Here is a 46,892-nt window from a genome sequence, read left to right as displayed (position 1 = left end):
TCGCGAAACTTCTCGCCCAGCAAGACAGCGCGCCGGCACGGCTCCACCGGCACCTCTAAGGTGCGCGCTCGGTCCGCGCGGACCGACCGCGGCCGCACGGCCCGACGCGTGCGCCGGGCGACGACGACGGTAGGAACGTCCCGTGACGTCGAACCGCGTGCCCGACCACCACGCACCCGAGCCCCGCGTGCTCGCGTCGACGCGTGCCGCGCCGGCTGGGTGGGCGTCGTGCTCGACGACCGGCCCGACGACGCCCGGCCCCGTGGCCCGCAGGCGCACGAGCCGCACCCGGGTCGAGGCCCACGTGGCCGCGACGATCGACGCGCTCGTCGCGCTCGCGTCCGCGGGCGGCGACCTCGACGCGGTCGCGATCGACATCCCCGTCGGGCTTCCCGCGCCGGGCGCCGACGTGCGGACGTCCTCGCGCGGGCGGAGATCGGCGCGCTGCGGTCCTCGGTGTTCATGACCCCTGTGCGCGCCGCCCTGAGCGCACCCGACCACGCGACCGCCGTCCGGGTCAACCGCGAGCACGCGGGCGAGGGGATCTCGATCCAGGCCTTCGCCCTGCGCGTCAAGCTCCTGCAGGTCGACGCGTGGGTGCGCACCACTCGCGTCCGGGTCGTCGAGGCGCACCCCGAGGTGAGCTTCGCGCGCATGCACGGTGCGGCGCTGACCTCGCGCAAGTCGACGTGGGCAGGTGGTGAGGCGCGACGGCGCCTCCTCGCCGAGCAGGGCGTCGTGCTCGCCGGCGAGCTCGGCCTGGAGGGCGAGGACACCGGCGCCGACGACGTGCTCGACGCCGCCGCCGCGGCCTGGACCGCCCGGCGCGTCGCGCGCGGCGAGGCGGTGCCGCTGCCCGACCCTCCCGAGGTGTTCGACGACGGGTGGCCCGCCGCGATCTGGGTGTGACGCGCGCGGGTAGCCTTGGCGTGGCGTCGGAGGACCCGACGCCACGGGCCTCTAGCTCAACTGGCAGAGCTGCGGACTTTTAATCCGTAGGTTCCGGGTTCGAACCCCGGGGGGCCCACCACAACAGGCCCACCACAACAGGCCCACCACGACAGGCCCATCACGACAAGCCGACGTGGCCGGGCTCGAACCGGCCGATCTCGAGCTCGACGACGACGTAGCGCAGTTGCTCGACGTGGAAGAGCAGCAGGTCGATGACGAGTTCGTCGCCGTCGACGTTGAAGCGGACCTGGCGGCCGACGAACGCCATGCCGTGCCCGAACTCGAGCAGGGTATCTTAGAGCGTGTCCATCAGGGCTTCCTCCATGTCGCGTTCGTGGACGCGTCCGGTCAGGCCGAGGTGGTCGAACACCCCAGGGGTCGCGCACGAGCTGCTGGGCGAGCTCGGAGTCCGCCGGGGTCAGGTGCGTGGCCGAGCGTGTCACCGGGTCGCACGCCCGCCTTCCTTGCCCAGCGCTCGCGCACCTCCTCGTGGTCGGGGAGCAGGCCGCGCAGGTACGCCTCGACAGGACGGGCGCGGTACGTCGTGCTGCTGACGGGCATCGACAGGGACAGCGGGGTCGGCTCGCGCAGGCTGAGGTGCTCGGGCGAGTAGCGCAGGGTGGTGGCGCCGCCGTCTCGCTCGATGATGCCCGCGACGCGTCCGTACAGGGCGAAGGCGAGTCTCACAGGTCCCCCAGCAGCTCGGTCAGGACGTCCTCGGCGTCGCGGTGCTCGTCGTCGACGAGCGTGATGGCCGCGTCGAGCGCGCGCATGACGGACAGCACGCGGTTGAGCTCGGCGCGCGGGCGCCGGCCGCGTTCGAGGTCGATGACGAAGGCGCGCGAGACGCCGGCGCGTTCGGCCAGGCGCCCCTGGGTCAGGCCGGCACGCTCGCGACGTTCTCGCAGGGCGGCACCCAGCTGGATCTCGTTGGCGATGGGCCTCATGACGTCACAGTACTGTGACACACGGGAAGTCATAGTTCCATGACAGGTGCCTGTGTCACGGTACTGTGACAATGAGCCATTGTCTCGGGACCGTGACCGCTACCGCCATGATCGGCGCACCACCGCGGTCATGACGAAAGGCCCGGGCGTCAGCCCGTGCCCTCCACCAGCCGTCGCGCGAGCTCGCTCGGCCCCAGCCGTCGGGGCCGCCCGCGGCGTGCAGCATCATCTGGACCTCGAAGTCGAGCGCCTGGCGCCGGCCACGACTGGCCACGACGCCGCGACCGCGGACGTGGCTCCCTTCCGGGTGGCGATGCGCGAGCACGGGCGGTGCGGTGGCGTGCCGCGCGGGCCGTCGCGCGGGCAGTCGCACGGGCCCGGCACGACCCGACCCAGGCTCGGCGCGTCGGCCGACCTGGGGCGGGGCGCGTCGGACGCGGTGTGCGGCACCGTCGCTGGATGCCGGTGCCGCACCTGCAGGGGGTTCGGTGCGGCACCGGCTGCCTGCCACGCTAGGTGCCACCTGGACATCCGTCCAGTAGTGGGCAGGGGTGAAAGTTGAACGCGCACCTACTCACCACAGCGCTTTCCCGACAGACTGGCGCGCATGGCGCTGAGCTGGGGGCAGGCGGAGGACGGCGTGTACGAGGCGCGGGCACCCGAGGGGGTGTACCGGATCGTCGCGCGCGGGGACGAGTGGTGCCTGGAGAAGCCGCACCCGGCACCGGGCCGCATCGGCGGGTTCCGGTCGCCCGCGGAGGCCATCGCGTGGGGTCAGGACCTGCACCACGCGCCCGCGAGCCGCACGTGCGCACCCCCTCGCCCGCGTGGCCCACCGTCGACGAGCTCGCGGACGCCGTCGACGTCCGGCCCGCAGCGCTGAGGTCGTGGCTGAGCACCCACGCCGGCGGGTCCATGAGCCCTCGCCGCCGGATCGACCCGGCCACCCAGCAGCGGATCCGCACCTTCTACGCGAGCCCCGGCGGACGCTAGCCGCCTCCTGCCGAGGCGCCCGCCCGGCCGCGACCCTCAGGACCCGACGGCGACGAGGCTCTCCCGGCCGCAGCCGCGGGGGTCGCGGGTGCGCAGCGCGTCAGGCCCGTGGTCGCCCACCGCGGTCCCGGTGGGCTCGTACACGTCCGCGTCCCCCACCGGGAAGCACGTGTGGTCGGCCACCCACAGATGCCAGAGCCCGCGCTCCGGGTGGTGGTACTCGAAGGCCACGCGGCGTCCCGCCACGTGCGTCACGACGCCGCGCAGCGTCACGGGTCGGCCCGTCCGGTCGTGCGTCCGGTGCTCGGACGGCACCGGGTGCCGGAGGGCGATGGGTTCGAGTCGTCGTTCGTCCTGCTCGTGGTGCACGAGGAGAGGGACGCCTCAGATCCCGTCCCGGTGACGCGACGGACCGGGTGAAAACAGACATCGGCCGCGCGCCGTGCTTGCACGCCGCCGCGCGCCGTGCCACGACGGCGCTGTCATGCCGGAGATGCCGGCGGCGTCACCCAACGACCCAGGACGAGACGAGCGCCTCGACGCCCACGACGGTCACGACGCCCTCCGCGGCACGGACGAGGTCCGGGTCCTCCGTGACGAGCACGTCGGCCTGGAGCCTCGCGACCGCGAGGTACTCGGCCCGGCCGACGTCCTGCCAGCCCAGCCCCTCCGCGAGCTGCCACGCCGTCGCCCGGGAGACGCGGTCGCCGAGCAGGCGCACGCGCGTCGTCGTCACCCGGTCGAGGAGACCCTTGCCCTCCCGGTCCTCCAGCTCGCCGGCGCGCACGGCGCGGTAGAGCAGGGACAGCACCTCGGACCGCAGGACGTTCGGCGCCACGAGCTGGTGCTCGGCCGGGACGGTGATGCCGTCGCGCGCGAGCCGGATGGCCGTGGGCGCGTCGATCGCGTAGCGCGTCATGGGCCCATCGTGACAGCGCGGACGTGCGGCGTCGACGGCGTCGTGGACGGCGCCCGTGGCGGACGACGTCGACCGTCAGCCCTCGTCCGGCACGACCACCGGCTCGGGGTCGCCCGACGCCCGCAGGGTGTCCATCACCGCGTTCTCCACGAGGAGCGGGACGAAGTCGCGCACGTGCGCGTCGTCGAAGGCGTCGAGCTCGGCCAGCACCTGCTCGCGCACCTGCGCGACGGGTAGGTCCGGGAAGCGGTCCGCGATGCGCTGCACCACGACGTCGATCTCGCGCGACTCGTCGGTCATGGGCCGAGGGTGGCAGACGGCGGTGGCCGCCGCCGGAACCCCGGGTGAACACTCGTCGCGACGTCGGGCCGACCGATGAGTTCGCGCCCCGGCCCGCGTCGGCACCGACGACCGGGCACGGCGCCCGGCGCGAGAGGAGCAGCACGTGTCCTTCCAGGCGTACCTCGACGCGGTCGAGGACAAGACCGGCCTCACCCCGCGCCAGCTCGTCGACCTCGCGCACGAGCGCGGCTTCGACGGGACGACGAAGGCCGGCCCGATCCTCGAGTGGCTCAAGGAGGACTACGGGCTCGGACGGGGCCACGGCATGGCGATGGTCCACGTCATCACCAAGGGCCCGCGGATCGGCACCGAGCACGTCGGCACGGACGGCACCCATCGCGACGAGTCCGACACGCTGTGGCTCGACGGGAAGGCGACGAAGCCCGTCTGACGCCCGGCCACGCCCGGCCGCCGGCGTCCGGGCCGGGCGGGCCGCCCGTAGACTCGAACGAGTGCAGTGCCACCACTTCGACGCCGCGCGCTGCCGGTCGTGCACCCTCCTCGAGCAGCCGTACCCCACGCAGCTCGCCGACAAGCAGCGGCACTGCGCCGAGCTGCTCGCGCCGCTCGCCCCCGGCCTGCGCTGGCTGCCGCCCGTCGAGTCGGCGGAGGCCGGCTTCCGCAACAAGGCCAAGATGGTCGTCACCGGCACCGTCGAGGAGCCGGTGCTCGGCATCCTCGCCGAGAACGGCGGCGTCGACCTCACCGACTGCCCGCTGTACCCGCCGGCGCTGCAGGAGGCGTTCGGCCCGCTGGCCGAGCTCGTGACGCGCGCCCGTCTCGTCCCCTACGCGTCCGGGCACGTCGCGGCGAGCTCAAGTACGTGCTCGTGACCCTCTCGCCGGACGGCGACCTCATGGCGCGCTTCGTGCTGCGCTCGACGGAGTCGGTGCCGCGGATCCGCAAGCACCTGCCCGCGCTGCTCGCGGCGCTCCCCGCGCTGCGCGTCGTCTCGGCGAACATCCACCCGGAGCACAAGGCGGTCGTCGAGGGCGAGACCGAGCTGCTCCTCACGGAGACCGAGACGCTGCGCATGACGGTCAACGACGTCGACCTGCACCTGCGCCCGCAGAGCTTCTTCCAGACCAACACGGACGTCGCCGCCGCGCTCTACCGCCAGGGCCGCGCGTGGGTGGACGAGGCCGCCCCCGGCTCGGTCTGGGACCTGTACTGCGGGGTGGGCGGGTTCGCGCTGCACGTCGCGGGGCCGGGCCGCGACGTCGTCGGCGTCGAGACGGCGGCCGAGGCCGTCGCGAGCGCCCGGCTCACCGCGCGCGACGCGGGCCTCGACCGCACCGCGTTCCTCGCGCAGGACGCGACCGCCTTCGCCCTCGCCCAGCCCCCGGAGGCACGACCGGAGCTCGTCGTCGTGAACCCGCCGCGCCGGGGCATCGGCGAGACGCTGAGCACGTGGCTGGAGGAGTCGGGCGTGCGGCACGTCGTCTACTCGAGCTGCAACGCGACGTCGCTCGCGCGCGACCTCGCGCTCATGCCGACGCTGCGCCCGCGCGAGGCGCGCGTGCTCGACATGTTCCCCCACACGGGGCACTACGAGGTCGCGGTGCTCCTCGGGCGCGCCTGATCCACGGCACCACCCGCTACAGCTGCGCGACGTCGCCCACCCGGCGCGCGGCCTCGACCGCCGCCTCGTCGAGCCGTGCCCGGTACGCCGCCCACTCCTCGCGCGACTGCTCGGGCAGGTTGCCGTCGTCGTTGCCGGCGCGCTCGTCGACGAGCTCCCGCACGATGTCGGCGTGGCCGGCGTGGCGCGCGACCTCGGCGAGCAGGTGGACGAGGACGCGGTGCAGCGTCACCTCGCGCAGGTGCGGCGGCCACCACGGGACCTCGCCGGTCGCGTCGAGGTCGAGCGCGGCGACCGTGGCGTCGGCGTGCGCGCACGAGCGCCGCCACAGGTCGAGGATCTCCTCGCGGGTCTCGTCGGCCGTCGCCCACATGTCCGCGTTCACCTCGGCGTCGTCGGCGAACCACGGCATGGGGACGTCGAAGGGGCGCCCGAACACCGCGCCCAGGTAGTCGGCCTGCACGCTCGCGACGTGCTTGACGAGGCCGAGCAGGTTGGTCCCCGTGGGCGTGAGGGGCCGGCGCGCCTCGCGCTCCCCCAGCCCGTCGAGCTTGGCGACGAACGACGCGCGCTCCTTCTCGAGGTAGCGCTGGAGCACGGTCTTGGGGTGCAGCGTCCAGTCCGGTCGCCCGGGCGCGGGTGTGGTCTCGGTCATATGGCGGACGCTACCTCCGGCCACCCGCAGCGGTGCCACACTCCCGCCATGGCGACCGTGCACCCGGAGATCACCGACCGCATCGCGTCCTTCGTCCTCGCCCAGCCGCTGTTCTTCGTCGGCACGGCGCCGCTCGCCGCGGACGGGCACGTCAACGTCGCCCCGAAGGGAATGGCGGGCACGTTCGCCGTCCTCGGCCCGCACCGGGTCGCGTACCTCGACTACACCGGCTCGGGCGCGGAGACCCCGGCCCACCTGCGCGAGAACGGGCGCGTCGTCGTCATGTTCTGCGCGTTCGACGGACCGCCGAACATCGTGCGGTTCCACGGCACCGGGCGGTACGTCGACGTGGGGACGGAGGAGTTCGACGCGCTGCGCCCCGTGTTCGCCAAGGCCGAGACGGCGGGCCAGCGGGGCGTCGTCGTCGTGGACGTCACGCGCGTCTCCGACTCCTGCGGCTTCTCCGTCCCGCGCATGGCGCTCGTCGAGGACCGCGACCTCCTCGACCGGTGGGCCGCCCGGAGGACGCCCGAGGAGCTCGCCGACTACCGGCACCGGAAGAACGAGCGCAGCATCGACGGCCTCCCGGCGATCGACGTGCGGCCGGGCCCGGTCGACGACGCACCGGCCTCCTGACCTGCCGAGCGCCGGCGGCGTCGGGCCCGTCGCGCCGGCGTCAGCCGCTCGCCGTGGCCGCGAGGTACGCGGCCCCGCGCGGCGACAGGCGGTAGCCGACGTCGAGGCTCTCGGTGAGCCCGAGCTCCTTGAGCCGGCGCACGCGCACCTTGAACGGGTCGCGCTCCATCCCGACCCCGGCGGCCAGCTCGCGCGCCACCACACCGGGACGCGCGGCCACGAGCTCGAGGTAGGCGCGCGTCCACGGCTCCGCCGCCGCGCGGTCCATGCGCGCCAGGCGGGTACGGATCGCGGCCACGTCGTCGGCGTCGAGGTGGTCGTCGGCCCGGAGCGCGACGCGCGGGTCCTCCCCCGCGAACCGCAGCCCCACCCGGTACAGGTCGCCCTCGCGACCGGCGCCCCGGGCGAGCACGTGCCCGGGCGACGCCATCCCGGCGCGTCGGGCCTCGTCGTCGGACACGAGCGGGGTGCCGTCGCCGCCGAGCGGCACCTGCTCGACGGAGGTCACCTCGACCACGCCCACGCGCGTGCGCTGCCGGGTCCCGACGCGCACGCGCGGCACGGTCCAGCGGCGGAACGCGAGCGTCACCGTCCCGTCCTGGATGCCCCGCAGCGTCCGCGCGTCGAGCAGCACGACCTCGAGCATACGAGCGGCGGTCCGCGGATGTCCGCCACGACCGTGCGTCGCGGTGCGACGCGCCCCGGACGTGTGGGACCGTTCTGGCAATGTTCTGGATCGTCGCGGGAGCGGTTCTCGTCCTGTCCGGCCTCGCGATCGCCGCGGGGGCGGTGCGGGGTGCGCGCCGGCAGGGCTCGACCGGCGCGCACGGTCTCGCGATCGCGCTCGGCGCGGGGCTCGCCCTGTGGGGCGGGATCGTCCTCGCCGTCGCCCTCGTCGTGCGCGGCTGAGCGCCGCCACCGGTTCCCGCGGACCGGTCCGCCCGTCGCGCCGGGGCGCGCGATCCGTGCCACCGTGGGCACACGGCGCACCGCCGCGCGAACGGCGCGACGGCCGGCGCCGAGGAGGACCGCATGGACGTGATCGCCGCGCACGGGGACGCCATCGGCGCGTTCGACGCCCGCGTCCGCCCGCTCGCCGACGACCAGTGGTCGCTGCGCACGCCGGACGGCGACTGGAGCGTGCGCGAGCTCGTCAACCACGTGACCGCGGAGCAGCTGTGGGCGCCGGAGCTCCTTGTGGGCAAGACCGTCGAGGACGTCGGCGACGCCTTCACCGGGGACGTGCTGGGCGACGCCCCGGCCGACGCCTGGGTCGACGCGTCCGTGCAGGCGCGCGAGGCGTTCCTCGCACCGGACGTGCTGGACCGCGTCGTGCACCTGTCGTCCGGCGACGTCTCCGCGGCCGAGTACTGCGCGCAGCTGACGTCCGACCTCGTCGTGCACACGTGGGACCTCGCGCGCGCGACCGGCGCCGACGAGGGGATCGACCCGGCGCTCGTGTCCTGGGCGCTGCACTACGCCGAGTCGCGCTCGAGCCTCCTCGGCGCGGGCGCGCTCCTCGCCGGCCCGCTCGACGTCGACGACACCGTCGACGACCTCACCCGGCTCCTCGCCCTCACCGGACGGCGGCGCTGACCCGGGAGGACGGCGTCACGCCCCCGTGTCGCCGCCCGCGTCGGCGCAGGTCTCGCGGTACGCGGTGAGCCCCTCGTGCGCCGAGGCGACGTCGAGCTCGACGGTGGGCTCGGTCCCGGCGTCGAGGTTCTCCTGGAGCTGCAGGAACGGCACGCGCACCGCCGCGACGGCGTCGGTCAGCTCGTCCGGCACGTCGGCAGACAGGAGCCGAGCTCGATGCCGACCGCCGTCATCGCGCTCACGGACTCCGTGTCCGCGCCCTCGCTGACGTCGACCAGCGCCGCGACGACACGGCGCTCCAGCGGCTCGTCGCCGTCCACGTACATCGCGGTGCACGCCTCCTGGAGGGTGAGCACGGCGTCCGGCGAGGCCGTGTTCCCGTCGCTCCCGTCGCCCCCGTCACCGGCGTCCTGCGTCGCGGTGCTCGTCGGGGTGCCCGACGGCGTGGGGTCGGCCGCGTCGTCGCCGCCGCCCGAGCAGGCGGCGAGCAGCAGGACGCCGAGGACGGCCGCGGCGGGACGGGCGGGACGGAGCAGGGCGGTCATGGGCAGCATGAAACCATCCCCGCCTGGGACTCCGGGAACGCGCGCCGCGGGGCCGGCAGGACGTCCCGCCGCTTCGACGGGTGAGCCGCGCCGGGCGGCTCTAGCCTCGTCGGATGACCGACGCCCCCGCGCCCCCGGCGCCCGACGAGCACGCACCGACGGTCTCCGTGCTCGCCCTCACGCCGCTGCTGACGATCGAGATCGAGCCGAGCGGCCCGCGCGACGGGTCCCCGGAGGTGCACGTCCACCCGGGCGGGCAGGGTCTGTGGCTGGGGCGCATGGCCTACTCGCTCGGTGCGCGCGTCGTGGTGTGCGGCCCGTTCGGCGGGGAGACCGGGATGGTCGCCGCGCACCTCGCGCGCGCGGAGAACCTCGACCTCCGGACCACGACGACGGGCGGCAACGGCGCGTTCGTGCACGACCGCCGCAGCGGTGACCGCGCCGAGGTCGTGACGATGGACCCCTACCCGCTCAACCGCCACGAGGTCGACGACCTGTACGGCACGGCCCTCGTCAGCGGGTTCGACGCGGCCGTGACCATCCTCACGGGGTCGGAGACGGACGTCGGGGTCGCGCCGTCGTTCTTCGAGCGGCTCACGAACGACCTGCACGCGTCCGACCGGACGGTCGTCGCCGACCTGTCCGGCGAGCAGGCGCGGGCCGTCGCGTCCGGTGCGGGCGCCGTGCTCAAGATCAGCCACGAGGAGATGGTCGAGGGCGGGTTCAGCGACGACGACTCCGAGAAGGCGCTGCTCGCGGGCGCGCGGGAGCTCGTCGCGGACGGCCCGCGGGCACTCGTCGTCTCGCGCGCCGAGGACCCGACGCTCCTCGTGACGCCCGACCGCACGTACTCCGCGCAGGCGCCGGACGTGACGACCGTCGACCACCGCGGCGCCGGCGACTCGATGACGGCGGGCATCGCCGTCGGCCTCGCGCGCGGACTGGACCTGCCGGGTGCCGTACGGCTGGGCGTCGCGGCCGGCGCGCTCAACGTCACCCGCCGCGGGCTCGGGACGGGCCGCCGTGACCAGATCGAGCGCCTCGCGGAGCGCGTCACCGTGGAGGAGATCTCGTGACCACCACCACCGCACCACCAGGACCTCGAGCACGACCCCGACCACGCAAGGAGGACCCACCGTGCACGCCCTCGTGACGAACGACGACGGCATCGACTCCCCCGGCCTGGCGGTCCTCGCCGGCGCCGCGCTCGACGCCGGCTACGACGTGACCGTCGCCGCCCCCGCGCGCGAGTCCTCCGGCGCGAGCGCGTCCCTGCTCGGCGCGGAGCACGACGGCCGCCTCGTCGTCGAGCCCCGTCGCGCCCCCGGCCTCCCGGAGGACGTGACGTCCCTCGCCGTGCGCGCCGCACCGGCGCTCATCGCGTTCGTCGCCGCCCACCGCGGCTTCGGGCCGAAGCCCGACCTCGTCCTGTCCGGCGTCAACAAGGGCGCCAACACCGGGAACGCGATCCTGCACTCGGGCACCGTGGGCGCGGCGCTCTCGGCGACGACGCACGGCATCACGTCCGTGGCCGTCTCGGTCGACGCGGCGGAGCCACGGCACTGGGAGACGGCGCGCACGGTGACCGACCACGTGCTCGGCTGGGTGCGCGAGAACCCGCTCGGCGGCCGCACGCTCAACGTCAACGTGCCGGACTGCCCGCGCGAGCGGCTCCGCGGTCTGCGCAACGCTCCGCTCGCGAGCTTCGGCCTCGTCCAGGCCCGCATCCACGAGAACGAGGACCGTGACCTCATGCTCCAGTACGCGGGCACGGAGCGGCACTCGGAGCCGGAGTCCGACACCGGCCTGCTCACGCGCGGCTGGGCGACCGCGACGCTGCTGCGGGCACCGTTCGCCGAGCACGACGTCCAGGTGCCCGACCTGGTCTGACGTCCCGCGCCCCGTCGTCAGGCGCGGCGGTCGGCGCCCTCGTCGTCCGGGCCGCCGCGCCGGTCGTGGCGCTCGACGTCCGGCTCGCGGTGGCTCTCGCCGTCGGGCCCGTCGTCGGGCCCGTCGTCGAGCCGGTCCCGCTCCTCCTCCACGCGCAGGTGCTCGGCGGTGCGCTCACGCTCCTCGATGACGTCCTGGCCGGGACCGGCGAACGCGCGCGAGCGCTGCTCGCCCTCCGCGCTGCCGCTGAAGAACGCGGACTCGGCGGCCGTCGAGGCGGAGTCCTCGCCGTGCTCGTCGGCGCCCACCACGCGCGTGCGCACCGGACCGCCGGTCTCGGCGGCGAACAGCTGCGTGACGTCCTCGCTCGGCGTCGACCCGGCCCGTCCCGCCCGGCGGATCGTCCCCAGGACCACGGGCGCGTCGGGCCGCCGCGCGCCGCGCTCGGCGGGGAGCCGGGGCGGACGCGCGGGCGGCACGGGCAGGTCGTCGGCACCACCGCTCGTCGGCTCCTGCGCGAGGTCCGCGCCGGTGTCGTCGCCGAGCACCTCCGCGCCACCGGCGGCCGAGCCGGCGTCGTCGCGCGGCGCGGACCCGGCACCCTCGAACCGTGTGCGCGGCAGGCCCCACGGTGCGGCGCGCTGGACCCAGTCCACCAGCCCCTCGCGGACGTAGCACCGCAGGTCGAACAGGGTGGGCGCGTCGTGCGCGCTGACGAGCGCGCGCACGCGCACGAGGCCGCCGACGGCTTCGGTCACCTGGAGGATCCCGACCCGCTCGTCCCAGAGCTCGGTGAGACCGAGCAGCCGCTTGAGCTCGGTGCGCATCTCCCCGACGGGCACCTCGAAGTCGAGGTCGAGCTCGACCGTGCCGAGGAGGTCGGCCGCGCGGCGCGTCCAGTTCTGGAAGGGGCTCGTCGTGAAGTACGTCGACGGCAGGATGAGGCGGCGGTCGTCCCACAGGTGCACCACGACGTAGGTCATGGTGATCTCCTCGATGCGCCCCCACTCGCCCTCGAGCACGACGACGTCGTCGACGCGGATCGCGTCGGTGAACGCGATCTGCATGCCGGCGAAGATGTTCGCGAGCGACGTCTGCGCGGCCAGACCCGCGACGATCGAGATGAGCCCGGCCGAGGCGAAGATGCTCGCCCCTGCGGCGCGCGCGCCGGGGAACGTGAGCAGCACCGCGGCGACGGCGCACACGGCGATGACCGCCACGGTGAGCCGGCGCAGCACCGTGATCTGCGTCCGCACGCGCCGCGCGTGCCGGTTGTCGGCGGTGTCGATCCGGTAGCGCTGAAGCGCCGAGTCCTCGAGGACGAACGCGAGCGCGCCCACCCACCACGCGCCCACCCCGATGAGGGCGATGAGCAGCAGGTGCTCGACCACGGGGACCCACGGGTCCGACGGCTCCGTCGTCAGGCTCACCGCGACCCACACGGCGATGACCATGAGGACCGCGCGGTCCGGCTTGCGCAGCGCCGGGACAGGTCGCGCAGGAGCGCGCTGCGGTGCCCCATGCGTCGCACCACGGCGGACAGGATGCTGCCCAGCAGGAACGCGACGACCAGACCGGCCGCCACGGCACCGAGGGTCACCAGGACGTCGGTGGCGTTCTCGATCTCGGGTTCCACCCCGCCAGGTTAGGCAGCGTCCCGCCGGCCCGCGCGAGCCGGGGAAGCATGAGCCGCGTCACGCCCGGCGCGACGCGCGGACGGTCGTGTCCCGGCCTACGGTGAGGCGCATGATCTCGTGGGACCTCGCGCTCGCCCTGCGCGACGCCGGTCTGCGCTGGTCCCCCCGTTCGGGAGACCGCTTCCGTCTCCTCGCGACCGGCCCGGCCGGCGACGTCTACACCGTCAGCGACATGACGATCGAGCCGCACGAGTTCGACACCGGGGTGATCCTCGGGTTCAACGGGACGACGGAGTGGGCGCTGGACTCGGTCGCGCTCGAGGACACGCTGTGGCACCCGCTCGAGGACCAGCTGCGCGACCTGCTGCGGGGAACGTTCCGCTCGCTCGAGCACGCCGGCGACGAGTTCGTCGTGCGGACGGCGGTCCTCGGGGACGAGCGCCGGTTCGTCGCCACCGAGCCGGCGGACGCGTACGCCCGCGCGCTGCTCGACCTCGTCACCGCGAGCGCCGACGACGGCGCCTGAGGCCTCCGCCCGGCGCGACCGCCGGGGGCCTCGAGACGCGAGGGACGCCCGGTCTTCACACGGCGGCCACCGCCCCCGCACGCGACTCTCGACGCATCCTCGCGGAAATCGGCCGGTCTGGACGTCCGTCTAGTTGAGGATTGAACAGCCGCCGGGGAACCGTGGTCCGACCTGAGTGCTGACCGGTGGCGCCGTGGTGCCGAGGGCTCGACGCCCCCGCCACGCCCGCACGTCATCGTGGTCGCCGCCCGCCGTCCCGGCGGGCGGTTCGTGCGCGCACCGCGCGGCCCGTGAGCCGCCCGCGTCCGGCCACCGACCTCACGATCGGAATCCTTCGCTTGACTGGACAGCTTTGCCACGCCTGCGCGACCCGCCGGCCGACCACCGACGAGGAGCGCTGAACATGGGCCGTCACACCGCACCCCGACCTGCCGTCCGCGCGGCGCTCGACGCCACCGCCCGGCTGGGCGCCGGGCTCGCGCACCGGGCCTCCGGGTCGCTGACCCGTCGTTCGCTCGCCGGGGCGAGCGCCGCCGTCGCGGCCGTCGCCCTGACCGCGACCACCGCCACCGCGACGCTGCTCGACGGCGCGCCGACCACCCCGGCACGCGCCGCGTCCCTCGCGTCGTCAGCGCCTGCGGGCGCCGCGTTCGGCATCCCCGTCGTCACGGCCGACCCGGCCGTCGTCGAGGCCGCCGGCGACGAGCTCGTCCGCGCCGAGTTCCTCACCCGCGAGTCGTCGGGCTCCCTCCCGGGCGACCAGGTCGCCCAGATCGAGAAGGCGCGCGTCGCCCTCGAGGACGCGCTGGCTGACGCCAGGACGCCGTCCACGACGCCCGTCCTGACGTCCGGGGCGTCCGGCGCGGGCGGGGCCTCCGCGGGCACCACGCCGACGGAGGACGCCCCCGCGACGGCGGAACCGCAGGACGCGGAGCCCGCCGGCGCGGACGGCGCCGCCGACGAGACCGCGCAGGCCCTGGCCTCGCGCGAGGACGGGCGCGCGAGCCGTTCCTCCGCTCGGACGCCGCTCGACGAGCTCGCCGCACCGCTCGAGGGCGCGCCGACCCTGTCGCCGCCGCTCGTGCGCCTGCCCGCCGAGGACGCGGAGCCCGCCGGCACGCCGGCGGCGCCCGCGGACGAGGACGTCGCCGAGACCGAGGCCCAGGGCGACGCGACCGCGTCGCAGCCGTCGGCGGGGGCGGCCGCGTCCGTGGCCGACGAGGCCACGGCCGCGCCGGCCAGCGACCAGAAGATCACCGACCTCACCGGCGAGCTGCGCACGCTGCTCGACGCCTCGGCCGCCGAGGTCGCCGTCGAGCCCGCGCCGGAGCCGCCGCCGCGCCCGCCCCGCCGTCCCCCGAGGAGATCGCCGCGCAGCTCGACGCGTGGGCGACCTCGACCGAGGGGTTCGGCAACGGGCAGATCCCGGCCGACGCCCTGTGCGAGCTGTCGTGGGCGCCGGGCGAGCAGCTGCGCTGCGACGCCGACCACCAGTTCGAGGCCCTCAACGCCAAGTACCGCGAGGCGTTCGGCACGGACATCGCGATCACGGACTCGTACCGCTCGTACGACTCCCAGGTCGCGACGAAGGCCGCGCGCGGCTACTTCGCCGCCGTGCCCGGCACGTCCAACCACGGGTGGGGTCTCGCGCTCGACCTCGGGGGCGGGATCCAGGACTACGGCACCGCGCAGTACGAGTGGATGCGCGCCAACGCCCCCGCGTTCGGCTTCGACAACCCGGAGTGGGCCCGCGCCGGCGGCTCGAAGAACGAGCCGTGGCACTGGGAGTACGGCGACCTGTCCTGACCGACCCCGCTCGCAGCACGACCGCGCCCCGCGTCCGCCACGGACGCGGGGCGCCGTCGTGCCGGACCCGGTGCGAGCGTGCGGCGTCGCCCGCATGCTGAGGAGGACCCTGGACCCGAGACCGGAGGACCTCATGCCGGACCAGACCAGCCCGCAGGATCCCACCACGCAGGAGCCCCGGCCGGGGCAGCCCGCCGACGACCTCCAGCCCCCGGGCACGACCGGGGAGATGTCGCAGGAGCCCGACCACGGCGAGTCGACGTACACGGGCTCGGGCCGCCTCGAGGGCAGGCGCGCGCTCATCACGGGCGGTGACTCGGGCATCGGTCGCGCCGTCGCCATCGCGTTCGCCCGCGAGGGGGCCGACGTCGCCATCGGCTACCTGCCCGAGGAGGAGGCGGACGCGCGCACGACGGCCGACTGGGTCGAGAAGGCCGGGCGTCGCGCGGTGCTGCTCCCCGGCGACGTGCGCGACGAGAGCTTCTGCCGGCGGCTCGTCACGGACGCCGTGGACCAGCTCGGCGGCCTCGACGTGCTCGTCAACAACGCCGCGTACCAGATGGCCCAGGACGAGGGCCTGCGCGGCATCTCGACGGAGCAGCTCGACCGCGTGTTCCGGACGAACCTGTACGCCCTGTTCTGGATCACGAAGGCCGCGCTCGACCACCTCCCGCGCGGCGGGTCGATCATCAACACCACGTCGATCCAGGCGTCCGAGCCGAGCCCCCAGCTCCTCGACTACGCGTCGACGAAGGCCGCGATCCTCAACTTCACGCGCGGCCTCGCGCAGCAGCTCGCCGAGGAGGGCATCCGTGTCAACGCCGTCGCCCCGGGACCGATCTGGACGCCGCTGATCCCCGCCACCATGCCGGAGGGCAAGGTCGAGCAGTTCGGCGGCGACACGCCCCTCGGGCGGGCCGGCCAGCCCGCCGAGCTCGCCCCGGCCTACGTGTTCTTCGCGTCGCAGGAGTCGAGCTACATCACCGGCGACCACCTCGCGGTCACGGGCGGACGGCTGTTCTGAGCGGGCGGCCACGCGGCTCGCGAGCCGGTGCTACGCGGCGAGGGCGTCCGCCAGGAGGAGCATCGTCACGAGGAACCCCGTGACGAGGTTGAGCCACAGGAAGGTCCGCCAGCCCGCGTTCGCCCGCTCGCAGTCGGCGTCCGTCACGGTGCGGAAGCGCAGCACGTTGACCGCGTACGGGAGCGGGAGCAGCGCGGCGAGGACCCCCGGCCAGGGCAGCACCGCGAGCACCGCGGCGGCGGCGACGTACGTCGCCGCCGCGGCGACCACCGTCGCGCGCGCCCCGATCACGGTCGCCACGGAGCCGATCCCCGCCGCGCGGTCCGCGCGCACGTCCTGCACCGCGCCGAACGCGTGCGAGGCCATCCCCCACAGCACGAAGCCGACGAGCACGGGCCACACGGTCCGCGCCGCGAGGTCGGCGCCGACGAGGACGAGCGCGTAGAGCAGCGGGCCGGCGAAGTGCATCGCCGACGTGAAGGAGTCGAGGAAGGGCCGTTCCTTGAACCGCAGCACGGGCGCGGAGTAGGCCACGACGAGGAGGACGACGACGAGCAGCGTCACGGCCGCCCAGGCGTCGCCGAGCGCGAGCAGCCACACGAGGAAGGGCACGTTGGTGACGGCGCAGGCCCACAGGATGCGCCGGTGCGTCGTACGGGCCGTCGCCGGGTCCGCGAGCGCCCCCTCGATCCCGCCCTTGCGGGGGTTCCGCAGGTCGCTCTCGTAGTCGAAGACGTCGTTGACCCCGTACATCAGCAGGTTGTACGGCACGAGGAAGTACAGCGTGCCGACGACGAGCGCGATGTCGACGCGCCCGCCCGTCGCGACGAGGTAGCCGGCGGCGAACGGGTAGGCGGTGTTGATCCAGGAGAACGGCCGGGAGGCGGCGAGGACCGCCCTCACGTCGTGCCCCCGTCGGCCCCGGCGGCCCCGGCGGCCCCGGCGGCCCCGGCGGCCCCAGCGCGACGGCGCCCGAGGACCTCCCACAGCGCCGGGGCGCCGAGCGCGGCGACGACCGGGTACGCGAAGTCCTCGAGCGGGGCGCCCCAGACGTACACGCCGAGGATGCGGTCGGGGTGGTAGACGTACAGCCCGACGGCGATCATCAGCGTGTCGAAGACGAGCGTGAGGACGAGCAGCAGCACGGTCGTCCACACCAGCCCGCTGGGCCGCAGACGGCGCAGGACGCGCCACGAGACGGCCACGACGAGCGCGATGACGATCGCGTTGAGCACGATGTTGGTCACGGCCGCGCCCCCTCGCGTGCGTCGGCGCGCCGCCGGGCGACCCGGTCGAACGCGCGCCACGCGACGAGCGCGTTGTAGCACAGCAGCGTGAGGAAGACGGCCTCCTCGACCGGCAGCTCCGGCGCGAGGAGGAGGCCCGTCATGTACGGCGCCTCGCCCCGCGAGAAGATCCCGAGGGCGATGCCCACCACGTCCCAGACGAGGAAGCCGACGACGGCGGTGCCGACCGTGAGGAGCGTGCGCCGCCGGTCTGCCCAGAACGCGAGGCGGAACCGGCGGTCGAGCAGCGCGATGCCGGTGATGGCGCCGAGCAGCGCGGCGAGGTAGAGCAGTCCGGTCATCGTGCGCTCACCGGCGCACCGCGACGGCGGCGCCCAGCCGCTCGGGCCGGCGGCTCGCGTCCAGGTAGCCGTGCCGCAGCGGGGCGGGCAGCGGTCGGGCGGACGTCTCGCCGAGCAGCCGCTTGGCGACGAGCTCGGCGCTGATCAGGCACATCGGCAGTCCCACGCCCGGGATCGTGCCAGACCCCGCGTGGTACAGCCCGTCGACGCGCGGCGAGACCACGCCGGGCCGGAACATCGCCGACTGGCGCAGCGTGTGCTCCATGCCCAGCGCCCCGCCGCGCCACGCCGAGAGCTCCGTCGCGAAGTGGGCCGGTCCGAGGACCTGACGCGTCACGACCCGGCCCGGCAGGTCCTCGATGCCCGCCCATGCGCCGACCTGGGCGAGGTAGCCGTCGGCGAGTCCCTCCAGGGTGCGCTGCGACGGCTCGTCGGCGCCCAGCGACGGGTCGGCGGGAAACGGCACGAGGACGAAGAGGTTCTCGTGCCCGGGGGGCGCCGCGGGGGCCGCGGACGCGGGGCCGTCCGTCGCGGAGGTCCGCGACACGTAGAGGGACGCGGGCTCCGGCGCGTGCAGCTCGTGCACGGCGCTGCCCGGCCCCGACCCGAGGATGGCGTCGAAGTTGCGCGGCCAGTCCCGCGTGAAGAACAGGGAGTGGTGCGCGAGCTCGGGCAGCTCGCCGCGCACGCCCGCGAGCACGAGCAGCGCCGAGACGCCGGGGCCGTGCGCGTCCCACCACGCCTGCGGACGGGTCGACCACCGAGGGTCGAGCAGCCGCGTCTCGGTGTGGTGGAGGTCGGCCGCCGAGACGACGACGTCCGCGCCCACCACCTCCCCCGAGGCGAGCCGCACGCCGGTGGCGCGCCCCCGGCGTCGGGCCCCGGGCTGCACCTCGACGGCCTCGACCTCGACGCCGGTGCGGATCTCCACGCCCTCGGCACGGGCGAGCCGCTCGACCGCCTCGATGACGGTGTACATACCGCCCCGGGGGTAGAGGACGCCGTCGACGAGGTCCAGGTGGCTCATGAGGGAGTACAGCGCGGGGGCACGGTAGGGCGACGAGCCGAGGAACACCGCGTGGTAGCCGAGCACCTGGCGCAGCCGCTCGTCGTCGACCGTGCCGGCCGTGTGCTCCGCGAGGGAGCGCGTGAGCAGGCGCGCGAGCCGCGGCAGCCTGCGCAGCACGTCGGGCGCGAGCGCGCGGTCGGGGCGCTCGAACGTCGTGTAGAGGAAGTGGTCGAGCGCGAGGCGGTAGGCCTCGCTCGACGCGTCGGCGTAGGCGCCCGTGCGCGCGCCCGCGCCGGGCTCGAGCGCGTCGAACGCGGCGAGGGTCGCCTCGCGGTCCGCCCTCACCTCGAGCGGGGCGGCGGGACGGTGGCCCGCGCCCCGGCCGGCGGACCCGTCGCCGTCCGGCTCGAAGAACACCCGGTACGCCGGGTCCAGCCGCACGAGGTCCACGTGGTCCTCGACGCGCTCGCCGAGCAGCGCGAAGAAGTGCTCGAAGACCTCCGGCATGAAGTACCAGGACGGCCCCGTGTCGAACCGGAAGCCGTCGACCTCGAGCGTGCCGGCCCGTCCCCCCACGGTGTCGTGCCGTTCGAGGAGCGTCACCCGGGCGCCGCCGCGCGCGAGCAGCGCGGCGGTCGCGAGGCCGGAGATGCCGCCGCCGACGACCGCGACGCGCGGCGCCCTCATGCGAGCGCTCGCGCGGCAGGACGGCGCGCGGCCGACACCTGGCCGAGCAGCTCGGCACTCGCCGCCCGCGCCGCGAGGGCCACCTTCACGGTGTCGGGCACGCGCACGCGCGCCCGCAGGATCTCGGCCGGCGGCGTCGCGTGGAGCCGCGCGAGCAGTCGCTCGTAGACGGCGACCGTCGCGGCGACGGCGATGCGCGGGCGCACCGGCAACCCCGGCAGGGCGGCGCGGGCGGCCGCGAGGTCGGCCTCGACCTCCGCGCAGAAGGCCTCGACGTCGCGCCGGCGCAGGCGGTCCGGGACGACGCCCGGCAGGTAGCGGCGGCCGAGCTCGGCGTAGTCGGTGCGCAGGTCCCGCAGGAAGTTGATCTTCTGGAACGCGGCGCCGAGCGCGCGGGCTCCGCGCTCGAGCGTCTCGTCGGGCACGACCAGCGGCTCGCCGGGACGGCGGTGCGCGTTGAGGAACACGGCGAGGCACATCAGGCCGACGACCTCCGCGGAGCCGTACACGTAGCGCTCGTAGCTCTCCCGGTCGTGCACCCGGACGGTGAGGTCGGTGCGCATGGACGCGAAGAACGGGTCGACCTCGCGGTGCCCGATGCCGCAGCGCCGTGCCGCACGCGCGAAGGAGTGCACCACCAGGTTCGTCGACCAGCCGCGCTCGAGGGCCCGCGCGGTCTCCGCCTCGAGCTCGTCCAGCAGCTCGCCCGCGCCGTCCCCGCGGCGGGTGTCCACGACCTCGTCGGCGATCCGCACGAGCCCGTACACGGCGTCGATCCCGTCGCGGGTCGCGCCGTCGAGCAACCGCGCCCCCAGTCCGAACGACGTCGAGTACGACGCGAGCACGACGCGGCTCGTGCGCGCCGCCGTCCGGTCGTACAGGTCCTGCTCGGCGCCCACGCCACCACCCCGTCCGTCGTCGGGAACACGCCGCACACGCGTTCCTCAGCATGCTGAGGAACGAATGGTCTCACGGGGCGACCGACATCACACGTCGGCGGGGACCTCGATGCGCCGCGGTCCCGCCTGCCACGCCTGCCAGGCGGAGGAGATGATCTCCGGGAGACCGTTCGTCGCGCGCCAGCCGAGCACCTCGTTGATGCGCCGCGGGTCGCCCACGAGCTGCGGCGGGTCGCCGGCCCGCCGCGGGAAGACCTCCGGCGTGACGTCGAGACCGCTCACGCGACCGATCTCGTCGATGACCTCGCGCACCGAGGAGCCTTCGCCCGTCCCGACGTTGAACACGTCGAAGGGCCGCTCGTCGGCGCCGAGGTAGTCGAGCGAGGCCAGGTGCGCCTGCGCGAGGTCGAGGACGTGGATGTAGTCGCGGATGCACGTGCCGTCGGGCGTCGGGTAGTCGTCGCCGAAGATCTTGGGGCGCTCGCCGCGCGCCAGGCGGTCGAGGACCATCGGCACGAGGTTGAGGACCGCCGGGTCGCCCAGCTCCGGCCAGCCGGCGCCCGCGACGTTGAAGTACCGCAGCGCGACGAACCGCAGCCCCCACGCGGGCCGGCCGCGCGGCCGAGCCACTCCCCGACGAGCTTGGTCTCGCCGTACGGGTTGATGGGCTCGGCGTGCAGCTTCTCCTCGACCATCGACACCGACGGCATCCCGTAGGTCGCCGCCGACGACGAGAACACGAGCCGGTCGACGCCGGCCGCCTGCATCGCCGTGACGAGGTTGGTGAAGCCGCCCACGTTCTGCTGGTAGTACCAGGCCGGCTTCTCGACCGACTCCCCCACCTGCTTGCGCGCCGCGAAGTGGACGACGGCGCGCACGTCGTGCTCAGTCATCGCCCGCGTGAGGACGTCCACGGCCTCCGGGGCCGCGACGTCGACCTGAACCAGCCGCGCGTCGCCGACGCGGTCCGCGCGCCCGGTGCTGAGGTCGTCGACCACGACGACCTCCTCGCCGCGCTCCTGCAGCAGCCGCACCACGTGCGCGCCGATGTACCCCGCTCCGCCGGTCACCAGGATCGTCATGGGCGCCAGCCTAACGGGCGGCGACGGCGCGGGACCGGGCCGCGGCACGGTCAGCGGTGCGCCGAGGTCTCGGTGCTGCGCATGTCCGGCGGCTCGATCTGGAAGGTGCAGTGGTCGACGTCGAAGTGGCCGCTGAGGCACGTGCGCAGCCGGCGCAGGACGTCCGTGCCGTCGCCGCGCTCCAGCAGCCGCGGCTCGACCTCGACGTGCGCCGAGAGCACCGGCACCCCGGACGTGATCGTCCAGGCGTGCAGGTCGTGGACGCCGACCACGCCCGGCACGCCCTCGATGTGCGCCCGGACGTCGACGAGGTCGACGCCGGGCGGAGCCGCCTCGAGCAGGACGTGCACGACGTCGCGCAGCAGCAGCGCCGCCCGCGGCAGGATCATCAGGCCGACCGCCACGGAGGCGATCCCGTCCGCGCGCGGGAACCCGGCGGCCACGACGACGCCCGCCGCGACGACCGCGACCGAGCCGAGGAGGTCGCCGAGCACCTCGAGGTAGGCGCCGCGCACGTTGAGGCTCTCGCCCTGGCCCGGGGCGAGCAGCCGCAGCCCCACCACGTTGGCGACGAGCCCGACGACCGCGACGACGATCATGATCCCGGCGTCGACGTCGGGGTCCGGGGACACCGTCCTGCCGACGCCCTCGACGATCACGGTGACCGCCACGAACGCGAGGATCAACCCGTTCGCCATGGCCGCGAGGATCTCGGCGCGCTGCCAGCCGAACGTGCGGCGCGTCGTCGGCGGGCGCGCGGCGAGCCACCCGGCGAGGAGGGCCAGCGCGATGCCGGACGCGTCGGTGAGCATGTGCCCCGCGTCGGCGAGGAGCGCGAGCGACCCCGAGAGGAGAGCGCCGACGACCTCGCCCACCATGACGACGAGGGTGATGGCGAGCACCACGGCGAGCCGGCGACGGTGAGCGGTCGTCGCCGTGCCGTGCCCGCCGCCGTGGTGGTGCCCCGTCACGAGGCCTCCTCGCGCGGCACGGGGGCGAGCGCGACGTCCTCGGCGTCCGCGAGCAGGTGCGCCACCTCGGGCCGCAGGAGGCGGTACCACGACGAGCGCCCCTCGCGCCGGACCGCGACGACGCCCGCGTCGCGGAGCATCGTCAGGTGCGCGGAGACCGTGGACTGAGCGAGCCCGAGATCGCGGGTGAGGTCGACGACGCGCCGCTCGGTGCCGGTGAGCAGGTGGACGAGGGCGAGCCGGCTCGGCTCGGCGAGCGCGTGCAGCAGGCGAGCCACCGCCTCGTGGTCGTGCGTCGCGCCCGCGGACAGGTGCCGCACCTCCGGGTCATTCATCGTCATACGGCGATGTTATCGCCGTTCAGCGATGCCGGCTACCGTCGGGCCCGACCCGGCCGGTCACGCCCAGCCGAGCTCGTGGAGCCGGTCGTCGTCGATGCCGAAGTGGTGGGCGATCTCGTGCACCACCGTGATCGCCACCTCCTCGACGACGTCCTCGCGCGTCTCGCAGATCGCGAGCGTGGGGTTGCGGAAGATCGCGATCCGGTCGGGCAGCGACCCGGCCGCCCACATGAGGTCGCGCTCCGTGAGCGGCACGCCCTCGTAGACCCCCAGCAGCTCGGGGTCGTCGGGCGGCGCGTCGTCCTCCACGAGCACGACGACGTTGTCCATCTGCGCCGCGAGGTCCGCCGGCACGAGATCGAGCCCGTCCCGGACCGCGTCCTCGAAGTCCTCGCGCGTCATGTCCACCACGGGACCATCCTGCCCGCTCCGCGGCCCGCCCCGCGCCCGGCCCGGCTGTACACTGGCCGACGTCCTCGAGCCCCCATCGTCTAGCGGCCTAGGACCCCGCCCTTTCACGGCGGTAGCACGGGTTCGAATCCCGTTGGGGGTACGCGGGATCGTCGTCGGGCCGGCGCTCACCAGCCGATTTACGGATCGGCTCGCCGGTACGGTACGATCCTCACGGTTCGAAAGCGGGCCGCCGGACGGCGGACGTGGGAGAACAGCAAGGCCCTGTAGCGCAGTTGGTTAGCGCGCCGCCCTGTCACGGCGGAGGTCGCGGGTTCAAGTCCCGTCAGGTCGCGCGAGGCGAGAGCCCGGAACGGTCGGCAACGGCCGCCCGGGCTTTCGTGTCAGGGCTCTGTAGCTCAGTTGGTAGAGCGTTCGACTGAAAATCGAAAGGTCACCGGATCGACGCCGGTCGGAGCCACATCGAGACCCCCACCCGGGCACCGGGTGGGGGTCTTCTCGTCGGCGGACGCGGTGGCCCACGGTGCCCGGCCGAGGTGGACGCCCGGGCTCGCCCGACCCGCGTCAGAGGCTGCGCACGCCCGTGACCTGCCCGGAGGACCCGCCCGGAAGTTGCGGACCGGTGACGGTGCCGGTTGAGTTGGACGCGAGTCAACCGGCGAGAGGGTGAGCACATGAGCGACTGGATCGACGGGCGCATACCGCCCGAGGAGCAGAAGCCGACGGTCGGACAGCTCGTCGAGCGTCTGTCCGAGCAGGCCACACGGCTCGTCCGGTCCGAGATCGCGCTCGCCAAGGCCGAGCTCAAGGAGAAGGCCAAGCACGCGGGGGTCGGGGCCGGGATGCTCGTCGTCGGCGGTGTCCTCGTGCTCTACGGCCTCGGGTTCCTCTTCGCCGCGGGCATGGAGGGACTGGCGACCGTGATGCCGACCTGGCTCGCCGCGCTCATCGTGGGCCTCGTGCTCGTCCTGGTCGCCGGCGGCCTCGCGTTCGTCGGCGTCAAGCAGCTCCAGCGCGGCGTCCCGCCCACGCCGACGACGGCGGTGGAGAGCATCAAGGAAGACGTGGAGACCATCAAGAAGGGGGTGCGCTCGTGAGCGCCGCCGACAAGGCACCCGCCGCCCCGTCCCAGACCCAGCTCGAGGACGAGATCGCCCGGACGCGCGCCGAGCTCGCCGGGACGGTCGACGAGCTGGCCACGCGGCTCGACCCGCGCGTCCAGGCCGGACACGTCGCGCGGCAGGCGAAGCAGGCCGCATCCGACACGGGAGCGTTCCTGTCCGGGGGCGGACTTCCGGAGTCCGACCCCGAGCGCTCGCGCAACGTCAAGGTGCTGCTCGGAGCGGCAGCCGCGGCGCTGGCCCTCGTCGTGACGGGGATCGTGCGCAAGCGTTCCTCGTGACCGCGCGTCGCTGCGCGCCCGGCGGCCGTCGCGAGCGCGTCCGCGCCGGCGCGCCGTCGTCGCACGGCGCGGACGCGTGGGTCTGGGAGCGCTCCCGCACGGACGCCGACCGGGGCCGGGCAACCCCTTGCCCTCGCCCCGGCGGTGCTCTAGCGTTGCCCCTGCCGTCAGCCCTTGTCGGCGCCCTCGGCCGGCTCGCTCGCGGCACCGAGAAGGGCGCGGACCTCGGACTCGCGGTACCGACGATGGCCACCCAGCGTCCGGATCGACGAGAGCTTGCCGGCCTTCGCCCAGCGGGTGACGGTCTTGGGGTCGACGCGGAAGAGGCTGGCGACCTCGGCGGGCGTGAGCAATACCTCGGACTCTCCGTGCATGGACATAGGGCACCTCCTCCTGGTTCGCGCTGGTCCGGCGGATGCCCCGGATCACGACGACAGCACGAGCGCAGTTCTTCCGTCCATTGTCGCAGGATGCGGATTTGGGGCGACTTGACGGAGGGGTGAATTAGGCCGTCTATGGCCGGAAGGGCCGTATCGGCAGCCCTGCGGCTTTCCGCCCCGGCGTGCGCGCCGGGGAGAGGCCCAGACCACCCTCTCTGAGTGGATGGAATAGGGCCCGAGCATGTACCGTTGGACCCTGAACAGACGAAACTACACCCCGGGGCCGCACGTCTGAGCACGTTGCCGCCCCGCTTCTACGTTGAGGGGGTCGGAGCCATGGGCCGCGGCCGTCAGAAGGCAAAGCAGACCAAGGTCGCTCGCGCGCTGAAGTACTACAGCCCCGAGACGAACTACAGGGCTCTCGAGCAGGAGCTCACCGGTCACAGCCACACGGATGTCGTGACGGACTCCCGCTTCGGCGCCGAGTCGTCGGACGACCTCGAGCGCTACGACCAGCGCTACAACGACTGGTCCGACGACCGCTGACGGTCGGTCTCGCCTCTGCGTCCCCCGCGAGGCCTGACCCACCTCCCCGCACGACGGCGCGGCCGCTGACAGGCGGCCGCGCGTGTCGTGCGTCCAGCGTCCCCCGGCGGTCAGCCCGGTAGTCGCCGACGAGCCGGACCGCGCCCGCCTGCACGCCCTTCGTCCCGGCGACGACGTCCCCGTCGGCGGCGCCGAGCTCCGTGGCGGGGTCGAAGGCCTCGACGCTGCCCAGCACCCATGCCGGCAGCCCGAGCGCCGCGCACCGTGCGAGCGCCGCGTCGACGCCGTCCGCCCCGACGACGGCGACCATGCCGACCCCGAGGTTGAGCGTGTTCTCGAGGTCGCGGCGGGGCACGCCGCCCAGATCGCGCACGAGGCGGAAGACCGGAGGCACCTCCCAGCTCGCGCGGTCGACGACGCCGACGAGGCCGGCCGGCAGCACGCGCGCCAGGTTTGCCGCGAGGCCGCCACCGGTGACGTGCGTGAAGGCGTGCACCTGCGCGGCGTCGTCGGCCGCGAGCGCGAGGCAGTCGCTCGCGTACACGCGCGTGGGCTCGAGCAGCTCCTCGCCGACCGTGCGCCCGAGCTCGTCGACGTGCCGTTCGAGGCCCCACCCGCGTGCCGCAGCACCGCCCGGACGAGCGAGTAGCCGTTGGAGTGCAGGCCGGAGGACGCGAGAGCGACGAGGACGTCGCCCTCGCGGACCCGGTCCGGGCCGAGCAGGGCGTCGGCCTCGACCACGCCGGTGGCGGCGCCCGCGACGTCGTACTCGTCCTCGGCGAGCAGGCCGGGGTGCTCTGCCGTCTCGCCGCCTACGAGCGCCGTGCCGGCCACCTCGCACGCGGCCGCGATGCCCCGCACGACGGCGGCGATGCGCTCCGGCACGACCTTCCCGCACGCGATGTAGTCCGTCATGAACAGCGGCTTGGCCCCGACGACGACGATGTCGTCGACGACCATGCCGACGAGGTCGAAGCCGATGGTGTCGTGCACGTCCATGGCCTGGGCGATCGCGACCTTGGTCCCGACGCCGTCGGTCGACGTCGCGAGGAGCGGGTGCCGGTAGCGCGTGAGCTCCGCGGCGTCGACGAGGCCGGCGAAGCCCCCGACGCCCCCCAGGACCTGCGGCCCCTGGGTGCGGCGGACCGCGTCCTTCATGAGCTCGACCGCGCGGTCGCCCGCCTCGGTGTCGACGCCCGCGGCGGCGTAGGTCAGGCCGGCGGGGTCCTGCGGCGCGTCGCAGTCACGGTTCGGGCTCCAGAGGTCGCGGGGTCGGGGGTCGCGGGGTCGGGGGTCACGGGTGCTGCAGCGCGCCGCCGCCACCGGCGCTCACCGAGAGCGAGCGCAGCCCGTCCTCGGGCGCGCCGAGGGGCAGCTCGGCCTGCTCGAGCAGGTGCTTGCCGAGCTGGTCGTCGGGCGGGAGCTCGATCGGGTACTTCCCGGTGAAGCACGCCGCGCACAGCTGGGACGCCGGCTGCTCGGTCGCGGCGATCATGCCCTCGGTCGAGATGTACCCGAGGGTGTCCGCACCGAGCGACTGCCCGATCTCGTCGGGCGACAGGCCGTTCGCGATGAGCTCGGCCCGGGACGCGAAGTCGATGCCGTAGAAGCACGGCCACTTCACGGGCGGGGAGCTGATCCGCACGTGGACCTCCGCGGCGCCGGCCTCGCGCAGCATCCGGATGAGTGCCCGCTGCGTGTTGCCGCGGACGATGGAGTCGTCGACGACGACGAGGCGCTTGCCGCGGATGACGTCGCGCAGCGGGTTGAGCTTGAGCCGGATGCCGAGCTGGCGCAGCGTGTCCGACGGCTGGATGAACGTACGGCCGACGTACGCGTTCTTCGTCAGGCCCTGCCCGAACGGGATGCCGGACTCGGCGGCGTACCCGACCGCGGCGGGCGTGCCCGACTCGGGGACGGGGATGACGAGATCGGCCTCGACGGGGTACTCGCGGGCGAGCCGCCGGCCCATCTCGACCCGCGCGGCGTGCACCGAGCGCCCGTTGATCGTGGTGTCCGGGCGCGCGAGGTAGACGTACTCGAAGACGCAGCCCGCGCGCTCGGTGGGCGCGAAGCGCTGGGAGCGCAGGCCGTCGGCGTCGATCGCGATGAGCTCTCCCGGCTCCACCTCGCGCACGAAGGACGCGCCGACGATGTCGAGCGCCGGCGTCTCGCTCGCGACGACCCAGCCGCGCTCGAGGCGGCCGAGGACGAGGGGCCGCACGCCCTGCGGGTCGCGCGCGGCGTACAGGGTGCGCTCGTCCATGAACACGAGGGAGAACGCCCCGCGCAGCCGGGGCAGCACCTCGAGGGCCGTGGCCTCGAGCGTGTGGTCGGCGTCGCCCGCGAGGAGGGCGGTGACGAGCGCGGTGTCGGTCGTGTTGCCGCGCGCGAGCTCGCCGCGCCGCTGGCTGCCGTAGCGCTCGGCGACGAGGTTGACGAGCTCCGCCGAGTTCGTGAGGTTCCCGTTGTGCCCGAGGGCGACCGTCCCGGACGCGTCGCCCCGAGCGTGGGCTGGGCGTTCTCCCACGTCACGCCGCCGGTCGTGGAGTACCGGCAGTGGCCGACGGCGATGTGCCCCGTCAGGGCGTTGAGCGCCGTCTCGTCGAACACCTGGGAGACGAGGCCCATGTCCTTGTAGACGAGGATCTGGTCGCCGTTGCTCGTCGCGATGCCGGCCGACTCCTGCCCGCGGTGCTGCAGGGCGTAGAGGCCGAAGTAGGCGAGCTTGGCGACCTCCTCGCCGGGAGCCCAGACGCCGAAGACGCCGCAGGCGTCCTGCGGGCCTTTCTCGCCGGGCATGAGGTCGTGGTTGAGAAGTCCATCTCCGCGGGGGGCCACGTGCCTCAGTCTCCCACAGGGGCGGGCGGGAGCGTCAGCGGCGTCCGCGCAGGCTGCGCCGGTCGGCGACGACGGCCCACAGGCCCGCGACGCCGGCGCCGAGCGCCGTGCACGAGACGAGGATGACGGTGAAGTAGACGCCGGGCTTGAACACGGCGTCCGACGCCGGGGACTGCAGCCACGCCCCGCCGACCCCGAGGCCCACGACGAGCCCGAGCAGGATGCCGACCGTGAAGAACGCGCGGTAGCGGGGCGCACGGCGGACCGTCCGGCGGTCGACGACGCCCTCGACCTCGACCTCGTCCGCGCCGGTCCCGGGCCGGGGCGCGCCGGCCACGGGTGCGTCGTCGGGGACCGGGGACTGCTCGCTGCTCACGGGACGACCCTACCCGCGCTCCCTGGGAGCCGGCCGGGCGCACCGCGACCCGGGCCCCGTCGGACGGGACCCGGGTCGCGGCCCGGTCGGGCGTCAGCGCGACGCGGGGGTCACCCGCAGGTGATGCCCTCGAAGCTGACCTTGTGCTGCTCGTACCGCGGCGTCTGCCCCGGCACGTACCCGGCGACGGTCACCGAGCCGTCCTCGATCGAGGACCGGCGCGTGGCGTACGCCGTGTACGCGGAGGCACCGGGCTGCACGGCGGCGAACCGCTTCTCGCCGAACGGCGTGTAGTGGCGGACGTCGATCGCCACGTCCTCGCCGTTGGTGGCCCGCACGGCCAGGTACACGTTGCCCGCGAGGCAGCGCGCCTGCGCGGTCACCCTGAGGTCGACCCCGCTGGGCACGGCCGCCTCCACCGTGACGGGGACCCGCGCGGTGGTCCCGCTCGGCGACGCGACGACCCACAGGTCGTATGCACCCTCCGCGGCGTCGGCGGGGACGGTGGCGGTGAGCGTCGCAGCGCCGTCGACGACGGGCGCCGTGGCGACGGCCTCGCCCGGGTCCTCCGGGTCGAGCTCCTCGTCGCGCGGGACGAGGTAGCCCGTCACCTCGGTGTTCTGCGGCGCCCCGAGCGACGTCAGGTCCAGGCCCGAGAGCTCCACGCTCACGTCCTCGCCCGCCGCGACCGCGCCCGGGAGGTCGCCGACGACGACGCGCGAGCGTGCGAACGACGGCGACAGCGGCGAGTTCTCCTGAAGGTAGGCGATCCACGCCTCGCGGTCGACCAGACCGGAGTCGCGCGGGTCGGTGCCCTCGGTGAAGACGCGGAAGTTGTCACCGCCCGTGGCGAGGAACGAGAAGGTCGCGACGCGGTACTCGGCGTCGGGGTCGACCGGCTCGCCGTCGATCGTCACCGACAGGACGTTGTCGCCCGGCTCGGCGTTCGGGTCGGCGGTCGCCGCCGTCCAGCTCACGTTGTCCGACAGCCCCAGCGCCAGGTACGGGCGCGACGGACGCGTGCCGTCCGGGTTGGTCTGCCACTGCTGCTCGAGCAGCTCCACGACCTGGGCGCCGGTGAGGGTCACGGTCCACAGGTTATTGACGAAGGGCAGCACCGCGTTCGCCTCGGCGTACGTGATGACGCCGTCCTCGCCCACGAGCAGCTCGTTGCGCAGGCCGCCCGGGTTGACGACGCCGAGGTCGGCGCCGCCGCGTGCCGGGTCGGCCAGCGTGTCGCGCAGCGAGCTCGCGACGAGGTTGCCGAGCGCCGACTCCGACGCGCGGTCGTCGCGGCCCGTGGTCGGGAGCGGCCCCGGGCCGACGTACTCGCCGTCCACGTACGAGCCGCCCGTGAACGCGGTCGTGATGTCCGCCGTGACCTCGCCCACCGGCTGGGCGCCGATGACCTCGGCCTCCGCGAGCGCCGGGTCGAGCACGTCCTTGACCGCCTGCACGCGCGGGTAGGTCTCGACGAGCTCCTCCCAGGGCGTGCTCGTGCGCGGCACGTTCACGGCGGCGTGGTCGACGACCTCGCCCGTCCCCGTGTCGACGGTCAGGGTGATGTGCCCGACGAACTCGCCGTAGCTGCCCGTCTGGACCACCGGGCGTGTGGCCCCCTCTGCGCCCGGGACGGGCGCCTCCCACGCATACTGCTTGTGCGTGTGCCCGGTGAAGAACGCCGCGACGCGCGGGTCCGTCTCCGTGACGAGCTCGGCGAAGGCGCCGCCCGCGGCGACCTCCTCCTCGAGCGTGGAGCCGTCGGGGGTTCCGGCGCCGGCGCCTCGTGGACGAGCGCCACGACGACGTCGGCCTCGCCGTTGGCGTCGTCGCCGTCCTGGAGCTGCGCGGTGACGCGGTTCAGCGCCTCGACGGGGTCCCCGAACTCGAGGTCCGCGATGCCGGACGGCGTGACGAGCGTCGGCGTCTCCTCGGTGACGACGCCGACGAAGCCGACCTCGACCCCGTCGATCTCGACCACGTCGTACTCGGGGAGGGCCGGCTCCTGCGTGCCCGCGTCGTAAACGTTGGCCCCCAGGTAGGTCCAGTCCGCGGCCTCGGCCACACGGCCGGTGAGGTCGTCGACGCCCTGGTCGAACTCGTGGTTGCCCACCGCGGAGGTGGCCAGGTCGAGCGCGTTCAGGACGTCGATGGTGGGCCGGTCCTCCTGGAGCGCGGACGCGAAGAGCGAGGCGCCGATGTTGTCGCCCGCGGAGACGAAGGCCGTGCCGTCGGGGTTCTGGGCGCGGAGCTCCTCGATCGTGCCCGCGAAGGACAGCGTGTTGTTCGTGACGACGCCGGTGTCCCGGTTCGTCGCGTACGGCTCGATGCGACCGTGGAAGTCGTTGATCGCGAGCAGGTCGATCGTCGTGGTGCCGGGCACCACGTCGCCGCCGAGGTCGAGGCCGACGAGGACCGGGTCGTGGTCGGACGACCGGAACGGCGTCGTGTCGTAGAGGATCGACGCGTTGTAGTTGTAGCGCGAGTACTCGTTGGCGATCGGCTCGACGGAGTTGATGTTCCACACGTCGGTGCCGGTCACGGCCTCGGCCGCCGCCGGCGACGCGAAGACGTGGTCGAGCGACCCGACGTAGCCGTCGAACAGGTACGTCTGCTCGCCCGTGGTGGCACCGAGGTCGACGTACCCCGCGTCCTTGAGCACCTCGAGCGGGTCCTCCATCGAGTAGGAGTTGAAGTCGCCCGCCAGGAGCACCTTGTCGGTCCCGGCGTCCGCCGCGACGTCCTCGGCGAAGCCGACGAGCGCCGTGGCCTGCCGGACGCGCGACGCGTTGGACGCGCCCTGACCGTCGCCCTGGTCGGCGTCCTCGCCCGAGCCCGAACCCTTCGACTTGAAGTGGTTCGCGACGACGAGCACGTCGTCGTCGGCCGCCGTGCCGCCCTCGAGGACCCCGCCCGCCGGCTGGAACACCTGCGCGAGCGGCTCGCGCGCGTTGCCGAAGGCCGGGTCGTCGAGGAGGATCCGCGACGCGCCGACCGGCTCCGCGCCGTCGACCTGGTAGATGTACGCGAGGCGGATGACGTCCTCGTCGTCGGGCAGCGCGGCCGGCGAGGGGACGAACGCCCACTCGTCGGCACCGGCGGCCTCGTTGAGCGCGTCGACGAGGTCGGACAGGGCCTGGTCGCGGTCCTTGCCGAACGGGGCCGAGTTCTCGATCTCCATGAGCGCGACCACGTCGGCGTCGAGCGCGTCGATCGCGGCGACGATCTTCGTCTGCTGGCGCTCGAGGTCCTCCGCCTCGGCGGCGCCGCGCGCGTCGCAGCCCGTGCGGACCGTGACGGGGTCGCCCGCGCGGTCCGTGTAGTACTGGCAGCCGGTGAGCTGGTCGCCGGTCGTCGTGAAGTAGTTGAGCACGTTGAACGTCGCGACCGAGAGGTCGCGCCCACCTCCGCGGGTGCGTCCTCGCGCGTGTTCTCGAACGTCGCCGGCTGGACGGTCGCCGCGTTGCCGTCCTCGCCGGCCTGCAGGTGCGCGAGCGGCTGGAACGTCCAGGCGTCGAAGCGGTGGTCGAGGATGACGGGCGTCGTGAACGTCACGCCGGCGCCGACCCGCGCGGGCGCACCGCCCGTGAGGTACGGCAGCGGGACGCTCTTGTTGGCCGCGGTGCTGAAGTTCGTCGTCGCGCCGTCGTCGAGGACGACCGCGCGGGCCGCCCGGTCCGCGACGGCGGCGGCCGCCTCGGGGCTGCCCGGCCGGCCGGCCGACGTCGGCTGGAGGAACGGCTCGGTGCCCGCGGCGAGCAGGAACGAGCCGTAGTAGTTCGTGTCGTAGTTGTCGGCGATCGTGTAGTCGCGGCCGGCGCCACGAGCATGCCTTCGAGGACCTCGCGCGCGGCGTCCGTCGCAGGGAACGCGGCGACGGCGGGCTTGACCTCCTCGGCGGGCTCGTCGAGCACGGTCCAGCCGCCGGCCGCCGGGGTGATCTGCGTCAGCGTGAAGTACTCGCCGACCGTGCCGGTGACCTCGACGTGGTCGCCCGCCTCGACCTGCTCGGCCGCGGCGCGGGAGTACACGAAGACCGCGTCGGACGCGTCGTGCTCCTCGCCGAGGTCGCCGCCCGTGCCCTCCGTCTGGAGGTAGAAGCCGTCGTAGCCGCCCGTCGGGTAGGTCGCCGTGACGACGCCGCGCGTCGTGACGGTGCGCCCCACGAGCGGGCTCGCGGCGCCCGTGCCCTGGATCTCGGCGATCGCGACGACCTCGCCCGCTCCGGCTCGGGGTCGGGGTCGGGGTCGCCGCCGCTGCTGGTCGGCGTCACGGTGTCGAGGACGGCGAAGTCGGCGGAGTTGTCGTCGGTGTCCGCGAAGCCGGTGCGGTTGAGCGACCCACCGGCGTTGTTGGCGCGCCCGGCCGGCGCGGCGGCCGACTCGAACGTGTTGGAGGAGCCGTAGCCGAGGAGGTCGACCACGCGCTCGTCCGCGCCCGCGACGTCACCCGTCGGCAGCGTGACCGCGGACGGTGCCGCGACGAGCGCGATCGTGCCGTTCTGCCCCTGGAAGTTCAGGCCTCCGGACACGTCGGGCTCGGGCAGGGCCGCGCCGTTCGAGCCGTTCGACCCGCCGGCGACGAGGTAGAACCCGCCCGCCTCGATCGTCCCGGACAGCGCGACGGTGCCGTTCGAGGCACCCGTCCCCGTCGCCGAGCGGTACTGGACCGACCAGCCGTCGAGCGCGACGTCCGCGGCCGTGGGGTTGTAGAGCTCGACGAACTTGGTGGTGAACGGCGCGTTGGCGCTGCCGCCGTTCAGGTAGGCCTCGTTGATCACGACGCCGGAGCCGTCCACGGCCGCGGCCACGGACCCCGGTCCCGCCGTGGTCGGGGCGGCTGCGGTGGCCGCGGTCGCGGAGAGCGGGAGGGCGAGCGCCGCGCTGAGCGCGCTCGCCACCACCACCCCTCTCCGTCGCCGCGGGTTGTGGTGATGGGACACGCCTGACTCCTTCATCTCGTGCGTTCGGCCCGGCAGCGACACTGCCCCGCTCCCCCGGGCGGGTCGACGTCGCTGCCAGGGACATCGCACCCGACCCGTGTGAACGGTCGGTTGCCGCCGGATCACCACCGTGCGAACGTCGCCGCACGCCGTCGTGCGACGCGGCCCGCCCGGGCGGTCGCCGGTCGTGCCACGGACGCTAGCCCCGGCCGCCGACACCCGCCAGACCTGCGGCCGACGACGTGACGCATCCGTGACGTCACGGCCACCGGGTCAGCGGCGCCGCGCCGCCTGCAGCGGGAGGAGCGCCGACAGGTCCGCCCGCTCGCCCGACGCCCGCACGCGGCCGTCCGCCACGGCGTCGGCCCAGACGACCTCGCCGGTGACGAGAGCGAGCCACGTCTGCGGGTCCGTCTCGACGACGTTCGGCGGCGTCCCGCGCGTGTGGCGGGGGCCCTCCACCGCCTGCACGGCGCCCGCGGGCGGGACGCGGACCTCGACCGTGTGCCCGGGGGCGACGTCCGCGAGCTCCTCGAGCGTGAAGCGGACCGCCGTCGTCACGTCGCGACGCTCCGCCCGCCCGTCCCGCCACGCGGCCAGGGCGAGGCGTCCGGCGGCGGGGTCGGTACGGCGTCGGGCGGGCATGCGGCCAGGCTAGTGCGCGCCGCCGGCCGGACGCGCCGGCACCTCGAACCGGACCCGGCGACCGGCGACCGACGCCTCGCGCAGCGTCGCGCGGACCGGCTCGCCGAGCGGGAGGTCGGTCCCCTCGGCCGGGGCGCGCACGGCCGGCTCGGCGAGCACGACGTGGCCGTGCCGCGACCCCGTGCCGCCGTCGCGCTCGAGGCGCCGGGCCCGTTCCGCGTCGTCCTCGACGTCGACGACGACGGCGTCGAAGACCTCGCCCTCGCGACCGGCGAGCAGGGCGGCCTCGACGACGTCGACGATCGCGCGCTCGTACGACCCGGCCCGCTGGCCGGTGCGCGCCATCGTGCGCGGCAGCCCCGGGAGCGCGTCGAGCACCCACCCCGGCACCGGCTCGCCCGCGCACAGCGCGAGGCACACCTCGGTGCCGTAGCGGTCCACGAGCCGGCGCAGCGGCGCCGTCACGTGCGCGTACTCGGCCGCGATCGCGGCGTGGGCGGCGTCGTCGGGCACGCCGGGCGTCTGCCCCGTGCCGCCGAACGCCTCGTACGACGCGCCGCGGAACAGGGACGTCGCCTCGGTGAGGAACGCGGCGTGGCGCGGGAGGGACGCGTCGAGCGTCGGGAGCAGGTCCGCATAGGTCGTCTCGCGCGACCACGCGATGCCCAGCACCCGGGCCGTGCGGCGCAGGCGCTCGACGTCGCGCGCGTCGGCCTCCGGCAGCGCCCGGAGGACGCCCACGCCGCCCGCGCGCATGAGGCCCGCCGCGGCGATGCCGGTCAGCAGCGACAGCTGCGCGTTCCACGCCTCGACGGGCAGGGTCGAGCGGTAGGCGAGCCCGAACGACCCGTCGTCGTGCGCGACGACCTCCTGCTCGGGCACCTCGAGCGACACGCCGCCCCGCTCGCGCTCGCGCGCGAGCCGCAGCTCGCCCACCGTCCGCAACAGCTCGAGCGAGCCGCCCGGCCCCACGCGCTCCTGGGCCTCGTCGTAGGTGAGGCGCTCGCGCGAGCGGACGACGGCGCGGCGCACCGTCGCCTCGACGAGCCGCCCCTCGGCGTCGAGCGCGATGCGCCATGCCGCGGCCGGGCGGTCCTGCTCCGGCAGGAGGCTCGCGACGCCCTCGGACAGCACGGCCGGGTGGAGCGGCGTGCGGCCGTCGGGCGCGTACAGGGTCGTCCCGCGCTCGTGGACCTCCGCGTCCAGCGCGCCGCCCGGCACGACGAACGCGCCGACGTCCGCGATCGCGTAGTGCACGACGAAGCCGTCGCCGTCCCGCTCGAGGTGCAGCGCCTGGTCGAGGTCCATCGAGCCGGGCGGGTCGATCGTGACGAACGGCAGGTCGCGCAGGTCGGCGCGGCTCGCTCCCGGCTCGCCGGCGACCGTCGCCCCGGCGGCCGCGGCGTCCTCCGCCTCGGCGACGGCGTGGGGCGGGAACCCGTCGGGGATCTCCATCTCGCGGCGCAGGGCGGCGAGTGCCGTCAGGACGGCGCCCGCCGCGGCGGGCGCCGGGTCGGGGACGAGGCGCACGTGTCGGTGGGGCACCCGACGACCCTACTGGCCCGGGCCGCCCCGCACCCGCCGGCGTGGGGGCGCTACCAGCTCCACCCGCGGGCGCTCAGCTCGAGCTCCTCGCGGAAGCGCTCGGCGTCCCCGGCGTGCAGGCCGGCGCGGAGCGGCGCGTCCTCGACGGGCAGGCCGGTGAGGCGGCACGCCTCGCGCAGGAGGGCGTCGTACGCCCCCTGGACGGCGAGGTAGTGGTGCGCCCGCGCGTACACGTCCGGGTCCGCCTCGATCCGCCGCATCTCCGCGGCGAGCTCGCTCAGGCGCACCTGGAGCGCGAGGGTCTCGAGCGGGTCCGGGACCGGGCGACGCCTCCGCGCGCGGAACGGTCCCCGACGACGCTGCGCGTCCGGCGCACCGCCGGGCGCCCGGCGCAGCGCCCACCACGCGGCGGCGACCGTCGTCGCCGTCGCGCACCCGACCATGAGCTGCCACGCCATCGGAGCCGACCTCTGCGCACGTCCACGGGGACACGACCAGTCTAGGCTCTCCCGCACCCCCGGCGCGGGTCGCGCCGGTCGGGCCCGAGGACGCCGCCCGTCCTCGACGGCGTCGTCAGCCGACCGGCACGTGCACCGTCGCGACGACCGCCCGGTGGTCGGTGTCCGGGACGTGCAGCGAGCCGACGTCGGTCACGACGTTCTCCCGGTCCGTCACCACGTGGTCGAGGTCGAGCAGCGCCGGGGTGCCCGGCCGCGCCGACCACGACAGGTTGAGCCCCTGTCCGGCGCTGCGGGTCGCGTCGTGGAAGCGGTCGCCGAGCAGGTCGCGGAAGGTGGCGTGGTCGTAGGTCGCGTTGAAGTCCCCGACCAGCACCTGGGGCAGCGGGTCCTCGTGCGCCCGGTGGCCGAGCCGGAGCATCTCCGCGTGCCACTCGTGCGCGAGCTCCGGCAGCGGCGGCACGGGGTGCACCGCCGTGACCCGCACCGGGACGCCCCCGACCTCCACGACCGCCGACGGCATGGCGAACGTCGAGAACTCCGTCGTGTCGACGTCCGACAGCGGCAGCGCGGACCACAGCCCGCTCCCGGGAGCGCCGGAGCCGACCTTCGCGTCGACGTGGTGCGGCAGGACGTCCTCGATGCCGGCGGCGACGAGGCGCTCACGGAAGTCCGTGGTGAGCTCCACGACCGCGAGCGCGTCCACGTCCTCCGCGCGGACCGTCTCGACGACGGCCGCGGCGTCCGCCTGCCCGAACCACGCGTTGACGCCGAGGACGCGCAGCGGCGCCGTTCCCGGCGGTGCCGCCGTGGGACCACCCGAGAAGAACGGTGCGAGCCACACCGCGTGCGCGACGAGGCAGGCGGCCAGCAGGAGCGCCACGAGCCGCCGTCGGGCGACGAGGGCGCCGAGCAGGACGAGCACGCCGAGCGCGCCGACCCACGGCGTCAGGCCGACGACCTGCGCGAACGGCGTCACGGCGTCGAACGGCACGAGACGCACGAATGTCAGGACGACGACGAGTGCGGTGAGCGTCACGAGGACACCGGTCACGACGGGCCCTCCCGGGCGGCGGCGCGTCGTGACGCGTCCAGCGGTGGCCGAGGTCATGGCCGCATGCTGACACCGCTCCCACGGCGGCGTCACGCACGCGCGACGGGTGTCCGCCCGATCTTCACGAGACCGGCCGGACCGGTCCCGGGCCGACGAGGTCGCCGCTCCCCGGGGAGACGTCGGGCCCGCGACCACCCGGGTGGTCGCGGCCCGGCGTCAGGACCGTCAGCCGAAGATGCGCGGCAGGGTCCCGCGGAACGCCTCGTCCGCCTCCCGGAGCGGGAGGGTGAACAGGCCCTCGACGTCGAGCGCCTCGCCCGACTCGGCCGCGGCGGCGGGCTCGGTGCCGGTCTCGCCGATCTTGACGACCGGCACGCCGCGGGCGACGCACGCGTCGACGAGCTTGGACTCCTCGGACCGCGGGACGGCGACGAGGGCGCGCGCCGTCGACTCCGAGAACAGCGCCTCGAACGGCGTGACGCCGTCGCGCTCGGTGATGCCGGCGAGCGCGACGCTCGCGCCGACGCCGAAGCGCAGGGACGCCTCGAGCAGCGCCTGCGCGAGGCCGCCCTCGGACAGGTCGTGCGCGGCGGAGACGAGACCGTCGCGGCTCGCGTTGACGAGCACGCCCGCGAGCGCCTTCTCCGCCGCGAGGTCGACGCGCGGCGGCACGCCGCCGAGGTGGCCGTGCTCGACGTCGGCCCATGCCGAGCCGTCGAGCTCCGGACGCGTCGTGCCGAGCAGGTAGATGCTCTCGCCGGCCTCGCGCCAGCCGGACGGCGTGGCGCGCGCGACGTCGTCGAGCACGCCGAGCACGCCGACCACCGGCGTCGGGTGGATCGACGAGTCCACCTGCCCGGGCTCGCCCGTGCCGTTGTAGAGCGAGACGTTGCCGCCCGTGACGGGCACCCCGAGCTCGCGGCACGCGTCGGCGAGGCCCTCGATCGCCTCGACGAGCTGCCACATCGAGTCCGGGTCCTCCGGCGAGCCGAAGTTGAGGCAGTCGGTCACGGCGAGCGGGCGGGCGCCGGTCGTCGCGACGTTGCGGTACGCCTCCGCGAGCGCGAGCTGCGCGCCCGTGCGCGGGTCGAGCTTGCCGTAGCGCCCGTTCGCGTCCGTCGCGAGCGCGACGCCCAGGCCGGTCGTCTCGTCGACGCGCACGACGCCCGAGTCGTCGGGCTGCGCGAGCGCGGTGTTGCCCTGGACGAACCGGTCGTACTGGTCCGTCACCCACTCCTTCGAGGCGAGGTTCGGGGACGCGAGCAGGCGCAGGGCGGTGGCGCGCAGCTCGTCGCCCGTCCCCGGCCGGGCGTAGCGGGAGGCGGCGTCGGTCGCGCTGATCGAGTCGGCGTTGAGGCCGTCCTGCCAGGCCGGGCGCGCGTACGGGCGCTCGTAGACCGGGCCCTCGTGCGCGACCGTGCGCGGGTCGACGTCGACGATGCGCTGGCCGTGGTGGTCGATGGTGAGGCGCCCGGAGTCGTTCACCTCGCCGACGACGGCGGTCTCGACGTCCCACTTCGCCGTGATGGCGAGGAACTCGTCGAGCTTGTCGGGCGCGACGACCGCCATCATGCGCTCCTGCGACTCCGACATGAGGATCTCGCCCGCGTTGAGCGTCGGGTCGCGCAGGAGGACGTCGTCGAGCCACACGTGCATGCCGCCGTCGCCGTTGGAGGCGAGCTCGGACGTCGCGCACGAGATGCCTGCCGCGCCGAGGTCCTGGATGCCCTCGACGACCTGCGCCGCGTACAGCTCGAGGCAGCACTCGATGAGGACCTTCTCCATGAAGGGGTCGCCCACCTGCACGCTCGGACGCTTGGCGGGCACGCCGTCCTCGAACGTCTCGGACGCGAGGATCGAGGCGCCGCCGATGCCGTCGCCGCCGGTGCGGGCGCGAACAGGACCACCTTGTTGCCCACGCCCGAGGCGTTGGCCAGGTGGATGTCCTCGTGGCGCAGCACGCCGAGGCACAGCGCGTTGACGAGCGGGTTGCCCTGGTACGAGGCGTCGAACACGAGCTCGCCGCCGATGTTCGGCAGGCCGAGCGAGTTGCCGTAGCCGCCGACGCCGGACACGACGCCGTGCACGACGCGCGCCGTGTCCGGGTGGTCGACGGCGCCGAAGCGCAGCTGGTCCATGACGGCGACCGGGCGCGCGCCCATGGAGATGATGTCGCGCACGATGCCGCCGACGCCCGTCGCCGCGCCCTGGTACGGCTCGACGAACGACGGGTGGTTGTGCGACTCGACCTTGAACGTCACGGCCCAGCCGTCGCCGATGTCCACCACGCCCGCGTTCTCGCCGATGCCGACGAGCAGGTGCTGCTTCATCTCGTCCGTCGTGGCGTCGCCGAACTTTCGCAGGTGCACCTTGGACGACTTGTACGAGCAGTGCTCGGACCACATCACCGAGTACATCGCGAGCTCCGCGGCCGTCGGGCGGCGCCCGAGGATGTCGCGGATGCGCTGGTACTCGTCGGGCTTGAGGCCGAGCTCGGCGAACGGCTGGACCTCGTCGGGCGTCGCGGCCGCGCGGTCGACGGTGTCGAGCGACTGGTCGGCGGCGCGACGGGCGTCGGGACGTGCGGAGGCCTGGGGTGCGGGGGCGGTCATCGGTTCCCTCGGGTGGGCGCGTGGTCGGGGAGCGCACGACGGCGCGTCGTCAGTCTACCGGCGCACGTGGCTGCGACTTTTCTCACCCGCTGCGCCCCGGAGCGTCGCCACGGCTCACGGCCCGCCATGGGTTCCCATGGTCGGGTGACCCGCTCCACCCACCTGCGCACCGTCTCCTCGACCGCCGCGAACGCCGTCGTCGACTCCCACGTCGAGCGCCTCGGGCACGAGCTCGCGCTCGTCGAGCGCCAGCTCACGGGGTACTCGCGCCGCACCGGCGCGTACACGGGCCACGGGACGGTCGAGGAGGTCGAGCCGGCCGCCGGCCGCTACCGCGACGCGCTGATGGCCGAGCGCGACCGTATCCTCACGCGCATCGGGCTGCTGAGCGCGATGCGGACGGCGGTCCTGCACCCGGCGTTCGGGGCCCGGGCTCCCCAGCAGTCCGCCGCGCCCCGCGCGGCCTGACCGAGGGTCCGCGTCAGTCCGTCGTCTCGTCCCCGCCGTCCCTCGGCAGGTACGGCTCGGCGGCCGTGAGCACGACGGCGACGGCCGCCATCGCGACCCCGACCCGCGTGTGCGGGAGCCGCAGCCCACGAGCCCGCAGGCGCTCCCCGCGCCGGTAGACCCACCTCTCCCCCGCCACGGCGAGCGCCGCGCTCACGGCGACGGCGCCGACCCCGCCGAGCGCGAGCACCGCGGGCGGCACGCTCGACGGTGACCCGGCGGCGGTCGCGTCCGTCGTGCCCGGGCCGTCGGCGGCCTGGCGTCGGGGTGTCGTCGGGGGTGTCGGCGGCCGCCCGGGCGGCGTCGCGCGCGGAGCGCAGCGCCTCCCGCGCCTCGCGACCCTCCGCCGTCGTGCGCACGGTGAGCACCGCGCCCGCGACGCCGACCGCCGTCTTGGCGAGCGCGCGACCCCAGCGCGGCCCGACGACGTCGGGCACGGCGTACCAGGCGAGCGTCGTCGCCGCGGCGGTCACGAGCGCCGCCGGGTCGGCGGGTCGGCGGGTCGGCGTGCGGTCCTGGCTCATCGGTCTCCCTCGCGTCGGCGTGCTCCTGAGGGAGGCAACGAGCCGTGCGCCGAGGGGGTTCCGCCCGCCCCTCCTCCGACGTCTCCCCCGACGTCGCGCAGCCGTTCCCGCAGGTAGCGGACGGCGGGCGCGTCGGTCATGGTCGTGCGCCACACCACCGTGACCGGGCGGGTGGGGACGGGCTCGCGAACGGGCACCGCCACGACGTCGGGCGGCAGCGCTCCCCGGCCGAGCCGCGGCACGAGCGCCACGGCGAGCCCGTGCGCGACGAGCTCGACCTGCGACGCGAACTCGAGGCAGCGGTAGTCGATGCGCGGGACGCGCGGCTCGCGCGCGAACATGTGGCAGAACCACTCGTAGCAGATCGTCCCGTCGGGCGTGCAGACCCACGTCGCGTCGAGCAGGTCCGCGGGGGTCAGCGCCTCGCGGTCGGCGAGCAGGTCCGACCGGTGCACGAGGACGTCGGCCTCGTCCCGGAACAGCTCCTCGCCGCGCAGGGTCGGCGGGAGCGAGATGCCGACGCCCTCCCAGTGGTGCACGAGCGCGAGGTCGAGCGTCCCCGCCGCGACGGCCGCGACCGCGTCCCACGGCTCGGCCTCCTGGACGACGAGCCGCAGGTCCGGCTCCTCGGTGCGCACGGCCGCGGCGAGCGGCGCGACGACACCCCGCACCGCGGTGGAGAACGTCCCGAGCCGCACGGTGCCGGTCGGCCGGGCGCCGGCGTCGTGCAGGCGCGACCGCAGGGCCTCCACCCGCTCGCGCAGCGCGCGCCCCTCCTCGACGACGCGCCGCCCGGCCGCGGTGAGCACGACGCCACGGCCCTGCCGGTCGAGCAGCCGCGCGCCGAGCTCTCGCTCGAGCCGCTTGACCTGCTGGGAGACGGCGGACGGCGTGTACCCGAGGTCGCGCGCGGCGCCGTGCACGGTCCCGGTGCGGTCGACGGCGACGAGGGCGTCGACCGCGGCGAGGTCGATCATGCGCCCACGCTATCGTGCAGCGTGGCTACCGGATAACGGTCACGACGATGCGCTGGACCTGCACGGATCCGGCGGGGCACGCTGACGCCATGCCGCTGCGCCCGTCCCTGCTCGCCACGCTCGTCGCCGTCATCTGGGGCGTGAACTTCGTCGTCATCGACCTCGGCCTGGGCGACCTGCCGCCGACGCTCTTCGTCGCCCTGCGGTTCCTCGCCGTGCTCGTGCCGGCGATCTTCCTCGTGCCGCGGCCCGCCGCGCGGTGGCGCGACGTCCTGCTCGTCGGGACGTTCATGAGCCTCGGGCAGTTCGGCCTGCTGTACACGGCGCTCGCGCTCGGGATGCCCGCCGGGCTCGCGTCGCTCGTCCTCCAGGCGCAGGTCGGCCTCACCGTGCTGTTCGCCGCGGCCGCGCTGCGCGAGGTACCGACGCGCCGACAGGTGATCGGCGTGCTCGTGGGCGCGGCGGGGCTGATCGTCGTCGGCCTCGGTCGCAGCGAGTCGACGCCCGCGCTGGCGTTCGTCGTCACGCTCGCCGCGGCGTCGTCGTGGGCGGTCGGCAACGTGGTCCAGCGCCGGTCCGGGGGCGGCGCCGTCGGGCGGTCGTGGACGGACGGGCTGTCGATGACGGTGTGGTCGGCGCTCGTCGTCCCCGTCCCCATGCTCGGGCTCGCGCTGTGGACCGACGGGCCGGACGCCGTCGGGCACGCGCTCACGCACCTCACGCCCGCGCCGCTGCTGTCCACCGCCTACACGGCCTGGCTCGCGAGCCTCGTCGGGTACGGCATCTGGAACGGCCTGCTCGCCCGCTACCCGGCGTCGGCGGTCGTGCCGTTCACGATGCTCGTGCCGCCCGTCGGCATGGCGGCGGCGTGGCTCGTGCTCGACGAGGTGCCGAACGTGGCCGAGGTCACCGGCGGCGCGGTCCTGCTGCTCGGCGTGGCCGTCACGACCGGCGTCCCGCACCGGGCGACGGCGCGGCGGGGCGTCGTCGTCGGCGGCGGCGTCGGCGGCGACGTCGTTCGCGGCGACAAGCGGCCCGCGGAGGAGTCGAATGGAGGTCCGGGACGCGCCGAGACGCGAAGGAGCCTCTCATGAGCCGGACGGCAGGGCAGACGGAGACAGGTGCGGAGCGGCAGGAGCAGCCGGAGCTCCGCCGCGTCATGGGACCGAGGCTGCTCCTGCTGTTCATCGTCGGGGACATCCTCGGCACGGGCGTGTACGCGCTCACCGGCCAGGTCGCCGGGGAGGTCGGCGGCGCGGCGTGGCTCCCGTTCCTGCTCGCGTTCGGTGTCGCGACGATCACCGCGTTCTCCTACCTCGAGCTCGTCACGAAGTACCCGAGCGCGGCCGGCGCCGCGCTCTACACGCACAAGGCGTTCGGCATCCACCTGCTGACGTTCGTCGTCGCGTTCATGGTGATGAGCTCGGGCATCACGTCGGCGTCGACGGCGTCCAACGCGTTCGCGGGGTTCCTCTCCGACGGCTTCGGCCTCGGGCTGCAGCCGGGCAGCGGCGGGCTCATCGCGATCGCGCTCGGGTTCATGACCCTGGTCGCCCTCGTCAACGTGCGCGGCGTCTCCGAGAGCGTGCGGACGAACGTCGTGCTGTCCCTCGTCGAGCTCTCCGGTCTCCTGCTGGTCATCTTCGTCGGCCTGTGGGCGATGACGCAGGGCCGCGCCGACCTCTCGCGCGTCGTCGTGTTCGAGAGCGCCGACGACAAGAGCGTGTTCCTCGCCGTGACCGCCGCGACGACGCTCGCGTTCTTCGCGATGGTCGGCTTCGAGGACTCGGTCAACATGGCCGAGGAGTGCACGCACCCGGTCCGCGACTTCCCCCGCGTGATGCTCACCGGACTGACGATCACCGGCGTCATCTACGTCCTCGTCGCGATCACGGCCGTCGCGCTCGTGCCCGTGGGGAACCTCGTCGACGAGTCCCGCGGCTCCGCGCTCACCCAGGTCGTCGCCGCCGGGGCGCCGGGCCTGCCGTTCGCGACGATCTTCCCGTTCATCGGCATGTTCGCCGTCGCGAACTCCGCGCTCATCAACATGCTCATGGCCTCGCGCCTGCTGTACGGCATGGCGAACCAGGGCGTGCTGCCGCGCGCGTTCGGACGCGTCGCGCCGACGCGGCGCACGCCGTGGGTGTCGATCGTCGTGACCACGGCCATCGCGTTCGCGCTGATCGTCTACGTGGTGCGGCAGTCCGCGACGGAGACCGGGGCGAACGCGGTCGCGCTGCTCGGCGGGACGACGTCGCTCCTGCTGCTCGTGGTCTTCACGATCGTCAACGTCGCGCTGCTCGTGCTGCGCCGCCGGCCCGTGGACCACGAGCACTTCCGCACCTGGACGCCCCTCGCCGTGCTCGGCGCCCTCACGTGCGGGTACCTCGCCGGGCCGTGGGCGCGCAGCACCGAGCAGCAGGAGCAGTACGTCATCGCGGGCGCGCTCGTCGCCCTCGGCGTCGTGCTGTCGTTCGTGACGTGGCTCTGGAACCGCGCGGTGCGGCACCGCCAGATCGCGTTCTCCGACGTGTCCCGGCTCGAGGACGAGGTGGACGAGCGTGACCGCTGACGACCGGAGGGGCCCGGAGTCCCGCCGCACGGCGCGCCCGCGCGGCCGCGTGGGCGTCGCGGACGTCGCCGCCGTCGCGTGCGAGGTCGCGCTGCTCGTCCTCGTCGCGGTCGCCGGGTGGCGGACGGGGGCCGCGGCCGACGCGGCCGCACCCCTGCCCACGGTCCTGGGGATCGTCCTGGCGCTCGCGCTGCCGGCCGCCGTCGTCGCGGTGTGGGCGCGCTGGCTCGCCCGGACGGCCGCGCACCGCCTGCCCCAGCCGTGGCGCCTCGACGTGCAGGTCGCGCTCCTCGTCGCCGCCGGGCTCGCCGTCGCCGGCGTGGGCCTCGTGTGGTGGGGCGTCGGCCTCGCGCTCGTCGGCACGACCGCGTTCGCCCTCACGCGCGACCGCTGATCCCCGCGACGATCCCCGCGCCGCCGCGTGCGTCGCGCATGATGGGCGCCATGAACCCGCGTCCGCTCCGCCGTGGGATCCCGACCAGCGCCGCAGCGGTGCTCGCCGGCGTCCTCGCCCTGGGCGCGTGCGCCGGCTCCCCCGCCCCGGCACCGGTGTCGCCGAGCGCGACCGCCACGGCCGGCACCGAAACCACCACCGACGCCACCACCGACGCCGGGGCGGCGCCCTCGGAGCCCGGCCGGGCGCCGGTCGCGCTGGCCTCCGGTGCGGTCGCGTTCGACGTCGTGCCCCCGGCTCCCGGCACCGGCACCGCCTCGCCCGCCCGGGTCGGACCCGCCGACGACGGCACGGCCGTCCTCACCGTCTCCCCCGGTGACGAGCCCGTGTCCCTCGTGCTCACGACGCCCGGCTCGCTGACGGGCAACGCCGACGGGACCGTCACCGTGCTCGACACGGCGGGGACCGCCGTCGGCGGGCTCTCCGCGCCGGGCGTCACGGACGGCGGGACCGGGCCGGGCGACGCCTCTCCGCTCCCGCGCGCGACGCTCACGGTGACCGGGCCGACCACGGCCGAGCTCGCCGTCGTGCGCCCGGCCGGTGAGCCGTCCGAGAGCGGCTCCCTCGCCGCCGTCCCCGACGGCCACGCGGTGACGACGACGCTCGGGACGACCGCCCTGCGCAGCGCCGGGTGGGGCGACCGCGAGGGCGGGCTGTCGCTCGCCGTCGACGCCACGGCGTGGGCCCGGACCGCGGGCGTCGCCGGGAGCGACACGCTGTGGGCGCAGGTCGTCGCCGCGGAGCCCGACGCCGACGTGCCCGGCATGCACGACCAGCTCGTGTGCCACGCGCTCGGCGCCCCGGACAAGGCGACGTGGAACCTCGAGCCGTGGCGGCCCGACGTCGGGCTCGTCGCGGTGCTCGCGGCGCGCTGCAACCCGACCTGACACGGAGGGGCGCGCCGCCCACCACGCACCTCCTCGCCGTCGAGCACGAGGTTGCTGTCGTCCTCCGGCGGATAACGACAGCAACCTCGTGCTCGGCGGACCCGTCAGTGGCGCGTGGCGAGCGACGAGCGCTTGGCCGCCTTCTCCGCCTTGCGCAGCGACTTCTCGCTGAGCGGCTCGTCGCCGCTCGCGCGCAGACGGCGGTAGTAGGCGCGCGCCTCGTCCTGACGCTCCTTCTCGGCGCCCGACGCGATCTTCGCGCGCAGGTGCTCGGGGCCGTAGCCCCACGCGTCGACGAGGTCCTGCGCGTGCGGGCGCAGGCGGTCGATCAGCCGGTCGAGGTAGCTCGTCACCGTGCGCGCGCGCTGTGACGACAGGCGGCCGTTGAGCAGGTACCAGGCGAGGTGCCGCTCGACGAGGCTCAGGCCGTACAGGTCGCGCGCGGTGGTCAGGACCTCGCGCGTGCCCTCGTCCTCGATCGTCGCGAGCGCCTGAGTGAACGCCTCCCAGCGCAGCAGCTCCGCGTGGGCGCGCGCCGCCTCGACGAGCTCCACCTGGTGCGCGTTGAACAGGTCGGCCGCGGTCTCCGGGTCCGCCTTCTGCGCGGGCCGCAGGGCCTGCGCGACGTCCGCGACCATCGTCTCGACGCGGTCGGTGAGCAGCGCGCGCTGCGTCTCGGCGTCCCGCAGATGGCCCGCCGCGCGGCGCGGGTCGCCGGCGTCCGACAGCGCCTGCGCGGCGCGCTTGAGCGGCGTGCGGTGCAGCGCCATGTCGCCCGCCCGCTCGACGACGACGCGCGCCATCTGGCCCGGGGTGATGCCCTTGAACTGCTTGCCGTAGTCGGCGAGCAGGCGCTTCGCGACGAGCTGGAGCAGCACGGTGTTGTCGCCCTCGAACGTCGCGTAGACGTCCATGTCGGCGCGCAGGCTCGTGATGCGGTTCTCCGTGAGGAAGCCCGCCCCGCCGCACGCCTCGCGCGTCTCCTGCAGGACGTCGAGCGCGAACCGGGTGCTCGTCGCCTTGAGCGCCGCGGCGGTGGTCTCGAGGTCCTCGCGCTGCTCGGGGGTGTCCTCGTCGCCGGAGAACACCGAGTGGAACAGGTCGAGCAGCCGCTCGTGCGCGAAGTGCGCCGC

The 46,892-nt window shown here is 74.8% G+C and carries 51 protein-coding genes, 4 tRNA genes and 6 pseudogenes (1 of these 61 cut by a window edge); 24 read left to right on the top strand and 37 right to left on the bottom strand.

The window, feature by feature from the left end:
- The first annotated feature begins 60 nt into the window (after positions 1–60).
- Both BJF88_RS23645 and BJF88_RS11900 read left to right on the top strand, forming a co-directional pair.
- On the top strand, positions 61–909 hold the full coding sequence (locus tag BJF88_RS23645) for a DUF429 domain-containing protein (protein ID WP_083649083.1): 849 nt from the start codon (positions 61–63) through the stop codon (positions 907–909).
- Positions 910–954: 45 nt separating this feature from the next.
- Positions 955–1,030, top strand: a tRNA-Lys gene (locus tag BJF88_RS11900).
- A gap of 39 nt (positions 1,031–1,069) precedes the next feature.
- Here BJF88_RS11900 and BJF88_RS19120 read toward each other — a convergent pair.
- The 3 genes from BJF88_RS19120 to BJF88_RS11885 form a co-directional block, all read right to left on the bottom strand.
- Positions 1,070–1,219, bottom strand: a complete 150-nt coding sequence (locus BJF88_RS19120) for a PDDEXK nuclease domain-containing protein (protein ID WP_139316037.1) — start codon at positions 1,217–1,219, stop codon at positions 1,070–1,072.
- A gap of 80 nt (positions 1,220–1,299) precedes the next feature.
- Positions 1,300–1,638, bottom strand: a complete 339-nt coding sequence (locus BJF88_RS11890) for a HipA N-terminal domain-containing protein (RefSeq protein WP_075828936.1) — start codon at positions 1,636–1,638, stop codon at positions 1,300–1,302.
- Positions 1,635–1,898 carry a helix-turn-helix domain-containing protein gene (locus BJF88_RS11885; protein WP_075828935.1) on the bottom strand — a complete coding sequence of 88 codons (264 nt, stop codon included), beginning with the start codon at positions 1,896–1,898 and terminating at the stop codon, positions 1,635–1,637. Before BJF88_RS11885 ends, BJF88_RS11890 begins: the two co-directional genes overlap by 4 nt.
- A 607-nt stretch (positions 1,899–2,505) precedes the next feature.
- Between BJF88_RS11885 and BJF88_RS11880 the strand changes: the two genes are divergently transcribed.
- On the top strand, positions 2,506–2,781 hold the full coding sequence (locus BJF88_RS11880; RefSeq protein WP_075828934.1) for a hypothetical protein: 276 nt from the start codon (positions 2,506–2,508) through the stop codon (positions 2,779–2,781).
- 146 nt (positions 2,782–2,927) lie between these two features.
- Here the strand turns inward: BJF88_RS11880 and BJF88_RS11875 are convergent, their stop codons facing one another.
- The 3 genes from BJF88_RS11875 to BJF88_RS11865 form a co-directional block, all read right to left on the bottom strand.
- A complete protein-coding gene (locus tag BJF88_RS11875; RefSeq protein WP_139316036.1) occupies positions 2,928–3,164 on the bottom strand; it encodes a hypothetical protein in 237 nt (78 codons plus the stop codon).
- Positions 3,165–3,396: 232 nt separating this feature from the next.
- On the bottom strand, positions 3,397–3,810 hold the full coding sequence (locus tag BJF88_RS11870; protein WP_075828932.1) for a type II toxin-antitoxin system VapC family toxin: 414 nt from the start codon (positions 3,808–3,810) through the stop codon (positions 3,397–3,399).
- A gap of 75 nt (positions 3,811–3,885) precedes the next feature.
- Entirely contained in the window at positions 3,886–4,110 is a 225-nt protein-coding gene (locus tag BJF88_RS11865) for a three-helix bundle dimerization domain-containing protein (RefSeq protein ID WP_075828931.1), read from the bottom strand.
- 145 nt (positions 4,111–4,255) lie between these two features.
- On the opposite strand from BJF88_RS11865, the gene BJF88_RS11860 reads away from it, so the two are divergent.
- The gene (locus tag BJF88_RS11860; protein ID WP_075828930.1) at positions 4,256–4,543 is read left to right on the top strand and encodes a DUF4287 domain-containing protein; all 288 of its coding nucleotides are present in this window, start codon (positions 4,256–4,258) and stop codon (positions 4,541–4,543) included.
- A gap of 61 nt (positions 4,544–4,604) precedes the next feature.
- Positions 4,605–5,734 (top strand): annotated as a pseudogene (gene rlmC / locus BJF88_RS11855) (23S rRNA (uracil(747)-C(5))-methyltransferase RlmC).
- A 16-nt stretch (positions 5,735–5,750) separates the two neighbouring features.
- On the opposite strand, the gene BJF88_RS11850 reads toward rlmC, so the two are convergent.
- Entirely contained in the window at positions 5,751–6,389 is a 639-nt protein-coding gene (locus tag BJF88_RS11850) for a DinB family protein (protein WP_083649082.1), read from the bottom strand.
- Between the two features lie 48 nt (positions 6,390–6,437).
- Between BJF88_RS11850 and BJF88_RS11845 the strand changes: the two genes are divergently transcribed.
- Positions 6,438–7,025 carry a pyridoxamine 5'-phosphate oxidase family protein gene (locus BJF88_RS11845; protein ID WP_075828929.1) on the top strand — a complete coding sequence of 196 codons (588 nt, stop codon included), beginning with the start codon at positions 6,438–6,440 and terminating at the stop codon, positions 7,023–7,025.
- 40 nt (positions 7,026–7,065) lie between these two features.
- Here the strand turns inward: BJF88_RS11845 and BJF88_RS11840 are convergent, their stop codons facing one another.
- Positions 7,066–7,659, bottom strand: coding sequence for a hypothetical protein (locus BJF88_RS11840; RefSeq protein ID WP_075828961.1), 594 nt, complete (start codon positions 7,657–7,659; stop codon positions 7,066–7,068).
- Positions 7,660–7,751: 92 nt separating this feature from the next.
- Here BJF88_RS11840 and BJF88_RS11835 point away from each other — a divergent pair, with 92 nt between their 5' ends.
- Positions 7,752–7,934, top strand: a complete 183-nt coding sequence (locus BJF88_RS11835; RefSeq protein WP_075828928.1) for a hypothetical protein — start codon at positions 7,752–7,754, stop codon at positions 7,932–7,934.
- A 123-nt stretch (positions 7,935–8,057) separates the two neighbouring features.
- Positions 8,058–8,621, top strand: a complete 564-nt coding sequence (locus BJF88_RS11830) for a TIGR03086 family metal-binding protein (protein WP_075828927.1) — start codon at positions 8,058–8,060, stop codon at positions 8,619–8,621.
- Between the two features lie 15 nt (positions 8,622–8,636).
- Here the strand turns inward: BJF88_RS11830 and BJF88_RS19640 are convergent, their stop codons facing one another.
- Entirely contained in the window at positions 8,637–8,813 is a 177-nt protein-coding gene (locus BJF88_RS19640; protein ID WP_158068930.1) for a hypothetical protein, read from the bottom strand.
- Complete coding sequence (locus tag BJF88_RS19635) at positions 8,798–9,175, bottom strand: hypothetical protein (RefSeq protein ID WP_158068929.1); 378 nt, start codon at positions 9,173–9,175, stop codon at positions 8,798–8,800. Before BJF88_RS19635 ends, BJF88_RS19640 begins: the two co-directional genes overlap by 16 nt.
- Positions 9,176–9,279: 104 nt before the next feature.
- On the opposite strand from BJF88_RS19635, the gene BJF88_RS11820 reads away from it, so the two are divergent.
- Both BJF88_RS11820 and surE read left to right on the top strand, forming a co-directional pair.
- Positions 9,280–10,242, top strand: a complete 963-nt coding sequence (locus BJF88_RS11820) for a 1-phosphofructokinase family hexose kinase (RefSeq protein WP_075828925.1) — start codon at positions 9,280–9,282, stop codon at positions 10,240–10,242.
- Positions 10,243–10,303: 61 nt separating this feature from the next.
- Complete coding sequence (gene surE / locus BJF88_RS11815; protein WP_075828924.1) at positions 10,304–11,056, top strand: 5'/3'-nucleotidase SurE; 753 nt, start codon at positions 10,304–10,306, stop codon at positions 11,054–11,056.
- Positions 11,057–11,073: 17 nt separating this feature from the next.
- Here surE and BJF88_RS11810 read toward each other — a convergent pair whose 3' ends face one another.
- Together BJF88_RS11810 and BJF88_RS22180 are read right to left on the bottom strand one after the other, a co-directional pair.
- Positions 11,074–12,510 carry a mechanosensitive ion channel family protein gene (locus tag BJF88_RS11810; RefSeq protein WP_075828923.1) on the bottom strand — a complete coding sequence of 479 codons (1,437 nt, stop codon included), beginning with the start codon at positions 12,508–12,510 and terminating at the stop codon, positions 11,074–11,076.
- Positions 12,483–12,692: a hypothetical protein gene (locus BJF88_RS22180; protein WP_075828922.1), complete on the bottom strand. Its 210-nt coding sequence runs from the start codon at positions 12,690–12,692 to the stop codon at positions 12,483–12,485. Before BJF88_RS22180 ends, BJF88_RS11810 begins: the two co-directional genes overlap by 28 nt.
- A gap of 110 nt (positions 12,693–12,802) precedes the next feature.
- On the opposite strand from BJF88_RS22180, the gene BJF88_RS11800 reads away from it, so the two are divergent.
- From BJF88_RS11800 to BJF88_RS11785, 3 genes are all read left to right on the top strand, one after another.
- Positions 12,803–13,219 (top strand): pilus assembly protein CpaE, encoded by a 417-nt coding sequence (locus BJF88_RS11800; RefSeq protein WP_075828921.1) that lies wholly within the window; start codon positions 12,803–12,805, stop codon positions 13,217–13,219.
- 1,365 nt (positions 13,220–14,584) lie between these two features.
- Complete coding sequence (locus BJF88_RS23640) at positions 14,585–15,025, top strand: M15 family metallopeptidase (protein ID WP_083649081.1); 441 nt, start codon at positions 14,585–14,587, stop codon at positions 15,023–15,025.
- A 133-nt stretch (positions 15,026–15,158) separates the two neighbouring features.
- Positions 15,159–16,049: an SDR family oxidoreductase gene (locus BJF88_RS11785; RefSeq protein ID WP_075828960.1), complete on the top strand. Its 891-nt coding sequence runs from the start codon at positions 15,159–15,161 to the stop codon at positions 16,047–16,049.
- Positions 16,050–16,079: 30 nt separating this feature from the next.
- Here the strand turns inward: BJF88_RS11785 and BJF88_RS11780 are convergent, their stop codons facing one another.
- From BJF88_RS11780 to BJF88_RS11740, 9 genes and pseudogenes are all read right to left on the bottom strand, one after another.
- On the bottom strand, positions 16,080–16,952 hold the full coding sequence (locus tag BJF88_RS11780) for a prenyltransferase (RefSeq protein ID WP_075828918.1): 873 nt from the start codon (positions 16,950–16,952) through the stop codon (positions 16,080–16,082).
- Positions 16,949–17,296, bottom strand: coding sequence for a lycopene cyclase domain-containing protein (locus BJF88_RS11775; RefSeq protein WP_075828917.1), 348 nt, complete (start codon positions 17,294–17,296; stop codon positions 16,949–16,951). The genes BJF88_RS11780 and BJF88_RS11775 overlap by 4 nt, the downstream gene beginning before the upstream one ends.
- Positions 17,293–17,637: a lycopene cyclase domain-containing protein gene (locus BJF88_RS11770; RefSeq protein ID WP_075828916.1), complete on the bottom strand. Its 345-nt coding sequence runs from the start codon at positions 17,635–17,637 to the stop codon at positions 17,293–17,295. The genes BJF88_RS11775 and BJF88_RS11770 overlap by 4 nt, the downstream gene beginning before the upstream one ends.
- Before the next feature lie 7 nt (positions 17,638–17,644).
- On the bottom strand, positions 17,645–19,333 hold the full coding sequence (gene crtI / locus BJF88_RS11765; protein WP_075828915.1) for a phytoene desaturase family protein: 1,689 nt from the start codon (positions 19,331–19,333) through the stop codon (positions 17,645–17,647).
- On the bottom strand, positions 19,330–20,232 hold the full coding sequence (locus tag BJF88_RS11760; protein ID WP_083649080.1) for a squalene/phytoene synthase family protein: 903 nt from the start codon (positions 20,230–20,232) through the stop codon (positions 19,330–19,332). The genes crtI and BJF88_RS11760 overlap by 4 nt, the downstream gene beginning before the upstream one ends.
- Positions 20,233–20,319: 87 nt before the next feature.
- A pseudogene (galE, locus tag BJF88_RS11755) lies at positions 20,320–21,314 on the bottom strand (UDP-glucose 4-epimerase GalE).
- Positions 21,315–21,364: 50 nt separating this feature from the next.
- The gene (locus BJF88_RS11750; protein WP_075828914.1) at positions 21,365–22,285 is read right to left on the bottom strand and encodes a cation diffusion facilitator family transporter; all 921 of its coding nucleotides are present in this window, start codon (positions 22,283–22,285) and stop codon (positions 21,365–21,367) included.
- Positions 22,282–22,626: a helix-turn-helix transcriptional regulator gene (locus BJF88_RS11745; RefSeq protein ID WP_083649079.1), complete on the bottom strand. Its 345-nt coding sequence runs from the start codon at positions 22,624–22,626 to the stop codon at positions 22,282–22,284. Before BJF88_RS11745 ends, BJF88_RS11750 begins: the two co-directional genes overlap by 4 nt.
- A gap of 57 nt (positions 22,627–22,683) precedes the next feature.
- A complete protein-coding gene (locus tag BJF88_RS11740) occupies positions 22,684–23,028 on the bottom strand; it encodes a metallopeptidase family protein (protein ID WP_075828958.1) in 345 nt (114 codons plus the stop codon).
- A gap of 78 nt (positions 23,029–23,106) precedes the next feature.
- Between BJF88_RS11740 and BJF88_RS11735 the strand changes: the two genes are divergently transcribed.
- The 5 genes from BJF88_RS11735 (at position 23,107) to BJF88_RS11715 (ending at position 24,439) form a co-directional block, all read left to right on the top strand.
- Positions 23,107–23,179: transfer RNA gene (locus BJF88_RS11735), tRNA-Glu, on the top strand.
- A 118-nt stretch (positions 23,180–23,297) separates the two neighbouring features.
- A tRNA-Asp gene (locus BJF88_RS11730) sits at positions 23,298–23,370 on the top strand.
- Between the two features lie 54 nt (positions 23,371–23,424).
- Positions 23,425–23,497, top strand: a tRNA-Phe gene (locus BJF88_RS11725).
- Positions 23,498–23,711: 214 nt separating this feature from the next.
- Positions 23,712–24,134: a phage holin family protein gene (locus BJF88_RS11720; protein ID WP_075828912.1), complete on the top strand. Its 423-nt coding sequence runs from the start codon at positions 23,712–23,714 to the stop codon at positions 24,132–24,134.
- The gene (locus BJF88_RS11715; protein ID WP_075828911.1) at positions 24,131–24,439 is read left to right on the top strand and encodes a DUF3618 domain-containing protein; all 309 of its coding nucleotides are present in this window, start codon (positions 24,131–24,133) and stop codon (positions 24,437–24,439) included. Before BJF88_RS11720 ends, BJF88_RS11715 begins: the two co-directional genes overlap by 4 nt.
- A gap of 167 nt (positions 24,440–24,606) precedes the next feature.
- Here BJF88_RS11715 and BJF88_RS11710 read toward each other — a convergent pair whose 3' ends face one another.
- On the bottom strand, positions 24,607–24,819 hold the full coding sequence (locus BJF88_RS11710; RefSeq protein WP_075828910.1) for a BldC family transcriptional regulator: 213 nt from the start codon (positions 24,817–24,819) through the stop codon (positions 24,607–24,609).
- A gap of 336 nt (positions 24,820–25,155) precedes the next feature.
- On the opposite strand from BJF88_RS11710, the gene BJF88_RS11705 reads away from it, so the two are divergent.
- On the top strand, positions 25,156–25,365 hold the full coding sequence (locus BJF88_RS11705; RefSeq protein WP_075828909.1) for a DUF3073 domain-containing protein: 210 nt from the start codon (positions 25,156–25,158) through the stop codon (positions 25,363–25,365).
- A gap of 115 nt (positions 25,366–25,480) precedes the next feature.
- Here the strand turns inward: BJF88_RS11705 and purM are convergent.
- The 12 genes and pseudogenes from purM to purL all read right to left on the bottom strand — a co-directional run.
- Positions 25,481–26,523 (bottom strand): annotated as a pseudogene (purM, locus tag BJF88_RS11700) (phosphoribosylformylglycinamidine cyclo-ligase); the annotation flags it as partial.
- A 136-nt stretch (positions 26,524–26,659) separates the two neighbouring features.
- Positions 26,660–28,206 (bottom strand): annotated as a pseudogene (gene purF, locus BJF88_RS11695) (amidophosphoribosyltransferase).
- A gap of 34 nt (positions 28,207–28,240) precedes the next feature.
- Complete coding sequence (locus BJF88_RS19105; protein ID WP_075828908.1) at positions 28,241–28,582, bottom strand: hypothetical protein; 342 nt, start codon at positions 28,580–28,582, stop codon at positions 28,241–28,243.
- Between the two features lie 110 nt (positions 28,583–28,692).
- Complete coding sequence (locus BJF88_RS22175) at positions 28,693–30,186, bottom strand: bifunctional UDP-sugar hydrolase/5'-nucleotidase (RefSeq protein ID WP_075828907.1); 1,494 nt, start codon at positions 30,184–30,186, stop codon at positions 28,693–28,695.
- Positions 30,138–31,955: an ExeM/NucH family extracellular endonuclease gene (locus tag BJF88_RS22170; RefSeq protein WP_075828906.1), complete on the bottom strand. Its 1,818-nt coding sequence runs from the start codon at positions 31,953–31,955 to the stop codon at positions 30,138–30,140. Before BJF88_RS22170 ends, BJF88_RS22175 begins: the two co-directional genes overlap by 49 nt.
- A gap of 178 nt (positions 31,956–32,133) precedes the next feature.
- The gene (locus BJF88_RS22165; RefSeq protein ID WP_255371975.1) at positions 32,134–32,613 is read right to left on the bottom strand and encodes a hypothetical protein; all 480 of its coding nucleotides are present in this window, start codon (positions 32,611–32,613) and stop codon (positions 32,134–32,136) included.
- Positions 32,529–33,524, bottom strand: a complete 996-nt coding sequence (locus BJF88_RS22160; protein ID WP_255371974.1) for a lamin tail domain-containing protein — start codon at positions 33,522–33,524, stop codon at positions 32,529–32,531. The genes BJF88_RS22165 and BJF88_RS22160 overlap by 85 nt, the downstream gene beginning before the upstream one ends.
- A gap of 273 nt (positions 33,525–33,797) precedes the next feature.
- Positions 33,798–34,169, bottom strand: a complete 372-nt coding sequence (locus tag BJF88_RS11665; RefSeq protein WP_075828903.1) for a sterol carrier family protein — start codon at positions 34,167–34,169, stop codon at positions 33,798–33,800.
- Between the two features lie 9 nt (positions 34,170–34,178).
- Positions 34,179–35,714: an RNB domain-containing ribonuclease gene (locus BJF88_RS11660; protein WP_075828902.1), complete on the bottom strand. Its 1,536-nt coding sequence runs from the start codon at positions 35,712–35,714 to the stop codon at positions 34,179–34,181.
- Between the two features lie 50 nt (positions 35,715–35,764).
- A complete protein-coding gene (locus tag BJF88_RS11655; RefSeq protein ID WP_075828901.1) occupies positions 35,765–36,172 on the bottom strand; it encodes a hypothetical protein in 408 nt (135 codons plus the stop codon).
- A 115-nt stretch (positions 36,173–36,287) separates the two neighbouring features.
- Positions 36,288–37,226 (bottom strand): endonuclease/exonuclease/phosphatase family protein, encoded by a 939-nt coding sequence (locus tag BJF88_RS11650; RefSeq protein ID WP_083649078.1) that lies wholly within the window; start codon positions 37,224–37,226, stop codon positions 36,288–36,290.
- Positions 37,227–37,451: 225 nt separating this feature from the next.
- Positions 37,452–39,838: pseudogene (gene purL / locus BJF88_RS11645) on the bottom strand (phosphoribosylformylglycinamidine synthase subunit PurL).
- A 144-nt stretch (positions 39,839–39,982) separates the two neighbouring features.
- Between purL and BJF88_RS11640 the strand changes: the two are divergent.
- Positions 39,983–40,306, top strand: coding sequence for a hypothetical protein (locus BJF88_RS11640; protein WP_075828900.1), 324 nt, complete (start codon positions 39,983–39,985; stop codon positions 40,304–40,306).
- A 13-nt stretch (positions 40,307–40,319) separates the two neighbouring features.
- On the opposite strand, the gene BJF88_RS11635 is transcribed toward BJF88_RS11640, so the two are convergent.
- Both BJF88_RS11635 and BJF88_RS11630 read right to left on the bottom strand, forming a co-directional pair.
- Positions 40,320–40,547, bottom strand: a complete 228-nt coding sequence (locus BJF88_RS11635) for a hypothetical protein (protein ID WP_075828899.1) — start codon at positions 40,545–40,547, stop codon at positions 40,320–40,322.
- A 318-nt stretch (positions 40,548–40,865) separates the two neighbouring features.
- Complete coding sequence (locus BJF88_RS11630; protein WP_075828898.1) at positions 40,866–41,846, bottom strand: LysR family transcriptional regulator; 981 nt, start codon at positions 41,844–41,846, stop codon at positions 40,866–40,868.
- 89 nt (positions 41,847–41,935) lie between these two features.
- Between BJF88_RS11630 and BJF88_RS11625 the strand changes: the two genes are divergently transcribed.
- The 4 genes from BJF88_RS11625 to BJF88_RS18410 are packed head-to-tail and all read left to right on the top strand — an operon-like array spanning position 41,936 to position 45,759.
- On the top strand, positions 41,936–42,940 hold the full coding sequence (locus BJF88_RS11625; RefSeq protein ID WP_083649077.1) for an EamA family transporter: 1,005 nt from the start codon (positions 41,936–41,938) through the stop codon (positions 42,938–42,940).
- Positions 42,937–44,418, top strand: a complete 1,482-nt coding sequence (locus BJF88_RS11620) for an APC family permease (protein ID WP_075828897.1) — start codon at positions 42,937–42,939, stop codon at positions 44,416–44,418. Before BJF88_RS11625 ends, BJF88_RS11620 begins: the two co-directional genes overlap by 4 nt.
- Positions 44,408–44,812 (top strand): DUF2568 domain-containing protein, encoded by a 405-nt coding sequence (locus BJF88_RS11615; RefSeq protein WP_255371973.1) that lies wholly within the window; start codon positions 44,408–44,410, stop codon positions 44,810–44,812. The genes BJF88_RS11620 and BJF88_RS11615 overlap by 11 nt, the downstream gene beginning before the upstream one ends.
- A 50-nt stretch (positions 44,813–44,862) precedes the next feature.
- On the top strand, positions 44,863–45,759 hold the full coding sequence (locus tag BJF88_RS18410) for a DUF2599 domain-containing protein (protein WP_158068928.1): 897 nt from the start codon (positions 44,863–44,865) through the stop codon (positions 45,757–45,759).
- Positions 45,760–45,863: 104 nt separating this feature from the next.
- Here the strand turns inward: BJF88_RS18410 and BJF88_RS11600 are convergent.
- Positions 45,864–46,892: pseudogene (locus BJF88_RS11600) on the bottom strand (acyl-CoA dehydrogenase) (it continues 1,106 nt past the right edge of the window).

This window comes from Cellulosimicrobium sp. CUA-896, from assembly GCF_001942335.1.
In the GTDB taxonomy this organism is placed as follows: Bacteria; Actinomycetota; Actinomycetes; order Actinomycetales; family Cellulomonadaceae; genus Cellulosimicrobium.
The sequence above is the reverse complement of the archived record's forward strand: the minus strand, read 5'-3'. Positions and strand labels throughout refer to the sequence as shown.

Excerpts from the sequence above, each read along its gene's own strand:
- BJF88_RS19120 (WP_139316037.1), bottom strand. The coding sequence starts at position 1,219 with ATGGCGTTCGTCGGCCGCCAGGTCCGCTTCAACGTCGACGGCGACGAA.
- BJF88_RS11885 (WP_075828935.1), bottom strand. The coding sequence starts at position 1,898 with ATGAGGCCCATCGCCAACGAGATCCAGCTGGGTGCCGCCCTGCGAGAA.
- BJF88_RS11880 (WP_075828934.1), top strand. The coding sequence starts at position 2,506 with ATGGCGCTGAGCTGGGGGCAGGCGGAGGACGGCGTGTACGAGGCGCGG.
- BJF88_RS11870 (WP_075828932.1), bottom strand. The coding sequence starts at position 3,810 with ATGACGCGCTACGCGATCGACGCGCCCACGGCCATCCGGCTCGCGCGC.
- BJF88_RS11865 (WP_075828931.1), bottom strand. The coding sequence starts at position 4,110 with ATGACCGACGAGTCGCGCGAGATCGACGTCGTGGTGCAGCGCATCGCG.
- BJF88_RS11850 (WP_083649082.1), bottom strand. The coding sequence starts at position 6,389 with ATGACCGAGACCACACCCGCGCCCGGGCGACCGGACTGGACGCTGCAC.
- BJF88_RS11845 (WP_075828929.1), top strand. The coding sequence starts at position 6,438 with ATGGCGACCGTGCACCCGGAGATCACCGACCGCATCGCGTCCTTCGTC.
- BJF88_RS11835 (WP_075828928.1), top strand. The coding sequence starts at position 7,752 with ATGTTCTGGATCGTCGCGGGAGCGGTTCTCGTCCTGTCCGGCCTCGCG.
- BJF88_RS11830 (WP_075828927.1), top strand. The coding sequence starts at position 8,058 with ATGGACGTGATCGCCGCGCACGGGGACGCCATCGGCGCGTTCGACGCC.
- BJF88_RS19635 (WP_158068929.1), bottom strand. The coding sequence starts at position 9,175 with ATGCTGCCCATGACCGCCCTGCTCCGTCCCGCCCGTCCCGCCGCGGCC.
- BJF88_RS11820 (WP_075828925.1), top strand. The coding sequence starts at position 9,280 with ATGACCGACGCCCCCGCGCCCCCGGCGCCCGACGAGCACGCACCGACG.
- BJF88_RS11810 (WP_075828923.1), bottom strand. The coding sequence starts at position 12,510 with ATGGTCATCGCCGTGTGGGTCGCGGTGAGCCTGACGACGGAGCCGTCG.
- BJF88_RS11800 (WP_075828921.1), top strand. The coding sequence starts at position 12,803 with ATGATCTCGTGGGACCTCGCGCTCGCCCTGCGCGACGCCGGTCTGCGC.
- BJF88_RS11785 (WP_075828960.1), top strand. The coding sequence starts at position 15,159 with ATGCCGGACCAGACCAGCCCGCAGGATCCCACCACGCAGGAGCCCCGG.
- BJF88_RS11770 (WP_075828916.1), bottom strand. The coding sequence starts at position 17,637 with ATGACCGGACTGCTCTACCTCGCCGCGCTGCTCGGCGCCATCACCGGC.
- crtI (WP_075828915.1), bottom strand. The coding sequence starts at position 19,333 with ATGAGGGCGCCGCGCGTCGCGGTCGTCGGCGGCGGCATCTCCGGCCTC.
- BJF88_RS11745 (WP_083649079.1), bottom strand. The coding sequence starts at position 22,626 with ATGACGATGAATGACCCGGAGGTGCGGCACCTGTCCGCGGGCGCGACG.
- BJF88_RS11740 (WP_075828958.1), bottom strand. The coding sequence starts at position 23,028 with ATGACGCGCGAGGACTTCGAGGACGCGGTCCGGGACGGGCTCGATCTC.
- BJF88_RS11720 (WP_075828912.1), top strand. The coding sequence starts at position 23,712 with ATGAGCGACTGGATCGACGGGCGCATACCGCCCGAGGAGCAGAAGCCG.
- BJF88_RS11710 (WP_075828910.1), bottom strand. The coding sequence starts at position 24,819 with ATGTCCATGCACGGAGAGTCCGAGGTATTGCTCACGCCCGCCGAGGTC.
- BJF88_RS11705 (WP_075828909.1), top strand. The coding sequence starts at position 25,156 with ATGGGCCGCGGCCGTCAGAAGGCAAAGCAGACCAAGGTCGCTCGCGCG.
- BJF88_RS11665 (WP_075828903.1), bottom strand. The coding sequence starts at position 34,169 with ATGCCCGCCCGACGCCGTACCGACCCCGCCGCCGGACGCCTCGCCCTG.
- BJF88_RS11655 (WP_075828901.1), bottom strand. The coding sequence starts at position 36,172 with ATGGCGTGGCAGCTCATGGTCGGGTGCGCGACGGCGACGACGGTCGCC.
- BJF88_RS11630 (WP_075828898.1), bottom strand. The coding sequence starts at position 41,846 with ATGATCGACCTCGCCGCGGTCGACGCCCTCGTCGCCGTCGACCGCACC.
- BJF88_RS11625 (WP_083649077.1), top strand. The coding sequence starts at position 41,936 with ATGCCGCTGCGCCCGTCCCTGCTCGCCACGCTCGTCGCCGTCATCTGG.
- BJF88_RS11620 (WP_075828897.1), top strand. The coding sequence starts at position 42,937 with ATGAGCCGGACGGCAGGGCAGACGGAGACAGGTGCGGAGCGGCAGGAG.
- BJF88_RS18410 (WP_158068928.1), top strand. The coding sequence starts at position 44,863 with ATGAACCCGCGTCCGCTCCGCCGTGGGATCCCGACCAGCGCCGCAGCG.